The 57,671-nt window shown below is 60.4% G+C and carries 37 protein-coding genes (2 of these 37 cut by a window edge); 7 read left to right on the forward strand and 30 right to left on the reverse strand.

What is annotated here, in order from left to right; all coding sequences use genetic code 11:
• From J0A90_RS03025 to cysD, 6 genes are all read right to left on the reverse strand, one after another.
• On the reverse strand, positions 1 to 660 hold the 5' portion of the coding sequence (locus tag J0A90_RS03025; RefSeq protein ID WP_207036052.1) for an ABC transporter ATP-binding protein. The gene continues 318 nt to the left of window position 1, outside the view; the window shows 660 of its 978 coding nt (coding positions 1-660); its start codon is at positions 658 to 660; the stop codon falls past the left edge of the window.
• Positions 661 to 676: 16 nt separating this feature from the next.
• Complete coding sequence (locus J0A90_RS03030; protein WP_233076450.1) at positions 677 to 1,492, reverse strand: ABC transporter permease; 816 nt, start codon at positions 1,490 to 1,492, stop codon at positions 677 to 679.
• 27 nt (positions 1,493 to 1,519) lie between these two features.
• Positions 1,520 to 3,250, reverse strand: coding sequence for a polysaccharide biosynthesis/export family protein (locus J0A90_RS03035; protein WP_207036054.1), 1,731 nt, complete (start codon positions 3,248 to 3,250; stop codon positions 1,520 to 1,522).
• Between the two features lie 115 nt (positions 3,251 to 3,365).
• Positions 3,366 to 3,728, reverse strand: a complete 363-nt coding sequence (locus tag J0A90_RS03040; RefSeq protein WP_207036056.1) for a DVU3141 family protein — start codon at positions 3,726 to 3,728, stop codon at positions 3,366 to 3,368.
• Positions 3,729 to 3,874: 146 nt separating this feature from the next.
• Positions 3,875 to 5,806, reverse strand: a complete 1,932-nt coding sequence (gene cysN, locus J0A90_RS03045) for a sulfate adenylyltransferase subunit CysN (RefSeq protein ID WP_255701977.1) — start codon at positions 5,804 to 5,806, stop codon at positions 3,875 to 3,877.
• Positions 5,807 to 5,882: 76 nt separating this feature from the next.
• Entirely contained in the window at positions 5,883 to 6,800 is a 918-nt protein-coding gene (cysD, locus tag J0A90_RS03050; protein ID WP_370635714.1) for a sulfate adenylyltransferase subunit CysD, read from the reverse strand.
• An 846-nt stretch (positions 6,801 to 7,646) separates the two neighbouring features.
• Between cysD and J0A90_RS03055 the strand changes: the two genes are divergently transcribed.
• The 7 genes from J0A90_RS03055 to J0A90_RS03085 all read left to right on the forward strand — a co-directional run bounded on the left by J0A90_RS03055 (position 7,647) and on the right by J0A90_RS03085 (position 24,123).
• Positions 7,647 to 9,725, forward strand: coding sequence for a capsular polysaccharide biosynthesis protein (locus J0A90_RS03055; RefSeq protein WP_207036147.1), 2,079 nt, complete (start codon positions 7,647 to 7,649; stop codon positions 9,723 to 9,725).
• Between the two features lies 1 nt (position 9,726).
• The gene (locus tag J0A90_RS03060; protein WP_207036060.1) at positions 9,727 to 10,974 is read left to right on the forward strand and encodes a capsule biosynthesis protein; all 1,248 of its coding nucleotides are present in this window, start codon (positions 9,727 to 9,729) and stop codon (positions 10,972 to 10,974) included.
• Positions 10,971 to 11,750 carry an SDR family oxidoreductase gene (locus tag J0A90_RS03065; RefSeq protein WP_207036062.1) on the forward strand — a complete coding sequence of 260 codons (780 nt, stop codon included), beginning with the start codon at positions 10,971 to 10,973 and terminating at the stop codon, positions 11,748 to 11,750. The genes J0A90_RS03060 and J0A90_RS03065 overlap by 4 nt, the downstream gene beginning before the upstream one ends.
• Entirely contained in the window at positions 11,747 to 13,276 is a 1,530-nt protein-coding gene (locus J0A90_RS03070) for an LTA synthase family protein (protein WP_207036064.1), read from the forward strand. The genes J0A90_RS03065 and J0A90_RS03070 overlap by 4 nt, the downstream gene beginning before the upstream one ends.
• Before the next feature lie 181 nt (positions 13,277 to 13,457).
• Complete coding sequence (locus tag J0A90_RS03075) at positions 13,458 to 20,948, forward strand: type I polyketide synthase (protein ID WP_233076454.1); 7,491 nt, start codon at positions 13,458 to 13,460, stop codon at positions 20,946 to 20,948.
• A complete protein-coding gene (locus tag J0A90_RS03080; protein ID WP_207036066.1) occupies positions 20,945 to 22,282 on the forward strand; it encodes an aminotransferase class I/II-fold pyridoxal phosphate-dependent enzyme in 1,338 nt (445 codons plus the stop codon). Before J0A90_RS03075 ends, J0A90_RS03080 begins: the two co-directional genes overlap by 4 nt.
• A 332-nt stretch (positions 22,283 to 22,614) precedes the next feature.
• Positions 22,615 to 24,123, forward strand: a complete 1,509-nt coding sequence (locus tag J0A90_RS03085; protein WP_207036069.1) for an autotransporter outer membrane beta-barrel domain-containing protein — start codon at positions 22,615 to 22,617, stop codon at positions 24,121 to 24,123.
• A gap of 264 nt (positions 24,124 to 24,387) precedes the next feature.
• Here J0A90_RS03085 and J0A90_RS03090 read toward each other — a convergent pair whose 3' ends face one another.
• From J0A90_RS03090 to J0A90_RS03205, 24 genes are all read right to left on the reverse strand, one after another.
• Entirely contained in the window at positions 24,388 to 25,809 is a 1,422-nt protein-coding gene (locus J0A90_RS03090) for a PLP-dependent aminotransferase family protein (RefSeq protein WP_207036071.1), read from the reverse strand.
• Positions 25,809 to 26,381 (reverse strand): hypothetical protein, encoded by a 573-nt coding sequence (locus J0A90_RS03095; RefSeq protein ID WP_207036073.1) that lies wholly within the window; start codon positions 26,379 to 26,381, stop codon positions 25,809 to 25,811. The genes J0A90_RS03090 and J0A90_RS03095 overlap by 1 nt, the downstream gene beginning before the upstream one ends.
• A 257-nt stretch (positions 26,382 to 26,638) precedes the next feature.
• Complete coding sequence (gene pseI / locus J0A90_RS03100; RefSeq protein WP_207036075.1) at positions 26,639 to 27,703, reverse strand: pseudaminic acid synthase; 1,065 nt, start codon at positions 27,701 to 27,703, stop codon at positions 26,639 to 26,641.
• Position 27,704: 1 nt separating this feature from the next.
• Entirely contained in the window at positions 27,705 to 28,349 is a 645-nt protein-coding gene (locus J0A90_RS03105) for a formyltransferase family protein (protein WP_207036077.1), read from the reverse strand.
• Between the two features lie 20 nt (positions 28,350 to 28,369).
• Positions 28,370 to 29,473 carry a UDP-2,4-diacetamido-2,4,6-trideoxy-beta-L-altropyranose hydrolase gene (gene pseG / locus J0A90_RS03110; protein ID WP_207036079.1) on the reverse strand — a complete coding sequence of 368 codons (1,104 nt, stop codon included), beginning with the start codon at positions 29,471 to 29,473 and terminating at the stop codon, positions 28,370 to 28,372.
• A 3-nt stretch (positions 29,474 to 29,476) separates the two neighbouring features.
• Complete coding sequence (locus J0A90_RS03115) at positions 29,477 to 30,190, reverse strand: cytidylyltransferase domain-containing protein (RefSeq protein ID WP_207036081.1); 714 nt, start codon at positions 30,188 to 30,190, stop codon at positions 29,477 to 29,479.
• On the reverse strand, positions 30,184 to 30,939 hold the full coding sequence (locus tag J0A90_RS03120) for an SDR family oxidoreductase (RefSeq protein ID WP_207036083.1): 756 nt from the start codon (positions 30,937 to 30,939) through the stop codon (positions 30,184 to 30,186). The genes J0A90_RS03115 and J0A90_RS03120 overlap by 7 nt, the downstream gene beginning before the upstream one ends.
• On the reverse strand, positions 30,936 to 31,832 hold the full coding sequence (locus J0A90_RS03125; protein ID WP_207036085.1) for a Gfo/Idh/MocA family oxidoreductase: 897 nt from the start codon (positions 31,830 to 31,832) through the stop codon (positions 30,936 to 30,938). The genes J0A90_RS03120 and J0A90_RS03125 overlap by 4 nt, the downstream gene beginning before the upstream one ends.
• Positions 31,832 to 32,695, reverse strand: a complete 864-nt coding sequence (locus tag J0A90_RS03130; RefSeq protein WP_207036088.1) for an aldo/keto reductase — start codon at positions 32,693 to 32,695, stop codon at positions 31,832 to 31,834. The genes J0A90_RS03125 and J0A90_RS03130 overlap by 1 nt, the downstream gene beginning before the upstream one ends.
• On the reverse strand, positions 32,692 to 33,852 hold the full coding sequence (pseC, locus tag J0A90_RS03135) for a UDP-4-amino-4,6-dideoxy-N-acetyl-beta-L-altrosamine transaminase (protein WP_207036090.1): 1,161 nt from the start codon (positions 33,850 to 33,852) through the stop codon (positions 32,692 to 32,694). The genes J0A90_RS03130 and pseC overlap by 4 nt, the downstream gene beginning before the upstream one ends.
• Positions 33,852 to 34,850, reverse strand: a complete 999-nt coding sequence (pseB, locus tag J0A90_RS03140; protein ID WP_207036092.1) for a UDP-N-acetylglucosamine 4,6-dehydratase (inverting) — start codon at positions 34,848 to 34,850, stop codon at positions 33,852 to 33,854. Before pseB ends, pseC begins: the two co-directional genes overlap by 1 nt.
• A gap of 336 nt (positions 34,851 to 35,186) precedes the next feature.
• The gene (locus J0A90_RS03145; RefSeq protein ID WP_207036094.1) at positions 35,187 to 36,203 is read right to left on the reverse strand and encodes a phytanoyl-CoA dioxygenase family protein; all 1,017 of its coding nucleotides are present in this window, start codon (positions 36,201 to 36,203) and stop codon (positions 35,187 to 35,189) included.
• 153 nt (positions 36,204 to 36,356) lie between these two features.
• On the reverse strand, positions 36,357 to 37,535 hold the full coding sequence (locus J0A90_RS03150; RefSeq protein WP_207036096.1) for a glycosyltransferase: 1,179 nt from the start codon (positions 37,533 to 37,535) through the stop codon (positions 36,357 to 36,359).
• Positions 37,513 to 39,843, reverse strand: a complete 2,331-nt coding sequence (locus J0A90_RS03155; protein ID WP_207036098.1) for a glycosyltransferase family 2 protein — start codon at positions 39,841 to 39,843, stop codon at positions 37,513 to 37,515. The genes J0A90_RS03150 and J0A90_RS03155 overlap by 23 nt, the downstream gene beginning before the upstream one ends.
• On the reverse strand, positions 39,840 to 42,209 hold the full coding sequence (locus J0A90_RS03160; RefSeq protein WP_207036100.1) for a glycosyltransferase family 2 protein: 2,370 nt from the start codon (positions 42,207 to 42,209) through the stop codon (positions 39,840 to 39,842). Before J0A90_RS03160 ends, J0A90_RS03155 begins: the two co-directional genes overlap by 4 nt.
• Before the next feature lie 82 nt (positions 42,210 to 42,291).
• Positions 42,292 to 45,417, reverse strand: coding sequence for a glycosyltransferase (locus J0A90_RS03165; RefSeq protein WP_207036102.1), 3,126 nt, complete (start codon positions 45,415 to 45,417; stop codon positions 42,292 to 42,294).
• The gene (locus J0A90_RS03170) at positions 45,417 to 47,246 is read right to left on the reverse strand and encodes a hypothetical protein (protein ID WP_207036103.1); all 1,830 of its coding nucleotides are present in this window, start codon (positions 47,244 to 47,246) and stop codon (positions 45,417 to 45,419) included. Before J0A90_RS03170 ends, J0A90_RS03165 begins: the two co-directional genes overlap by 1 nt.
• 113 nt (positions 47,247 to 47,359) lie before the next feature.
• Positions 47,360 to 48,655 carry a phosphoglucosamine mutase gene (gene glmM, locus J0A90_RS03175; RefSeq protein ID WP_233076456.1) on the reverse strand — a complete coding sequence of 432 codons (1,296 nt, stop codon included), beginning with the start codon at positions 48,653 to 48,655 and terminating at the stop codon, positions 47,360 to 47,362.
• Between the two features lie 243 nt (positions 48,656 to 48,898).
• A complete protein-coding gene (locus J0A90_RS03180; protein WP_207036105.1) occupies positions 48,899 to 49,900 on the reverse strand; it encodes a polysaccharide pyruvyl transferase family protein in 1,002 nt (333 codons plus the stop codon).
• Positions 49,901 to 49,917: 17 nt separating this feature from the next.
• Positions 49,918 to 54,117, reverse strand: coding sequence for a glycosyltransferase (locus J0A90_RS03185; protein ID WP_233076457.1), 4,200 nt, complete (start codon positions 54,115 to 54,117; stop codon positions 49,918 to 49,920).
• A gap of 233 nt (positions 54,118 to 54,350) precedes the next feature.
• Positions 54,351 to 55,640 carry a UDP-N-acetyl-D-mannosamine dehydrogenase gene (gene wecC / locus J0A90_RS03190; RefSeq protein WP_207030755.1) on the reverse strand — a complete coding sequence of 430 codons (1,290 nt, stop codon included), beginning with the start codon at positions 55,638 to 55,640 and terminating at the stop codon, positions 54,351 to 54,353.
• 51 nt (positions 55,641 to 55,691) lie between these two features.
• A complete protein-coding gene (wecB, locus tag J0A90_RS03195; RefSeq protein WP_207030760.1) occupies positions 55,692 to 56,762 on the reverse strand; it encodes a non-hydrolyzing UDP-N-acetylglucosamine 2-epimerase in 1,071 nt (356 codons plus the stop codon).
• Between the two features lie 70 nt (positions 56,763 to 56,832).
• Complete coding sequence (locus J0A90_RS03200) at positions 56,833 to 57,237, reverse strand: hypothetical protein (protein WP_207030753.1); 405 nt, start codon at positions 57,235 to 57,237, stop codon at positions 56,833 to 56,835.
• Positions 57,238 to 57,241: 4 nt separating this feature from the next.
• Positions 57,242 to 57,671: the final stretch of a chain-length determining protein gene (locus J0A90_RS03205; RefSeq protein WP_233076459.1), read on the reverse strand. The gene runs 680 nt beyond the window's last position; 430 of the gene's 1,110 nt are visible here — the last part of the coding sequence; its start codon lies off the right edge, out of view; its stop codon occupies positions 57,242 to 57,244.

A 57,671-nucleotide genomic window follows, 5' to 3' on the forward strand; every position in this document is an offset into this window, starting at 1 on the left:
GCCGTCACCGGCGCTGTGGTAGGCCTCGATGGCGGCCTCTATCTCGTCGAACCAGAACGCGCGGCCGCGATCGAGCAGAATCCCGGCCTGACAGAACTCGCGCAGCACGCCCTCGCCGTGGGAAACCATGATCAAGCTGGCGCGGCCGATGCGCGCCTTGAACGCCTCGCTCGCCTTCTGCTTGAAGTGGCGGTCGCCCACCGCGGTGGCCTCGTCGGAGAGGTAGACGTCGAAGTCGAAGGCCAACGACAGCCCGAAGGCGAGCCGCGAGCGCATCCCCGAGGAGTAGGTCTTGATTGGCTCGTCGAAGGCCCGGCCGATGTCGGCGAAGCTCTCCACCGCCGCGATGATCTGCTCGATCTCGTCGTCGGCGCCGTGGATTCGGGCGACGAACTTGACGTTCTGACGACCGGTCATCGAGCCCTGGAAGCCGCCGGCCAGGCCGATCGGCCAGGAGACTCGGCTGGCGCGCACGATCTCGCCGCGGTCCGGGGTATCCATGCCGCCGATCAGGCGCAGCAGGGTCGACTTGCCGGCGCCGTTACGCCCCAGCAGGCCGACGCTGACCCCGGCGGGGATGCTCAGATTGATGTCCTCGAGCACCCACTGGCTGCCGTGGTGGTTGTGATAGCGCTTGTAGAGATGACGGATATCGATCATGGCTCGCTCCTCCGCGCTAGTGCGCTTTCAACCTGGCGGCGAAACGGATGTGCAGCAGCAGGCCCAGCGCCAGCAGCGACAGCGCCCAGAACCAGAGGTAGGTCATGTCGATATCATTGAGGGTGTGATAGCCGGGAAAGAACGCGACTCGCATGCTCTCCAGGCCGTGGACCAGCGGGTTCCACAGCAGGTAGTCGCGGTAGGGGTACGGCACGTACATCACCGGCAGGATCACGCCCGAGAGCAGCAGCAGCGGCAGGTTGAGAATGCGCACCACGCGGCCGAATTCCGGCACCAGGTCACCGAGCACCGAGACCGTCAGCCCCGCGCCCCAACCCAGCGCCCACAGCGACAGCCAGTCGAGCAGCACGCCGAGGGGGTGATCCGGCATCAGCTCGAACTTCAGCAGGTCGCCGATCAGCATGAACATCAGAAACAGGAAGGACTTGAGCATGCCTTCCAGGAAGCAGCGCACCAGCACGGTATCGACCGGCTTGACCTGGCGGTAGGCGAACAGCCCCTTATTGGCGTCGATCGCCCCCAGCGCGCGCATCATGTTCTCGCGGAACAGCCCGAAGCCCATCAGCCCGACGATCATCCACGGCACGTGGTCGGCGCCGGAGATCTCGCTGCCGGACATGAACAGCCCGCGGATCGAGACCATCACGCCGATGATCGCCAGCGGCTCGAAGATCATCCAGAACCAGCCCATACGGTCGGCCATGGTGCGCGAGATCGCTTCACGCATGAACATCGCGAACCAGACGCTGCGGGCCACCCGCCAGGCACCGCGCGGGCGGGCCCCGGCGATCGGAAGCATGGAGTCAGCCATGCGCGCGCCCTCCTCTCGCTGCGGCGCTCATAGGTCGAGCGCCACTTTGGTCGCTACCGCAACCTGATAGAGGATCTGGGTGATGCTCGCCGCCAGTTCGATATTGCTGGTCGGCGCTGCGGGCAGCACGATGATCTCGTCACCGGCGCGCATGCGGGTCTGGCCGGCATGCATCACCGCACCGTTGCGATGCACCACCAGCACCTGGTCCTCGTCGGCACGCGGGGTGAAGCCGCCGGCCAGGCGGATATAGTCGTCGGCGTTCATCCCCGGGGTGAACACCAGCGCCTGCGGAATCACCACTTCGCCGCTGAGCAGCACCGAATCGGTGCTCTCGGGGATGGTGACGATATCGCCATCCTGCAGGCGGATATCGGCGACCCCGCTGTCACGCGCCACCACCAGCCGGCCGTTGGGCTTGACCTGGGCCGCCTTCTGCACGAAGCGCTCGATCAGCTCCGCCTGGCGCACCTGGATCTCGCCCTCCTTGGCGGTGCGCGAGGGGTAGCCGAGGTAGGTGGTCTCGAGCCGGCGCAGGCTCTCCTTGAGCGATGCCGCCTGCTGGCGGGCGACGCTGATCCGCCGGATCGAGACATCCCGATAGCTGGTCATGTCGCGGGGCACGCTGATCGCGTTGAGCAGCTCGCCCAGCTTGGCGTTGCGCGGCAGCGCATAGCGCGAGGGGCCGTAGTAGCTGCCTTCGACCTGCACCACGATGGTCTCGTCGCGCTGATCGGCGCTGAACAGCACCTCGTCACCGCGGCGAACCTCGGCGGCCCGGAACGCCGCCAGCGGCAGGTAGCGCGACAGCGGACCCTCGGGCCGGCTGCCACGCAGCAGCACGTGCGAGACGCCGGCCTTGAGCCGCGCCAGGTCGAGCACGTCCTGTCCGGTCAGGCCGTCGCCCACCAGCTCGTAGCGATAGTCCTTCTGCACGTCCCCGACCACGCTGATCGCCGGGCCGCGCGCCTCCACCACCAGGGTGTCGCCGTCGCGGAACTGCGGCCGCGCGATCTCACCGTCGAGCAGGAAGTCATACAGATCGACCACGCCGATCACCCGGCTGCCGCGTTTGATCAGCACCCGGCGATAGCTGCCCAGCGCCTGGTCGATACCGCCGGCCTGGTCGAGGAAATAGAGCACCGAGTCGTTGGGCGTGCCCGAGTAGCGTCCGGGGCTGTTGACGTAGCCGGTCACGAACACGCCGACCGGCTGCACGCCCTGCAGATTGGTGTAGACGCTGACGTTCTCGGGGTAGACCGACTGGATCGCGCCGCGCACCTTGGCATTGAGCTGGGCATTGGAGATACCCTGGACCTGCAGCGGCCCGATCCGCGGTAGGAAGATGTTGCCCTGGGCGTCCACCACCAGCACCCGGTCGAGCTCCACCCCGCCCCACACCCGAATGGTGATCTGGTCACCCGGTTTGATCAGGTAGGCCGGGTTGAGGCCATCGGCCATGGTGCCGCGGAAGCCCCCGGTGAACAGGTTGGCGCCGAACGGCGGCAGCGACTCCGGATCGACCGGCGCCTGGGTGCGCGGATCGACCGGCCCATAGGTGCCGCTGTCCCAGTCGGCCCGCGGAATCTCCTCGACCCCGGCCGCGCTCGAATCCGCGGTCAGCGGCTGCGCCTCGGCATCGCTACCGAGCAGCGAGCTGCTATCGACGCCGATCGACTGCGCGTGGACCGCGCCGGCGTTCAGCCACGCTACCGCCACCAGGCACATTGCCCGGGAAATCCATGCTGCGCGCTTCATGTTGTGTTCCTGCCCTAGACTCGTTGTCGGCCGGCGCGGGGGCTCAAGGCGCCCGGCTGCGGCTCGGTTATTGGCCGCGCAGCGTGACCGCGGCCAGTGGCGGCGGCGGCGCTGGCTAGCGCACCACCTCGGTCACCAGCCGCTGGGTGTACCAGCCGCGGGCGGCGACCCGGCAGGCCACCTCGCCGCTACCCAGGGCCGCCGGTACCGCCCCTCGGCTCACGTCGAGCCGTAGGCACTCATGGCCGCTGGCGGCGAAGTAGCGCTCGCGGGCGTAAACGGTGACGTTGCCGCCCCAGGGCGACGCCGCCAGCGTGGTCACGGCGCCATCCGGCGCGCGCTCGAGAAAGGCGCTCAGGGCCGGGCCGGCGGGCGTGGCATCCGCCATGGCCAGGGTGTCGGCGGCGCCGGGCTGGCCGCCCGGCGCGGCACAGCCGGTCAGGCCGGCGGCCAGCACCAGGGTGGCTGCCAGCCACACCGGCCTGTGCCTGCGGGCTCGCGTCTGGCTGCGAGCTCGGGTGTGGGGTCTGCGTACGTGTTGTGTATGCTGCATGCGGGTTATCCTCCTGCTTGCCCTGCCTGGCCCGCCGGCCGCCCGGCCAGCGGGTTCACGTCGAAAACGGCTCAAATGACGCCCTCGCGCCGCAGCGCGGCGATCAGCCCGGCGACCGTCAGCGTCAGGTCGTCGTGCGAGGTATCGATCTCGATCTCGGGCTGCTGGGGCGCTTCGTAGGGCGAGCTGATACCGGTGAACTGGGCGATCTCCCCCGCCCGGGCACGGCGATAGAGCCCCTTGGGGTCACGTCGCTCGCACACCGCCAGCGGGGTATTGACGAACACTTCGATGAACTCGCCCGGCGCCATGCGCTCGCGCACCCGTTGGCGCTCCTGGCGGAAGGGAGAGATGAGTGCGACCAGCACGATCATGCCGGCGTCGACCATCAGCCGAGCCACCTCGCCGACCCGGCGCATGTTTTCCTGGCGCTCGCGGTCGCCGAAACCCAGGTCGCTGCACAGGCCGTGGCGCAGGTTGTCGCCATCGAGCAGATAGGTGCTGTGGCCCATGCCGAAGAGCTGGCGCTCGAGCGCATCGGCGACGCTCGACTTGCCGGCGCCGGAGAGTCCGGTGAACCACACCACGCAGGGTTTCTGGCGGTGACGCTCGGCGCGCCGGCGCTGGGTCACCGCCATGTCGTGCCACACCAGGTTGGCCGCGCTCAGGGTGTCGACGACCATGCCGGCGGCGACGGTCAGATGGTTGAAGCGATCGATCAGCACGAAGGCGCCGGTACCCGGGGAGCGCCGATAGCTGTCCAGCACCAGCGGCTGATCCACCTCGATCTGGCAGCGCGCGATCCCGTTGAGCGTGAGCCGCTGCGCAGGCGTAGGCGCCAGGGTGTCGACATCGACCTGATGCACCAGCCGCACCACCCGCGCGCAGACGCTACGGGTCGCCGCCTTGAGTTCGTACTCGTGGCCCAGTGCCAACGGCGTTTCGTGCAGCCACACCAGATCCGCGCTGAAGCCGCTGCAGGGCGTCAGTTCCGATGCCTCCGCGACCAGCATGTCGCCGCGCGAGACATCGACCTCGGCGTCGAGGGTCACGGTGATCGACTGCCCCGGATAGGCGATCTCGAGATCGCCGTCGTTGGTGACCAGGCGCGCCACCCGGGCGCAACGCCGCGACGGCAGCACCCGCACCGCATCCCCCGGGCGCAGGCTGCCGGCGGCCAGGGTGCCGCAGTAGCCCCGAAAATGAGGGTTGGGGCGGTTGACGTACTGCACCGGGAAACGCAGCGCCTCGAACGGCGCCGGTGAGGCGATATCGATCTGCTCGAGCAGCGCCAGCAGCGCCGGACCGCGCTGGCCATCGAGCTGATACCACGGCATGCGCTCGCTGGGGTCGACGACGTTGTCGCCCTCCAGCGCGGACAGCGGCACGAAGCGGATATCCGTGGCCGTCAGCCGCGTGGCGAAATGGCGGTACGCCGCGACGATTTCGTCGAAGCGCTCGCGCGAGTAACCGACCAGATCCATCTTGTTGACCGCCACCACCAGGTGACGAATACCCAGCAGGTCGCACAGATAGCTGTGTCGCCGGGTCTGCGCCTGGACTCCGAGGCGCGCATCGATCAGGATCACCGCAAGATCGGCGGTAGACGCCCCGGTGACCATGTTGCGGGTGTACTGCTCGTGTCCCGGGGTGTCGGCGATGATGAACTTGCGCTTGTCGGTGGAGAAGAAACGGTAGGCGACATCGATGGTGATGCCCTGCTCGCGCTCGGCCTGCAGGCCATCGACCAGCAGCGCCAGATCCATGCGTTCACCGGTGGTACCGCAGCGCTTGGAGTCACGTGCCACCGCCGCCAGCTGATCCTCGAAAATCATCCTGGCGTCGTGCAGCAGCCGCCCGATCAGGGTCGACTTGCCATCATCGACGCTGCCGCAGGTGATGAAGCGCAGAAGCCCCTTGTGCTCGTGCACCCTCAGATAAGCCTCGATGTTGTCGGTGATCATGGCTGACGCGTGTGACACGGTGTTCCCTCTCGGTGGCATGCGGCGCCCGGGCGCCGGCCGCTGGTTCTGGTTCTGGTTCTGGTTCTGGTTCTGGTTCGATTCCGGCGCGGCCGTCTCAGAAGTACCCTTCGCGTTTTTTCTTCTCCATCGACCCCGCCTGGTCGTGGTCGATGGCACGCCCGAAGCGTTCGCTGGTGCGGGTCAGCAGCATCTCCTGGATGATCGCGGGCAGCGTCGCGGCGCGGGACGAGACGGCGCCGGTGAGCGGGTAGCAGCCGAGGGTGCGGAAGCGCACCCAGCGCTCCTCGGCGACCTCGCCCGGGGCCAGCGGCAGACGCTCGTCATCGACCATGATCAGCCGGCCGTCGCGCATCACCACCGGGCGCGGCGCGGCGTAATAGAGCGGCACGATGGGAATCGACTCGAGGTGGATGTATTGCCAGATATCCAGCTCGGTCCAGTTGGAGAGCGGGAAGACGCGGATCGACTCCCCAGGCCCGATCCTGCCGTTGTAGAGATTCCACAGTTCCGGGCGCTGGTTCCTGGGATCCCAGCGGTGGTGCCTGTCACGGAAGGAGTAGACCCGCTCCTTGGCGCGGGAGGCTTCCTCGTCGCGCCGCGCGCCGCCGAAGGCGGCATCGAAGCCGTGGGCGTCCAGCGCCTGCTTGAGCGCCTGGGTCTTCATGATGTCGGTGTACTTGGCGCTGCCATGATCGAAGGGGTTGATGCCGGCGGCGCGCCCCTCTTCATTGATGTGCTCGATCAGCGGCATGCCGACCTGTGCCAGGACACGGTCGCGAAAGGCGATCATCTCCTTGAACTTCCAGGTGGTATTGACGTGCAGCAGCGGAAACGGCGGCGAGCCCGGATAGAACGCCTTGCGCGCCAGATGCAGCATCACCGAGGAGTCCTTGCCGATCGAGTAGAGCATCACCGGGCGGCGAAACTCGGCCACCACCTCGCGGATGATGTGCATCGACTCCGCCTCGAGCTGTCTCAGGTGGGTCTGGCCCCCCACGCCCGGCGCGCTCACGCGGGTGACTCCGATCGACGCCGCCGCGACACAGCGGCAAAGCGGACCGGGCTGGCACCTTCAGAGGTGCCTCTGGCCTCGGAGTCATGTACACCGCTGATGCTGGCAGACGCAGACATGTCAATTCCTGTAATCACGGGCCAACCCGGCACCGGTCGAACCCTGTTGACGTTTCGCTACACGACAGCGAAAGAGGCGATAATCGGTGATATCGCCAGCGCTCTTGAACGGGCGAACTCGCGCTCTTTTTCGGTGAAACACGCGGGGGAGTCAAACGCCAAAAAACATCAATGTTTCTTTTTGTAAAAGGCTATTATTGATCGACGACATGAATTCTCGGATCTGTCGATCAACAAATTCATAGGCTGCACTGAGATTTTCTAAACTGACACAAGTAACTGTTTTAAAAGAGATTATAGGGAAATACGAAAGGGTCAGAGAGGACTATTGGCGCACCAGGAACGCGATTGTTCCTTCAGTGAATGGAAGCTATCCTCCGCGTCTCATGAGAAATCCAGACATCGATACCATAACGACCATGAAAGAAAACGGAGACCATGACACCTAGATACATGAGAGTTCTCATACATACATGACTCGCCTTTGCCATGAGAAAACCTCGATTACACTTGCACCTTCGATTAGCGCGTTAATCGATACACATTGAAACGCTGGCCGCCGTCTCTCTCGCCATTGCCATACAGCGGTTGAAAACGCCCCCAAATCCGCCCCTCGATGCGCTACACTGCGCGCACTTTCCCGTACGCCGCTGACGATTGCCTGATGCAGGGAAGTTGCGTAGCGTGGCGATCCATTTCGATGACGGTCTGGCCTTTTTCTCGCAATATGAACAACGATCCGACAGTCTCGTCGTCTTCTTCACTGCCCGGGGCTGCGGGCGGCCGTGTGGCCGGCTATCTCTCCCGCGGGCTGGCGCGCTGGCGCATCGTGGGGTGTCTGCTGCCGGAGTACCCGCAGCTCGAGCATGTCGGCCCGCGCAGCCGGCGACCGCTGGACGCGATCGTCGGCTGGGGGCTCAAGCCCACCGCGGCCCGGGCACGCCGCCTCGCCGCCAGACGTGACCTGCCCTACGTGGCGATCGAGGATGGTTTCCTGCGCTCGCTGGGGTTGGGGGTCGATCACGCCCAGCCGCACAGCCTGGTGGTCGATTTCAGCGGCATCTATTACGACGCCACGCGGCCCTCCGATCTCGAGCGCTGGCTCAATCACGCCGAGTTCGATGCCGCCGAACTCGACCGTGCGGCGCGCGCCATGCAGCGCCTGCGCGAGCTACGTCTGTCCAAGTACAACCACGCCCCGGATCGCCCGCTGCCCCCGGCCGAGCGCCCGCGCGTGCTGGTGGTGGATCAAACCCGTGACGACGCCTCGATCACCCACGGTATGGCCGATGCCGAGGCCTTCACGCGGATGCTCGAGCAGGCGCTGGCCGACCATCCCGAGGCCGAGATTCTGATCAAGACCCATCCCGACGTGATTGCCGGGCGCAAGCGCGGCTACCTCACCGCGGCAGCGACGCAGCCGCGCTGCCGCCTGATGGGCGAGGACATCAACCCCTGGGCGCTGATGGATGCGGTGGAGGCGGTCTACGTGGTCACCAGCCAGCTCGGCTTCGAAGCGCTGATGGCAGGCAAGCCGGTGCACTGCTTCGGCGTCCCCTTCTACGCCGGCTGGGGGCTCACCCTCGATGCCCAGGCGTGTCCGCGGCGGCAGCGGCAGCGTTCGCTGGAAGAGCTGTTCGCAGCGGCTTATCTACGCTACTGCCGCTACGCCAACCCCTACACCGCCACCCCATCGACGCTGGAGGAGACCCTCGATCTGCTCGCCGACCAGAAGCGTCAGCGCGACCGTCTGGCGGGTCGCTGGCTGGCACTGGGGTTTTCCAACTGGAAACGCGGCTTCGTCAGGGACTTCCTGGGGCCGGCAGCCACGGTGCAGTTCAGCCACGAGAAGACACCGCTGGCGACACAGCTCGCAACCTGCGACAGCCTGGTGGTGTGGGGGCAGAAACTCACCCCGGAGATCAAGACGCTGTGCCAGACGCACGGGGTACGTCTGTGGCGCATGGAGGATGGCTTCGTGCGCTCGGTGGGGCTCGGGGTAGACCTGACCCGGCCACTCTCGCTCGCCTTCGATGCCCGCGGTCTCTACTACGACGCCAATCACACCAGCGATCTCGAGCAGTTGCTCGAGCACACCCCCTTCGATGCCGCCCTGCTGGCAAGGGCGGCGCGTCTGCGCCGGCGGCTGATCGATCTCAAGCTGTCGAAGTACAACGTCGCCGGGCGCAACCTGCCGGCGCTGCCGCGTGAGGCGATCGGTACACGGCCGATCGTACTGGTGCCGGGCCAGGTCGAGACCGATGCGTCAATCGCCCAGGGCTCGCCGGAGATCAAGACCAATCAGCAGCTGCTGGCAGCCGTGCGCGAGCGCCGACCGGATGCCTTCATCATCTACAAGCCGCATCCGGACGTGACTTCGGGGGCGCGGGTCGGGCTGATCGACCGCCAGGCCCAGGATCTGTTCGACCTCGAGCTGGTCGACTGTGACATCATCGATCTGATCGACCTGGCCGACGAGATTCACACCATGTGCTCGCTGACCGGCTTCGAGGGGCTGATGCGCGGCGTCGCGGTACACACCTACGGGCTGCCGTTCTACGCCGGCTGGGGGCTGACCCACGACCGCCTGCACAGCCCCCGGCGCACGCGCCGCCTGAGTCTCGACGAGTTGATCGCCGGGGCGCTGCTGCTCTATCCGACCTATGTCGACCCGCAGAGCGGCGACTACTGCAACGCCGACACCGCCATCGAGCTGATGCGCCAGCAGCGCAGCGCGCGCCGGGGGCTCTCCCTGCGCACCCGCGCCTATCGCCTCTACCGCAACCTGTTTTCCAAAAGGCAATGAGTTGACGACGTCCCGCAAGTGTTTCCTGCTGCTGCAAGGTGTCTGCTCGCCGTTCTTCGACCGGCTCGGCGAGCAGCTTCTTGCGGCAGGGCATCGCGTGATCAAGGTCAACTTCACCGTCGGCGACAGCCTCTACTGGCACCATGGCAATACCTATGTCTACCGCGGCCACGCCGAGCGGATTCCCGCCTACCTGGCGCGGATCTGGGAGCGCCACGCGGTGACCGATCAGGTGGTGTTCGGCGACCGCCGCCCGGTGCATCGCCGCGCGATTCTCGCCGCGCGTGAACGCGGTATTCGCAATCACGTGTTCGAAGAGGGCTACTTTCGCCCCTATTGGGTCACCCTAGAGCGCGAAGGCGTCAACGCCCACTCGCTGCTGCCGCGGGACCCGGAGTGGTACCGCGAGGCGGGCCGACGCTTGCCCAGCGCAGGCAAGCCCAGGCCGTTCCCCAATCAGTTCAGCACCCGCGCCCGCCACGACGTGCTCTATCACCTGGCCGGGGTGGCCAACCCGTTTCTGCATCCGCACTATCGCAATCACGCGCTGGTCACCGCGCCGGTGGAATACGCCGGGTTTCTACTGCGCAAGGCGCGTATGCCGTATCTGACACGGCGCGACGACGAACGCATGCACACGCTGCTGAGCGAAGACCATCCGCTCTTTCTGCTACCGCTACAGCTCAAGAGCGATGCCCAGATTCGCTATCACTCCGAGTTCAAGAACATGCAGGAGGTGATCGGCAAGGTGGCGGCCTCGTTCGCCTATCACGCCCCCGCCGACGCCCGTCTGGTGATCAAGAACCACCCGCTGGACATGGGCCTGGCCCACTACGCCCGGCTGATCAAGGTGCTGATGAAGGAGTACGACCTGGCGGGGCGCCTGGTCTATCTCGAGGGCGGCAACCTGGAAGCCCTGCTCAAGCGCGCGAGTGGATTGGTCACCGTCAACAGTACCGCCGGCAACGTCTCGCTCGGCTTCGGCTGCCCCACCCACACCCTGGCCTCGCCGATCTACGACATGCCCGGGCTCACCCATCAGGGCAAACTGGACGATTTCTGGCAGAATAGGCCGCAGCCGGATGCGGCACTATTTAGGGCCTATCGCCGAACCGTAGCGCAGACGGTCCAGATCAACGGCGGGTTCTACTGCCGCCCGGGTATCGAGCTGGCGGCCGGGCATGCCCTGCAGGTCATGGAACGTGACCGCTCGCCGCTGCAACAACTCAAGGACGAGATTGCTTCATGAGACGTATCGTCATCACCGGCGCCACCGGTGCCATCGGCGCCGCCCTGGCCAGGCACTACGCCAAAGCGCATGCCGCAGGCTGCCACCTGGTGCTGCACGGGCGACGCAGCGATGTGCTCGATGAGGTCGCCGACACCTGCCGGCGGCTGGGTGCCGAGGTCGAGACCAGCCGCGTCGAGCTCGACGACGACGATGCCCTGTTCGCCTGGCTCGAGTCGCTGTGCGCGCCGACGCCACCCGACCTGGTCATCGTCAACGCCGGCATGAACATCGATATCGGCGCCGACAATCAGGGCGAAGCCTGGGAAGACGCCAGCCGCCTGCTGGCGATCAACCTGCGCGTGCCCATGGCGATGGGCAACTTCCTGGGTAAGCGAATGCGCGCCGCGGGGCGCGGCCAACTGGTCTTCATGAGCTCGCTGGCCGCCTACCACGGGCTGCCGGTCACCCCCAGCTACAGCGCCAGCAAGGCCGGCGTGAAGGCCTACGGAGAGGCCCTGCGCGGCTGGCTGGCGCCCTCCGGCGTCGGCGTCAGCGTGATCATGCCAGGCTACGTCAGCTCGCAGATGTGCCATGACATGCCCGGGCCGAAGCCGTTTCTGTGGCAACCCGAGCGGGCCGCGCGGCGCATCGCCGCCGGCGTGGCGCGCAATCGCGCCCGGGTCAGTTTTCCGTTCCCGCTCGACTTCGGCTGCTGGTGGCTGGCGGTACTGCCGGCGGCGATCTCCCAGCGCCTGCTCAAGTGGCTCGACTACGCCGAGGGCTCGAAGTCATGAGTGCCGGTATCGCTCACATCCTGGGCGCCGCGCTGGCCACGCTGCTGCTCACGTCGCTGTTCGAACTGCTGCTCGCCCCGCGCCCCCGCCCGCTATGGCGGCGGCCGGCAGCGGTGATCGGCGTGCACGCGGCCACCACCCTGCTGCACTTCGCGCTGTGGCTGCTGATCGTGCAGCGGCCGTGGTTCGCGGTGGTGATCGCCGGCTCGCTGCAGATGGTGATCGTCCAGGTCAACAACACCAAGTCGGCATCGCTGCGCGAGCCGTTTCTGTGCCAGGACTTCGAGTACTTCGTCGATGCGGTCAAGCACCCGCGTCTCTATATCCCGTTCTTCGGTATCGGCTTGACCATCGCCGCCAGCAGTGCCGGCGCCCTGGCCATCGCTGCCGGGTTCTGGCTAGAACCCTCGCTGTTCACCCGCCCGGACGCGCCTTGGAGCCTGTTCGTCACCCTGGCGCTGAGCGCCGCCAGCGCACTCGCCCTGTGGCTGGCGCTGCCGCGCCTGCCGACCTGCACCCTCGAACCCAACCGCGATCTGGTCGAGCTGGGCCTCTACCCCTACCTATGGGCCTACGGCAGACTGCTTTGCCAGCCGCTGGCAGCGGGCGGCAACGCCGCGGCGTTCCCCGAGCCCAGCACGCCGCCGGCCAAGGCCACCCTGCCGCACCTGGTGTTGGTGCAGAGCGAATCGTTCTTCGATCCGCGCCGCTGGTACCCCGGCATTCGCCCGGAAATTCTGCGCGAGTTCGACACCCTGAGTGAGCAGGCGCTGGCGGCAGGCCGCTTCGAGGTGCCCGCCTGGGGCGCCAACACCGTGCGCACCGAGTGCGCGGTGCTCACCGGCCTGACCCCGGAAGCCCTCGGCGGCCACCGCTTCAACCCCTACCATCAGCTGGCGCGGATGCCGGTACGCAACCTTGCCGGTGCGCTCAAGGCGCTGGGCTATCGTACGGTCTGTGTGCACCCCTACCCGGCCAGCTTCTATCTGCGCGACCGAGTCTATCCGCAGCTCGGCTTCGATGACTTCATCGATATCCGCGCCTTCGACGAGAGCGATCGCGACGGCCAGTACACCGGCGATCTGGCCCTCGCGGCGAAGGTGCGCGAGATGCTCGCCACGGGCCCGACGCAGCCGCTGTTCGTGTTCTTGATCAGCATGGAGAACCATGGCCCGCTGCATCTGGAGACGCCCGATGCTCGCGTCGCCGCCGACTGGCTCGAAGGCGAGCTGCCGGAAGGGCATGGCGATCTCGCGGTCTATCTGCGCCACCTGCACAACGGCGACCAGATGCTCGCGCGTCTCAAGGCACTGCTGACGGCGGCCGACAGGCCCGGCATGCTGGCGTTTTACGGCGACCACGTTCCGATCATGCCGGGCGTGTATGCCGACCATGGCGAACCGGATGGTTTGACGAACTATTTCATCTGGCAGACCGACGCCGCGCCAAGCGATAAGGTGCGCAAGACACTGTCAGCGGATAAGCTGGGCGCCACCCTTTATCAGACCATCATCGAGCGCAGATAAGCAGGCAATCGACGGGCAATCATGGCGGCGAGACGCCGATCGGGCGCAGCACTGCGCCAAGTACCTGGATGCCCTAGGGGCGCCCTCTAAGGCTATCGCGGACATCACGATAGCGCAGGCGCCCCGGCGATGACGCAACAATAGCAAGGCGTAGCCCCAGGCTACGGAGAAAGGAGTCCCAATGACCCAACGCGTTGCCATCATCGGCGCGGCTCATCGTTTCCCGAGCGCCCCGACTTCAGAACGTTTCTGGCAAGCGCTCAAGAGCGGCGAAGACCTGGTCACCACAGTCGCCGCGGACCGCTGGGACCATGAGGTCTATCGCCACCCCGACAAGCACCACCCCGGCACCAGCTACACCTTCGCCGCCGGCAGCCTGGGCGACGTCTCCGGCTTCGATGCGGCGTTCTTCGGCATCTCTCCGCGCGAGGCGGCGCAGATGGACCCGCAGCAGCGCCTGCTGCTGGAGATGACCTGGGAAGCGATGGAGGACGCCGGCATTCCCCCGCAGCACCTGCGTGGCAGCCAGTGCGGGGTGTTCATCGGCGTCGCCAGTCTCGACTACTCCTATCGCATGGCCGACGACATGTCGGCGATCGATACCTCGACCGCCACCGGCAACACCTCGAGCATCGCCTCCAACCGTATCTCCTATCTGTTCGACCTCCACGGGCCGAGCATGTCGATGGATACCGCCTGCTCGTCGTCACTGGTCGCTTTTCACCAGGCGTGCCAGTCGATCCGCAGCGGCGAGACCGAAATCGCTCTGGCCGGCGGGATCAGCCTGCACCTGCATCCGTTCGGCTTCATCATCTTCTCCAAGGCGAGCATGCTCTCGCCCACCGGGCGCTGTCAGGTCTTCGATGCCAACGGCGATGGCTACGTGCGCTCCGAAGGCGGCGGCGTCTTCCTGCTCAAGGATTATGACAAGGCGGTGGCCGATGGCGATCGCATCCTCGCCGTGGTCGCCGGCAGCGGGGTCAATACCGACGGCTACAAGAAGGGTCTGACCGTACCCAATGCCGACGCTCAGGTGGCGCTGATGCGCCAGACCCTGGCCCGTGCCGGCCTCACACCGGACGATATCGACTACCTCGAGGCCCACGGCACCGGCACCGCGGTCGGCGACCCGCTGGAGACCCGTGCCATCGGCGCGGCGATCGGCCAGCAGCGGCGCGAGCCGCTGCCCATCGGCTCGGTCAAGTCGAACCTCGGCCACCTGGAGACGGCGTCTGGGGTCGCCGGCCTGGCCAAGGCGATCTACGCCCTGCGTGAGCGCGAAGTCCCGGCGACCATCGGTATCCGCCAGGTCAACCCGCGCATCGATCTCGATGGCTGGAACCTGGAGATCGTCGACAAGCCCCGCCGCCTCAGGGCCGAGGGCACGCTGACGATCGGCGTCAACTCGTTCGGCTTCGGTGGCGCCAACGCCCACGTGCTGCTGCAATCGGCACCCACGCCGGCTCAGCCGGCGGCCGCCGATAGCGCCGCTCGCCGGCTTCCGCTGTGTCTGAGCGCGCGCAGCCCCGAGGCGCTGCGCGAATTCGCCAGCCGGCTGAGCGCCACCCTGGCTAGCCACCCCGAGGCCTTCTACGACACCGCCTATAGCCTGGCTTTCCGTCGCGAGGCCCACCCCCACGCTGCGGTGCTGTTCAGCGCCAGCGCGGAAGACGCGATCACCCGCCTGGATGCCCTGGCCGCCGGCGAGAGTGTTCCCGGCAGCGCCAGCGTCGAACGTGTCGACGACGGCCACGGCCCGGTATTCGTGTATACCGGCAACGGCTGTCAGTGGGAGCGCATGGGACAGACGCTGCTGACGGAGTCAGCGGTATTCTCCGCCGCCATCGATGAGGTGGATGCGCTGTTTCAGCGCCACGCCGACTTCTCCCTGCGCGCTGAGCTCGAGGGCACCAATCAAGCCAACGAGAGTTCAGGCGAGGATCGCCTGGCGCGCACCGAGATCGCCCAGCCGGCGCTGTTTGCGCTGCAGGTGGGGCTGACCCGGCTTTTGGCCGCCGAAGGCGTGCATCCGGCGGCGGTCACCGGGCACAGCGTGGGCGAAGTCGCCGCCGCCTGGGCCTGCGGTGCGCTGACGCTGGAAACGGCGGTCAGCGTGATCTTCCACCGCAGCGCCGGCCAGGGCCGCACCCGCGGCAGCGGCGAGATGAGCGCCGTGGGCCTCGGCGCGGAGGCGATGCAGAGCTGGCTCGCCGCCCCCGAGTACGCCGAGATCGTGATCGCCGGGGTCAACAGCGCCAAGGGCGTGACCCTGGCCGGCCCGGCCGAGGCATTGACGCACCTGGAGAGCGCGCTGACCGCCGAGCGCATCTTCGCCAAGCGCCTGCCGCTGGACTACGCCTTCCACAGCCCCGCGATGGACCCGATTCGCGCCCCGCTGATCGATGCCCTGGGGCACCTGACACCCAATGACGGCGAGCTGGCGTTCTACTCCACCGTCTCCGGCACGCGGCTGCCCGGCCGCGAGCTGGGCGCCGACTACTGGTGGCGCAATATCCGCGAACCGGTGCAGTTCGCTCCCGCCATCGACGCTCTGATCGCCGACGGCGCGCGTACTTTCGTCGAGATCGGCGCCCAGCCGATCCTGCGCCGCTACCTCAGCGACGCCCTTGCCGCCGACGCCCAGCCGGGCTGCGTGCTCGGCACGCTGGCCCGCGGCGACGATGGCTCAAGCGCCGTCGAAGCCAGCCTCGCCGGGCTGCTCGCCAGCGGCAGCGTGTCACCGCGCCACTGGTTCCCGGTGGTCGGCAGCTTCGTCGACCTGCCCCACTACCCCTGGCAGCGCGAGCACTACTGGGTCAGCCCCACCGGCGATGCCCAGGGGCTGATGGCGCGCCATTACGAACACCCGCTGCTCGGCTACCGTCTCGCCCGCCAGGGCTGGGCCTGGGAGAGCCAGCTCGATACCCGGCGCCTGCCGTGGCTGGCCGATCACCGGGTCGGCGAGGCCACGGTGTTCCCGGGTGCCGGCTTCGCCGAGCTGGCGCTGGCCGCCGCCAGCGCCTGGAAGGCCAGCCCGCTGCTGGATATCGAGGCGCTCGAGATCCTGAGCCCGCTGCTGCTCGACGCTAGCCACGGCAAGAAGCTGCTGCTCGAACTCGACGAAGGCGATGGCAGCCTCACCCTGCAGACCCGCGAGCCGGCCAGTGACGATGCCTGGACCCTCAATGCCCGCGCGCGTATCGCCGCCCAGACCCGCGGCCTGCTGCTGAGCCGTCGCGGCGCTGGCCTGCCCCAGCGAGCTCCGGACATCAGCCGCGAACGCCATCTGGCGATGGCGGCCCACGTCGGGCTCGACTACGGCCCCGGCTTTCAGGCCATCGATGCCATCTGGCTCGAGGATGGCCGCGCTCTGGGTCGCATCGACCTGCCGCCGGCGATCGCTGAGGGGCAGCGCGACTGTCTGCTCGCGCCGGGGATCCTCGATAGCGCCTTCCAGCTGTTCATCCCACTGCTGGCCGACGAACTCGCCGCCGCCGGCGGCATGGCCTTCGTGCCGGTACGCCTGGAGCGGCTGCAGCTGCGCCTCGACGCCGCACCGCCGGCGTGGATGGAGGTGCGCCTCACCAGCCGGGCGCCGCACTCGCTGTGCGCCGAAGTCGCGCTCTACGCCGCCGACGGCCAGGCCATCGCCGTGGTCGAGGGCGCACGCTTCAAGGCCGCACGCCTGCGCCATGCCCCCCAGCACCGACTGAGCTATCTCGACCACCGCCTGGTGCCGGCGCCGCGGGAAGCCGCCAGCCTGCCGCTGGATGATGCCAGCGCCGAGCTCGCCCTGAACGAGTTGCAGACGCGCTACCGCGAAGTGACCGGCGGCCGCTACGCCGACGAGGTCGCGCCGCTGCTCGATACACTGGTCGCGAGCTTCCTCGATCAGGCGCTGCGCCCGCATGCCGATGCCGACGGCCAGCTACCCCAGGCCCGCTTCGACAGCGGCGCGGCCGATCTCCGCCAGCGCCGCCAGCACCTGATCGAGCTTGCCGTGGCCAGCGGCGTGGTCAACCAGACCGATGCCGGCTGGCAGCTGCGCGAGGCGGAGGAGATCGACGCCGCCACGATCTGGAATCTGCTGATCCGCGACTACCCCGACTACGCTGCCCTGACTCACAGCGTCGGCCGGCTCGGCCTGCATTTGGCCGAGTGGCTCGACGGCCAGCTCGACGCCGAAAGCCTGGGTCTGGACAGCGCACGCATGACCCGGCTGATCCAGGCCAGTGTGGGGGAACGCGGCTGGTTCGCGCTGGCCGACACCTGGCAGGCGCAGTACCAGCTCTCGCTGCAGCTGCTGCCACCGCAGCAGCGGCTGATCGTGCTCGAGGCAGCGGCATCGCGGCCGCAGCTGGGCGAGCGCCTGCTCCAGGGTATCCCCGGTGATCGCGCGGCGTTCCGCTTCCTGCCCCTGCGCGACAGTGCCCGCCAGGAAGCCGAGGCGCTGGCCGAGCAGGATGCGCGGGTCGAGCTGATCGCCAGCGACGCGGCCGCCGCCGATATCGGGGCGACGGTGGCGCTGATCACTCTCGACGGCACGCGCGAGGAGACCGTCGCCCTGCTGCGTACGCTGCCGCAGCAGCTCGCGGAGGACGCGCAGATCGCACTATTGGCCCAGGGCGACAGCGACTGGCGCAGCTTCCTGTCGCTGGCCCTGGAAGACGACGCCCTGCCGGCGACGCTCACCGAGTTGCGCGAGCAGCTCGACATGCTCGGCTACCGCGGGATCGCCACGCATACGCTGGAGAGCGACCACGGCGGGCTGGTGCTACTGACTGCCCAGCCGCCGCTGACCAGCGCCGCGCTGAGTGATGACAACGGCGAGCGCACCGAACCCGCGCCGGCACACTGGCTGATCCTGGACGACGCCGCCTCGCGGCCTCTCGCCAGCGCGCTGGAAGCGCGCCTGAACGCCCTCGAAGAGACGGTCTCGCGGCGCGATGATGGTGAACCGGCGGCACTGCTCGCCGAGGTCGCCGCGACCCAGGTGGTCGATCTGCGTGGCCTCGGCAACGACGCAGAGACACGCTGCGTGCTCGCCATGCAGTGGTTGCAGAGTCTCGAAGCCAGTGGCAGCGAGGCGTCACTGTGGCTGATCACCCAGGGCGTCGGCTCCACGCTGGGCGCGATGGATACCCTGAGCGCCACACCGGCCGATCGGTTCATACCGCCCGAAGACGCGGCTTTGTGGGGCTTCGGCCGCTCCTTGCAGAACGAGGCCGGCAGCCGCCAGGTGCGGCTGCTCGATCTGCCGGCCAACCCAGCGACCAGCGAAGCGCTGCTCGATGCCCTGCTGTTCGAGCTGGAGATGCCGGATGCCGAGAGCGAGATCGTACTCGACGCCGCAGGCGCGCGCTGGGTGCCGCGTCTCGGGCTCGAGCCCGCGCCGGGCAGCGTCAACGAAGCCGAGCAGCGCGAGATCGGCGCCGGCCATGCGGTCAGCCTGGGCTTCGAACTGCCCGGCCAGCTGCGCCATCTGCGCTGGCAGCCACATACGCTGGCCGCGCCCCAGGCGGGTCAGGTCGAGGTAGCGGTCAAGGCCACTGGGCTCAATTTCCGCGACGTGATGTATGCGCTTGGCCTGCTCTCGGACGAGGCGATCGAGAACGGTTTCGCCGGCCCCACCCTGGGGCTGGAGTTCGCCGGCGAGGTGGTGCGGGTCGGCGATGCCGACAGCCCGCTCAAACCCGGTGACGCCGTGGTCGGCTTCGGCCCGGCGAGCTTCAGCGACCGCCTGATCGCCGACGCCAACGCCGTCGCCGCGATTCCGGCAGAGATCGGCTACGCCGCCGCGGCGACCATCCCCACGACTTTCTTCACTGTCTACTACTCGCTCAAGCATCTGGCTCGCGTACAGCCGGGCGAGCGCCTGCTGATCCACGGTGCCGCCGGCGGCGTGGGCCTGGCCGCGATCCAGATCGGCCGCTGGCTGGGCGCCGAGATCTACGCCACGGTCGGCTCGGCGGAAAAACGCGACTTCCTGCGCCTGATGGGCGTGGAGCGGCTCTACGATTCGCGCAGCCTGACCTTCGCCGAAGAGATCCTGCACGACCTCTCGACAGACAACGGCGGTGATGGCCGCGGGGTCGACGTGGTGCTCAATTCGCTGGCCGGCGAAGCGATCAACCAGAACCTGCGCGTGCTCAATCCGTTCGGCCGTTTCATCGAACTGGGTAAGCGCGACTTCTACGAGAACACCAAGGTCGGGCTGCGTCCGTTCCGCAACAACCTGAGCTACTTCGGGGTCGACTCCGACCAGCTGATGCGTGAGCTGCCGCGTCTGACCGGCGAACTGTTCGGCGAGATGATGGCGCTGTTCGCTGACGGCACTCTGGCCCCGCTGCCCTACACCGCCTTCGGCAGCGACCGGGTGGTCGAGGCCTTCCGCTACATGCAGCAGGCGCGCCAGATCGGCAAGGTGGTGGTCACCTACGAGCGCCCGCCGCAGATCGCCCCGACGCCCGGTGACGACCTCACGCTCAGCCTGGATGCCGCCGCGACCTACGTGGTCACCGGCGGGCTGGGTGGCTTCGGCCTCGCCACCGCCGAGTGGCTGGCCGCCAAGGGGGCGCGCAAGCTGCTGCTGCTGGGCCGCCGCGGCGCCACCACCGAAGAGGCCCAGGCCGGCGTGACACGCCTGCAGGCCGCGGGCGTAAGCGTGCGCGCCGAAGCCTGCGACGTGACCGATGCCGAAGCCCTGCGCGCAGTGCTCGATACCGCCCGCGACACTCTGGGCCCGATCAAGGGTATCGTGCACGCCGCCACGGTGATCGACGACGGCCTGATCCGCAATCTCGACGCCGAGCGGGTGCGCCGGGCGATGGCACCCAAGCTCGACGGCGCGCGTCATCTGGATGCACTGACCGTCGATGACCCGCTCGACTTCTTCGTGGTCTACTCCTCCGCGACAACGCTGTTCGGTAACCCCGGCCAGGCCAGCTACGTGGCCGCCAACCACTGGCTGGAAGCGTTCGGCGCGCAGCGACGCGCCCAGGGCCGCCCCGCCACCGTGGTGCGCTGGGGCGCGATCGAGGATGTCGGCTTCCTGGCACGGCATACTCAGACCCGCGACAGCCTGCAGGAGCGCCTGGGCGGCGAAGCGCTCACCTCGCGTGATGCACTCGACGTGCTCGAACGCATGCTAGTGGCCGATGTCGCCGCGCTCGGCGTGCTCGAGCTGGAGTGGCGCGCGCTGGCACGCTTCCTGCCCACGGCGGAGACGCCGCGCTACCGCGAGATCGCACGCAGCGCCAGCGACGACAGCGGCAGCGAAGGCGACGATGACCTGCAGCAGCTGCTCGCCAGTCTGGAGCCGGAAGCGCTCTACGACACCCTGATCGGTGTCCTCAGCAAGGAACTCGCCAAGATTCTGTTGATCGATGAAGAGAAGATCGACATCCACAAGTCGGTCTACGACATGGGCTTCGATTCGCTGATGGGGGTCGAGCTGGTCACCGCGCTGGAGTCACGCCTGGGTATTCAGGTCCCGGTGATGGTACTCAGCGAGGCCGGCACCTTGGCCAAGCTGTGCGACTATCTGATGCACAAGCTGCGCGGCGAAGGCAACGACAGCGAGAGTGAAGACGAATCGATCAGCAGTCTCGCGGCCCGCCACGGGGTCAGCGAGCTGCAGGATGGGCAAGTAGCCGGAGAGAGCACACCGTGAGTCAGTCCGACACGCTCAAGCAGCGCCTGCTCGACCAGGCCCGCCAGCGGCGCCAGCAGCGCCCGGCGGGTGACGCACCCAGCGCGCGCGCCGCGGGCGCCGGGGTGGACGAACGCTTTACCCGTTTCGACCGCCACCCCGGCTATCAGCAGTTGAAGCTGATGCGCGAAGGTGGCCAGCGGCTGGGTATTCCCGACCCCTTCTTCAAGGTTCACGAAGGCACCGCCGGGGCCACCACTACCATCGGCGGGCGCGAGTGCATCAACTTCGCCAGCTACAATTATCTCGGGCTGGCCCACCACCCCAAGGTGATCCAGGCCGGCATCGAAGCGCTGGAGCGCTACGGCAGCTCGGTCTCGGCGAGCCGCCCGGTCTCCGGCGAGCGCCCCATCCACCATGAGCTGGAGCGCGCCATCGCCGAGACCTACGAGGTCGAGGACGCGGTGGTATTCGTCAGCGGCCACGCCACCAACGTCTCGACCCTGGGCTATCTGCTCGGACCCAAGGACCTGGTGCTGCACGACGAGTACATCCACAACAGCACCCTGGTGGGCGCGCAGCTCTCCGGCGCGCGGCGGATGAGTTTCGCCCATAACGACCCGGCGGCACTGGAAGCCCTGCTGGCACGCCACCGCGGGCAGTTCGAGCGTGTGCTGGTGGTGATCGAAGGGCTCTACAGCATGGATGGCGACGCCCCCGATCTGAAGCGCTTCGTCGAGACCAAACAGCGCCACCAGGCGTGGCTGATGGTCGACGAGGCGCACTCCTTCGCCGTGATGGGCGACACCGGCCTGGGGCTGCGCGAGCACTGCCAGGTCGCGTCAACCGACGTCGATATCTGGATGGGCACACTCTCCAAGACGATGTCAGGCTGCGGGGGTTATATCGCCGGCTGTCGCGAACTGGTCGAGATGCTGCGCTACTTTGCACCCGGCTTTCTCTACAGCGTGGGCATGCCGGCTCAGGTCGCCGCGCCGTCGCTGGCCGCGCTCGCGGTGATGAAAGAGGAGCCGCAGCGTCTGCGTGACCTGCACACCATCTCGGGCTACTTCCTCGAGCAGGCCAAGGCACGCGGTTTCGACATCGGCGACAGCATCGGCGTCGCCGTGGTGCCGATCATCGTCGGCAGCTCGGTGCTCGCCGCCGGTCTCTCCGACGCCCTGCTCAAGCACGACATCAACGTGCAGCCGATCCTCCACCCGGCGGTACCGGAAAAGAGTGCCCGTCTACGCTTCTTCCTCAACTGCGAGCACACCCGCGAACAGATCGACCGCACCCTGGACGCCCTGCAGACCGAGTGGCAAGCCCGCACCGAGCAAGCCAGTTCCAAGTAAGCCGGTTCCAAGTAAGCCAACTCGGCCCTGTGACCGCGGCGCCATGCCGCGGTCGCTCATCTATTGTCGCCTCACCCCGCAGACGCCACCCCACTCAGCAGACGCTACTCTCCAGCCCCCACTCTCCAGACGCTACCTATGGGCGCGAGCGTCGCTAGCGAATGCGCCATCCCTGCGTTTTGCCATCGCCACCTCGCCGCATGAACACCGCCTCCCCTTATCGATTCGAACATAAATATTAGATTTTTATTTTATTTATCACACGGTAGGCTGAACTTTTATCGCTTTTTGCCGATGACAAAACTCATAGACAACGACAGGGAACACAATCCATGCGGATCGATCTCAAGGCGGCCGTGCTCGGCCTTGGCGCACTTGCCGTCTGCCCCGGCGTGACCGCCGCCGGCTTCGGTCTCGCCGAGCTGATCCAGCTCGGCCAGGCGCTACCCGATGCCCAGACTCAGGGTGACATCTCGAAGAAAGACACCCGGGCCAGCCTGAAGTTGAACAACGGCCGCGAGTTCACCATCAGCTCGCCCGACGGGCAGACCTCGCTGGCCAACCTGATCAAAGGCGACCGCGTGACGCTGGATGTCGACGGCAACACGGTCGACTTTTCGACTACCGCCGCAAGCCTCGAGACCGGGTACGACAAGGGCGATCAAGCGGCGGTCTACTCGATCTCCAGCGTGGTCGACTCACGGCCACTGACCCTGAGTTGGGTGGGGGCGCCCGATTCGCTCGCCAGCGCCAACCGTCTATCCGCCACCCTCAACGGCCAGCCTGTCACGCTGGTGCTACCCGAAGGCCAGACGCTGGACGATTTCAAGGGATCGACGCCGATCACCCTGCTGGACGCCAACGGCAATCCGCTGGTCGATGGCCAGTCGCTCAAAGCCCTCTCGTCGAAACGCCTGCTGCGACTCGCCGCGCGCCTGGGGATGCTGGACACCGACATGGCGCTACGCGGCGCCCAGAAGCAGGCGATGGCGCAGAACTTCGGCATTCTCTCCAGTCAGATCGACAGCGCCATGCAGCCCGGCCGCGCATCCACACCAAGCCAGGGGCAACGATTCGCCGCCGGGCGTGGCTTCAACGTCTGGGTGGCAAGCGAAGCGAGCGACCTGGAGGGGCGTGCCAACACCACCGCCTATGACGGCGACGGCAAGGCGGCGTTCGTTGGCCTCGACTGGAAGCACAATGGCTGGCTGCTGGGGCTCGCTGCCGGGCACAGCTCGGTCGATATCACCACCCGCAACCAGGTCGCGCGTGTCGATCTGGGCGGCGACGTGATCGCCCCCTACGCCGCGGTGGCCGTCGACGATGGCCGCTGGGTGTTCGATGCGGTCGGACTCTATCAGTCGCTGGATGGCCGCAGTCGCAACCGTTATCTGGACGGCGACGTCAATCTCGATGGCGAGCGCTGGGGCGCGCGCGGCTCGACGACCTATTATCTGCCGCGTCTGGCCCGGTGGCAGATCGGGGTGACTGCCGGCGGCGCCTACCTCAACGACAAGCTGCAGGGGCGCTATCTGGATACCCAGAGCGATTACGGGGTCGAACTCGGCGAGCTCTTCGGCGGGTTCAAGCTCGGCTACGACCTGCCCCATGGGCAGCTCTACGCCAGCGCCTTGCACTATCACAACATCACTGCCCACGTGGACAGCCGGGTCAACCTCATCGAGGAGGACGATCCCAGCCGCGAGCAGTTGAAGTTGGGTCTCTCGCATGAGCTGGGGCCGCGCTGGAACGTCGACTTTGCCGGCGTCGCCGTCGCCGTCGTCGGCGGCAGCGACACCCGCTATCGCAAGCTGCAGGCGACCCTGGCCTATCGCCTCTAGGTACTTGAAGCGACGACCGGGGAAAGTACTGGGCTTGTCCGAGACATTACTGAGCGCGTCTGAAACGCACAGCGCTAGGTTCTGTACGAAAAGTCAGCGAGCGAAGGCCAGACCGGGGCGCGTAGCTAAGGCAAAAATCGGCGATAAGGCGGAGTTTACGGGGTGTAAATGAGCATTTTGACCGGGCTGGCGATCCAGCCGATTTTTAACGCTGTATTGCCGAGCGCAGGTAGTTTTCGTGCAGAGCCTAGCGAGATCGGGGTGTCAAATCACCCCAATATGCTGATCCGGGCGACTCTGCAGAGTCTGGGCAATATCACCCAGTGCCACCGCCAGCGACTGGCGGCTGATGGTACCCCCCAGGCAGACACGCACCGCTTCCGGCGCCTGCCCGGAGACGGTGAAGGCATCGCTGGGCACGACGCTGATATCGAAGCTGCCCAGACGATGGGCAAAGGCCGCCCGGCTCCAGTGCGATGCCAGGGGTATCCAGATATGGAAGGCATCCGGCTGCCCGCGGAAGCTGCCCTGTGGCAGCCACTCGCCGACCAGCGCATAGCGGGCGCGGGTCTCGTTACGTATCGCCTCCAGCCAGCGCACGGCGACGCCACTCTCGATCCACTCGGTGGCCAGCGTCGCATTCAACGGAGACGCCATCACCGTGGTCGCGCGCAGGGCGCCAGCCAGGCGTCGCGCTTCGGCCTGCCCCGGCGCCACCACATAAGCCAGCCGCAGGCCCGCGCCCAGACACTTGGCCAACCCGGCGATGTAGTAGGTCAGCTCTGGCGCATAGCTCGCCAGCGGTGCCACTGGTTGGCGCGGCAGCGCGGCGTAGGCGTCGTCCTCGATGATCGACACCTGATAGTGCCGCGCCACCTCGGCGATCGCTTCGCGCCGCGTGGGTGGCATCGTGTAGGTGGTGGGATTGTGCAGCGTCGGGTTGCAGTAGAGGGCGCGTGGCGAGTAGCGCGCGCAGGCCGCGGCGAAAGCCTCGGGGTCGATTCCCGCCTCATCGATAGGCAAGCCGATCAGCCGGATGCCCAGTTGACCGGCCACCGCGCGCAGACCGGGATAGGTGAGCGCGGCGCAGCACACCACGGCACCCGGCTCGGCCGCCTTCAACAGCGTCAGAATGGAGAGCAGCGCGCTCTGGGCACCGGGGCAGACCTGCAGCCTGGCTGCGGGCACCTCCGGCCAGTGCCGCGCCAGCCAGCTCGCGCCGGCCTCGCGGTCACGTAGCGAGCCACCGAACTCCTGGTAGCGCAGCAGCTCGGGCAGGCGCGGCTGCAGCGCCGCCAGCCCGGCCTGCATCTGCGCCGCCAGCGCGGTGTCCGCCGGTTCCGGCGGCAGGTTCATGCTCATGTCCGCACCGCGCCGAACTTCCGGCGGAGGCAGCGGCTCACTCGGCCTGACGGGGCGTGACTCGCCCCGCACGTAGCTGCCACTGCCCACCCGGGCCTCGATCAGGCCACGCTCCCGCGCCTCGTTGTAGGCACGGGTCACGGTGGTGAAGTTGATCCCGAGATGCTCGGCGAGCTGGCGCTGGGTCGGTAACTGCTGATTCGGCACCAGACGGCCATTGGCGATATCCTCGGCGATCGCATCGGCAATCGCACGATAGAGCGGACGCGTCGCCAGCGAGAGTCGCGGCAGCCACGGCATGGCGTCCTCGGCCCAGACCGGCATCAGGCGAGATACCGGTTGAGACGACCAATGCGATAGAGATCGTGCAGGTAGAGATCCAGCTTGGCCACCGCGTGGGTCAAAAGGATCACCAGCGCCAGCAGCACCAGGACCACCACGGGGTCGTTCATCCAGGCAAAGGTGGCGCCGGGCACTTCGTAAGCAACGGTATAAAGGCTCAAGCCGCCGAGGAACATGGCGATCAGGCAATCGACCAGCACCACGATCAGCAGGGCCTTGCGCCAGTCGTGCGCCACCGGACGGCCGGTCCACAGCGACAGATAGCGAATCTTCACCCCCTGCTCCAGCACGATGCTCTTGCGCCGGCGCAGCAGCGGCTCGGGGTTGCGCGACAGCGTCTCGTCGCGCTGTGCTGCGCTCACCAACCGCTCGGGAAAGACCCCGCGCAGCGCTGCAAACGCACTCTCCGCCGCGGAAGCACGGCTCGCCCCTTCACGCATCGCCAGCGCTTCGTCGTCGCCGACGTTCTGCGCGTAGTAGATGTCATAAACCTGGTAGACGGCGAACGCCACCCCGATAAAGATCACCGCCAGCACCAGCATTGTCTGGATCATAACGCGCTCCTCGCTCCCATCTCGCCATCACTCTTACCGGGGAGAATCGCAGCGGACACCACCCGGGTCTCATAGACATCGGAATGGTAGCAGTCATACAAAAACCACTCAATACAGGAATAAATACATACAATATTTAATTGTATGCATTGAGATGAAAAGTATGCCCGCATGATCGAGCCGTGCAGGAGAGCGCTTTGTTCGCGAATGGCCAGACGCCCTGGAAGACGCCGGCCATCGATCAGCCGACAGATCACTCAATCAGCGATCAGTTCGGCCTTGACCGGTGTATGCATATCGACGTCGACCTTGACCGTCTTGCCCAGGATCGCGTGCAGATGCTTGGGCGTCAGCCCGTAACCCGGCCGCACGCTGCGCACCGCATCCTCGGTGATGATATCCCCCGCCCGCAACGCCTTGACGAAATAGAGCGAACGGCGAAATTTCACGTTGCCCTGCTCACTCGACTTGCGTCCGTAATCGACACCTCCCAACGCACGCCAAGCCGTTTTAGTATCGCGACAGAGCGCTGCCAGCTCAGCGGGCTCCAGGGAGAAGCTGTCATCGGGCCCGCCGCCACTGCGATCCAGCGTGACATGCTTCTCGATGAGGCTGGCGCCCAGCGCGATACTGGTGATCGCCGTCGTATTGTCGAGCGTATGATCGGAAAGCCCGGTCACCAGACCAAATCGCTCGATCATGTCGGGGATGGTGCGCAGGTTGTAATCCTCAGCCGGCGCGGGATAGCCGCTGACGCAGTGCAGAATGGCCAACTGATCACAGCCCGCCCCTCTGGCGGCATCGACGGCTTCCTGAATTTCCGCCGCATCCGCCATGCCGGTGGAGATAATCATCGGCTTACCCTTGCTCGCCACGTACTCGATCAGCGGGATATCGACCGCCTCGAACGAGGCGATCTTGTATGCCGGCGCGCCCAGCTCCTCGAGCAGGTCGACCGCCGTGCTATCGAAGGGAGAGCTGAACAGCGTAATGCCTTCCTTGCGCGCATGGGCGAAGAGTTCCGGGTGCCACTCCCAGGGCGTATGGGCCCATTCGTACAGCTCATAGAGCGTGCGCCCTGCCCACAGTCCGTCGACGATCCGGAAGTCCATCAGATCGCTCTCCAGGGTAATGGTATCGGGGCGGTAAGTCTGGATCTTGACTGCATCGGCCCCGGCCTGCCGTGCCCGGGTGATGATGCGCTTGGCCTTCTCGATATCTCCGTTATGGTTGGCGGAGACCTCGGCGATCACGTAGGGGGCATATCCTGGGCCGATCTGTCGCCCCGCGATGGAAAAAGAACTCGTGGAAACGGCGCTCATCTCACTTCACCTTCTTGAGGCTGATGGTATAGACATGGCCATGTAGGGCAAAAAAGGCCGGATAACGCTCGGGATCCATCAGCCGGATCTTATTGAACAGGTCAGCCAGCGGCTGATACGGATCGATCTCGCTGTCGGAGGGCGCGCGTCGGCGATAGTAGCTCGGGGTAATCTGCGCAGACTGCGGCGTGGGATGCGCACCGTGGGCGATCAAGCGCAGGGCTTCATCCATCAGCCACAGCTCGGCATCGAACAGTAGCCGGTCGACTTCATCGTGCAGCGCGTCGGCCGCCACGGCGAAGGAGCGCTTGGCCCAGATGGCACCGGTATCGACTTCATCTTCGGCTTCCAGCAATGACACGGTCACTTCCCGCGCGCCTTCCAGCAGCGCCCATATATGCGGGCTCCAACCCCGGCCCAAGGGCAAGTCGCTGGCATGCAGCACCAGCGTATGCCGGTAGCGACGTCTCACCTCGGCATCGATGATCTGGCTGCAGGAGACCAGGAAGAGAATGTCTCCCCCGGTCAACTCGGCACGATCCCGGCAGAGTTGGATCTCATGCTCATCGGCACGCTCTTCGCGCCAGACTCGAAGCCATCGATTGACCGGGTGGCTTTCACTGGTACATAGCAAGGTGATCTGCATAGGGCATCCAGCCGAAGGTGTTATGGCGCTAGCGCAGCTCTCAGACGCTTGACGCCCTCGCCGTCGACGAGCCGAGCTGCGCTCTCGCTCATCCCAGCCAGGTATCGGGCATCCATGACGTGCGTCAACACCAAGGAGAGATCTTCGCCGAGCGCGCCTGAGTCGAGACGGATAGCGGCCCCGGCTCTCTCCAGGGCCGCAGCGATATCACGCTGATTCTCCGCCAGTACCAGCATCAAGGTCGGCAGGCCCAGGCAGCAGCGCTCCCACGAGGTACTGCCCGCCGCACCGATCGCCAGATCGGCCTCGGCCATGCGTCGCGCCATGTCGCTGACGCTGGTGACGACCTCGGTGGGCTGTTCGAGGGTGTCCGCCACGCGCTTCACCACCTCGATCCAAGGCGCGGTGGCACCCATCACGACTGTGATACGGCAGGTTCGCGGCAGCCCGGTATAGCGCAATGCCTGCAACACCTCAGCCGTGACATTGTCCTTGTCTACGCCGCCCTGGCTGATCAGCAGCTGTGACAGCCCCGGCCGGCTATCACGCCTATCCAGACTGGGCCGACGCCACTCGGCGAACTCCGGGCGCAGCAGTGCGTAATCCGGTCCGATCATCAGCTGGCAGTTTGCCGGCACCAGCCCAGCGTAATCCTCTGCCAGCCTGCCCAGGTTCTGATCCAACAGCAGGTCGGCGATGTGCTCACGGTCGGCGAGATCATCGATGATGAGCAGCCGCGTGCCCGACGGACGCACCGCCGACTCCCAGCGCGCATCCAGCGCATAGTGATCAACCACCAGCCAGTCAGGGGCGAGCGGCGCGAGCAGATCCGCGCTCTCGCGGGCGTCCTGCGACCAGTCGACGCCCAGCCAGGCTGCATGGGCGGGCTCACCGGCGCCTTGGCCCGAGTGAGATGTCTCCGCAGCCGCGGGGGCCACTAGCCGCAATACCTCGAACCCCTCGGCTTCGATACGCGCGATCAGATGGCCAGGAAGCTCGCGACACAGGAAACAGCACCGCGCCGCGTGGTGCTCGCGCAGCGCCGTCGCCAGCGTCAGGCAACGCATGACGTGGCCGGTACCGATCTCTAGCGAGGCATCGACGCGAAAAGCAATGTCAATCAAACTCTAGCACTCTCCGCTCCCAGCATTTTGAGAAAATAGTGTTTTCGCCATTGCCAAGTCGTCGACATCGTCAATATCCACAGCACTAGTTAAAGGAATAGGCTCAAAAGCGTGGTTCGGCCCATAGAAATTATTATGCTCAAGTAGCTTTGGAGCTTTAGCCAGCCAAACAGCGCCTGTCGGACAATAAAGTTCAGGCAAATCTTGGGAACGCCAGGCTGCATACTCTTCAAACAGCCGGCTCGGTTGACCATCATCACGCAAAGTAACGGCCCACCATGGATTCATCCAACCGAATTTGAAACAGCTAATTTGAAAGTCACGCGCCTTTGAGATAAAACTCTCGAAAGCGGCTCTAATATCAACAGCAGAGCGCAGCGGACAATTAGCCATCAACTGCGCTACGATGCCATAGTTTTCGCCCCAATAGTGCATGGCCTGCCGAAGCGCTGCCGTCGTTGCCATGCTCACGGGCGAGTGATCATCCGCGCACTCCAAACGCAAGAAAGGAACCTCGGCGCCACACTCTCTAGCGACCTGGGCAATATCTTCATCATCCGTCGAGACCAGCACCCTATCAAAAACACCAGCCTGCAGGGCAGCTTCGATTGTCCATTCAATCATTGGCCGGCCCATAAAATCAATAACGTTTTTATCAGGAATGCGTTTGGAGCCACCACGAGCAGGAATGATGGCAATATGTTTGCTGACTACCATAAACACCATCCGCCATCAGCCATAATGGTTTGCCCCGTAATCGCAATATTGCCGTCTCGAATCATGCTATCCAAAGGCCCTGCCAGATCAGCTTCACTTAACATACGTCTGGATGGGGATAAAGCCGAGTAGCGCTTTTCAAACTCAGCATCAACCCGCCCTTTCACTCCTCCATAGGCAATACAGTTCACTCGAATCTGTCTCTCGGAAAAGCGAACGGCGAGCTCTTTGGTCAAATGCATCAACGCGGCTTTGGCCACACCATACTGTATTGGGGACTGATGAGGATAGACGTCGTACAAGTCTGGATTGGCTGCTACAGCGCCATATTGGGAGCCGATATTGGTAATGGTTTTGAGATCATCCGACTGAGAATTATAAAGAGCCACTGAGAGTTCATAAGGAACGACAACGCCCAACAAGTATTCCTGTTGAAATTCCTCGCGCTCAGTTTGCCCCATCCGGTTAGTCGATAGAGAATTCAAACTTCGTGCATTATTGACCAAGTGATTGACAACATGACCGGCATCATGCACCTTTTCAATCAGCATTGCTGCCGCATTCTCTTCTGTCAGGTCAACGACGAAGCCTGTCAACTCACCCTCGCCTTGGTGTTCAACGATTAGTGAATCGGCTCGATTGCGGCTGGTGGAGGTAAAAATAACATTCCAACCTCGTTTGACGAAGTGGGAGACAAAAACGCGGCCAAACTTTCCAGTACCGCCCGTGATCAAGATTGTCTGGCTCATGACTTACCCTGTTCAATAAGCGATACCACTCTTGAGTGGTGCTCCTTGGGTGACTGCACTGTATTGTTTTCGATTCCTCTCACAAAGTCTTCAAGCGCCTTTTTGAACGCAGAGAAGGCATCCGTAAAAAGGAGTTCTTTCCACCCCTTCGTTCCGTGAAGCCTTATCGATATCGGGGCTACGGCGTCACCGGTTGCTAAAAAGCTTGTCTGGATACCGCTTTTCCAAGAGACCGACAGCATGGCACCTGTAGTTCCATATCTGCCAATCATGCGCGAAAAAGTTTCGGGCGAATCTTCACTGGACAGAAACCGCAAACTTGGCTCTATGACATGAACAGCATATTTATTCCAAGACTTTGGCGTTGTAGCAATAATGTTGCGGATTTCACCCAACCCCTGCAACTCAGCATCGCTCAACTTCAACTCATCGCTATAAGACAGCGCGGAGCAGCTAAATATCTGACCGGGGTATTGCTCCAAGTCGTAGAGAGCATCCAGTTCATTCAAACTCAATGCTATCGGCTTGTCTATGTAGACAGGAATCCCCGCCTTGAGAAATGGCGCGGCATGTTTATAATGGTTCTCCGCATCGTCTCTTGCCAGTAACAGGCCATCGATCATACCGATCATATCATTTGGATGACCCACAACTTTTGGTATTCTGGCTGCGCTGGCCACTTTAGTAGACAGTTCTTGATCCTGAGTCCAGATCGAAGTCACCTTGGCAGAAGATAGCTGGCTGTCCGGCCAAATCTGACACTCAAGATAACGCGGGATGACAGGAAATCCGCAGGATTCCATGGCCGATTTATCGTAACCATTGAAGATAGCCCCCCAGGAATAAGGATGGCCATTGCCACTCGACAAACCAATCATACCTAGGTTAAGCATTACAATTTCCACATGGACGGATTAATCAGAGCTTCATCATGTGAGCACAGGTACGCTGGCGGTACTATTTGACGGAAACGTGTGCTAGACAGGATATCTTCAAGCTGATTTTGGCAAGTCACGCCAACGACCACCTTATCTATTTGAGGTCGTTGAACGAGAGCCCCCAAGCAAGCTTCTAACAGTGAGACATTTTCATCACGACACCATTCATCGATACGCAGAAACAGATCAGACCAGGGCTTGAAGAACTCAGGCCTGTCACTTTCATGCATTAAAAGCAACCCTTGCAGGAAAGCCGATCGAACATGAATCTCAATCTCCAACTGTTTAAGCCTATCTAGCCACCCAGACTCGTACATGCGCTGATCGACCAGATTCATCGGCGCTTGCACGATATCGAAATCGTACCTTGGGCAAAGTTTCTCCAGCTCTTCGGGACCATATACGGAGATACCAATTTTTTTTACGAGCCCGCACAACTTGAGCTCACAAAGAGCCTCATAAAGGCAGTCTCCGCCAGACTCCATCAAGTCCAAAGGGCGGTGCAGCAAAAGACCATATAAACTTTCACGATTCAACTTGACCAGCGAATTCTGTATATGGTCAATCACCCATTTTCTGGCGCTGCCAGCGTGATCCCCTCTAGGTGGTAATTTAGTCACAACATCAAAATCTTTGGTTCCAACCAACCCTAGCAGCGACTCACTTTCACCATAACTAACCGCGGTATCCAGGGTCGTCACGCCAGCCCCAAGCGCAATATCTAAAATGCGCCTCACATCGTGCAACCCCACCTTGCCAGCACTATTAGCAACGCCATAATTCATGCCAAATTGCACGGTTCCCAGTGCTATTTTCATTTTCCCAGCACCTCGGACAGTACACGAATCACCGCGTCCTGCTGCGACTCACTCAGATCAGGGAACAGCGGCAGACTGATCGCCTCGGCGTAGTACCGCTCTGCCAGGGGGAAATCCCCGTCGCCAAACCCGAGCGCGCGGTAATAGGGCTGGGTATGCACCGGGATGTAGTGCAGATTGACACCGACACCTCGCGCGCGCAGTGCCTCGAACACCTCCCGGTGGGAGGCCGAGATTCGCGCCAGCTCGAGCCGGATGACATAGAGATGGCGCCCGGAGTAGCTATCCGGATGCTGCCAGGGTGTCACCACCGGCAACTCGGCCAGCGCAGCGTCATAGCGCGCCGCCAGACGATGCCGCTCGGCCACGTAGTGATCGAGTCGCTCGATCTGGGAAACGCCCAACGCGGCCTGTAGCTCGGTCATGCGGTAGTTGAAGCCTAGAGCGATCTGCTGGTAGTACCAGGGCCCATCGGCTTCATGCGTCATAGCAGCTGGATCACGGGTGATGCCGTGGCTGCGCAGCAGCGCCATTTTCTCGGCGAGGGTGTCGTCGTTGGTCAGCGCCATGCCGCCTTCGGCGGTGGTAATGATCTTGACCGGATGAAAGCTGAAGATGGTGATATCGCTATAGCGACCGCTGCCGATGAACTCCCCCTGATACTTGCCGCCAACCGCGTGTGAGGCGTCTTCGATGATCCGGAAGCCGAAGCGCTTGCCCAGCGCATGGATCGCCTGCATCTCGCAGGGCTGGCCGCACAGATGTACAGCGACCACCACCTTGGGCAAGCGCCCATGGCGTTCTGCGTCGAGCAGCTTGGCCTCCAGCGCTTTGGGGCAGAGATTGTAAGTTCTGGGGTCGATATCGACGAAATCGACACTGGCACCGCAGTAACGGCCGCAGTTGGCCGAGGCGACGAAGGTCACCGGGCTGGTCCAGAGCCAATCGCCTTCACCCAGACCCAGCGCCAGACAAGCAATATGCAGCGCCGAGGTGGCGCTGTTGACCGCCAGCGCGTGCCGGGCGCCCACATGGTCGGCTAGCGTACGCTCGAACAGCGGCACCTGCGGCCCCTGGGTCAGAAAGTCCGACTGCAGCACCGAGAGAACGGCATCGATATCCGCCTGCTCGATCGCCTGCCGGCCGTAAGGAATCATCAGATGGCTCCGATCTTGTCCCAGTTACGCTCGATCCACGCCTGCAGCTGCGCGTCGGTCATCCACTCGGCGTTGTTATGGCTCGAGTAGTTGAAGTCCTCCGCCACTCGGGTTCCCCCCTTGATCCGGTTCACATCCTGATCCCACTTGTTGATTGCGGGCAGGATCTTGTAGTGGTCAGGGTACTCGTAGGTGTGCAGCGCATCCTCCTCACCGATCATCTGCTCGTGCAGCTTCTCGCCGGGGCGGATGCCGACGATCTCCTGGCGGGCGTCGGGCGCCACGACACGCGCCAGATCGGCCACCTTCATCGACGGGATCTTCTTGACGTAGATCTCGCCGCCCTCCATATCCGCGAAGGCGTGCCAGACCAGCTCGACGCCCTCTTCCAGCGAGATCATGAAGCGAGTCATGCGCGGGTCGGTGATCGGCAGCACGCCCTTGTCGCGCATCGAGAGAAAGAACGGAATCACCGAGCCGCGGGACCCCATGACATTACCGTAGCGCACCACGGAGAAGCGCGTCTCGTGCCCACCGGCATAGGAATTACCCGCGACGAACAGCTTGTCGGAGGTCAGCTTGGTCGCCCCGTAGAGGTTAACCGGGCTGCTCGCCTTGTCCGTGGAAAGCGCCACCACCCGCTTCACTCCCTTGTCGATACAGGCGTCGATCAGGTTCATGGCGCCCAGGACGTTCGTCTTGACGCACTCGAAAGGGTTGTACTCGGCGGTGGGCACGATCTTGGTGGCGGCCGCGTGGACGACATAGTCCACGCCATCCAGGGCGCGATAGAGGCGGTCTCTGTCTCTGACATCACCGATGAAAAAACGCACCCGCTCTTCACCCGCGAACAGCTTGGCCATCTCCCACTGCTTCATCTCGTCACGCGAATAGACGATGACCTTGCGGGGGTTGTACTGGCTCAGCACCATGTGCAGGAACTTGTGACCGAAGGAGCCGGTGCCGCCGGTGACCAGGATCACAGAATCATTGAACATCCATTTTTACCTCGGGCCGCTTCGCCACGCGCCGCCCCGCTCACGCAGGTACCGGCATCTTGCGCTCATGCTACTGCCTGACCCAGCATTCAAAGCGGCAAACAAACCACCCGCAAGGGAACAAACCCACCTTTTCGCGACCACGTGACCACGCGCCGCTCCAATACCGCCGCCCGAATTTCCCCCGCAGAAGCCAGCTTCGTCGGCGGAAAATCGGAACGCCGAACGAAAAAGAGCCTTTCCGGTGCCGGGTCTCCCCGGTCGTGAAAGGCTCTCTGGACGATCTGCCGATGATCTTCTAATGCCGGCCCACCCCAACGGCGGGCGAGCGAAGGCTCAGATACGCTTGCGCGGGATCACATGCCACGAAGAGCGACCACCCTTGGCCGCGGCTCGGGCATCCTCCTTCAGGCGAATGCGCTGGAGCACGCGGTACTGCAGCCGATTGAAGTAGCCGAACCCCAGGCCCGGCAGCGGCACGAAGGGATTGGTACGGCTCATCCCCCACAGTGCCAAGCGCGAGCTGCCGGGTTCGGCCTCGCCCCGTGCATGAACGCCAAAGGTATTGGCGATCAGCAGGGTGTTACCCTTGACCCGGAAAGCCTGCGGGCCGCCATGGCCCAGGCGCTGCGCCTCTTCGACACTGACCCGGAACGAACCGCGAGCGGTGTAGCTGTCCGCGTGTTGGCGCGCCCGCACGCTCATCTCATACTCCCACTTCAGCCGCTCCCGGTGCGGCCGGTTCGAACCCGGCACGAACACGAAAGGCCCGTTGTGGTCGGTGACGTCTTCCAGGTAGAGCCAGAACTTCATGGTCGGCTGGAAGGTATCCACGTGCAGATTCTTCTGCGGGTCGCGCTTGTACTCCTCGGGACGATCTCCGTTGTGCACGTTCTCGATATGGCAGATCGGCAGGCGCGCGTGCCCTGCGCAGTAACGGAACAGCCGCTTCAAGGCCGGGTCTTCCAGTACCGCTTTCACCTCGGGCAACTGTGCGACCACCTCCGGCGCCAACAGGATACGGTGGGTGTCGGTGTCGCCCTGGCAGCACTCGCGGATCTCTCCCTCGTAGTTGCGCACCGCCGCCACCAGCGCCTCGAACTGCGCCGGCGGCAGGTAGTTCTCCTTGAGCACATAACCCTCGCGCCGGAACGCGACCCGATCCGCTATGGGCACACCGGGTGCGAACATCGCCATGCGCAGGCGCGAAATCCAGTAGGCCAGCCACACCCTGGCCGCGTGCAGCCCCCAGCGATTGAGCCGCTCGCTGCCGAGCACCGGGTTGCCCTTGAACGACTTGGCGCCGGTGAACAGCTCACCGAGCCAGATCGGATACCGAGTCCAGGATTTCATAAGTGGCAACCTCCCGACATCACAGTCATCATCGTTGATCAGCCTTCCCTTGCTCGAGACGCCCTCGATCGGCGCGTTCGATGAATGCCACACAGACATTGCCAAAAGCCAGTTTCGCCGGCCTACCGCAAAACCCAGGTCTCTCCAAACCTATCACTCGCCCCGCTGACGCCAGAACACCTCGGCAATGGCCGGATCGCCAACCTCTCGCGCTCTCTGCCCAGCGGCACGTGCCATGCTTTCCCGCTCATCGGGATATCGAATGAGCCGGTGAAGCGCCTCTTCCCACGCTTTGGCGTCGTCCTCGACCAGAAGCCCATCGACACCGTCGGTAATGACCTGCGAATAAGGCGCGCGGGCACTATAGAGCCCGACACCACCCATGACGGCGATATCCAGCAGTTTGATCCAGGATTTGCCACGGTTGAACGGGGTAGGCAAGAGCGGCGCCAGGCCGATGTGCAGCCGGCGCTGACGCTGGTAGGTCAGAAAATCCGCCCACATCCTGGCATCGGGGCAAGAGACCCGATCGAGCCGGCTCAAAGTCTCGGGCGCGTTGGCCCCCAGCATGATTTCGAAGTCACTTTCAGACCGGGCATCGTGTACCGCGCGGATGGCCGGCAGGAGCGCCTCTAGATCGGCAAGATGCGCGCGCGTGCCATGAAAGCCGATCTCGACCCGCTTTCCGCGGTGGTGCGAATAATCAGGCAGCGGCGAGATCAACGAAGGGGGTAATACAGAAACCCGCCGATGATGCTGCCTTGTCGTCGTCGCCAGGCTCTCGCTGCAAACCACCACTTCATCGGCGAGCGCGAAGAGGCGAGGCTGTATCTCGCAGACCAGTGCCTGCATACGCAGCCGATACTCCTCCGGCAAACTCGGGTCGCGTGCGGCGGCCAGCAGGTCGTCGTCGAGCAGATAGTAGATCTCACCGAACCAGCCGCGAAAGCGCGTGAGCCAGTCGAGCCAGGATGCACTCAGGGAGCGCGTGATGACCACATTCGCGCCCCGCCAGGCATAGGCCTGTAAAGGCCAGTAGCGCCAGGGCGAACGGGCCCGCGTATCCAGGTAGACCGTGCGTTGCCCGACCTGTGCCAGCCGAGGAATCAGCTCACGGAAATAGATATCCTCGGTCGGGTGGGCGCCATCGCTCAGCACCAGCCAGCGGCAGGCCAGATAAGGGCGGCGCGGTGTCTCACGCAGTGCCGCCAGTCGCTTGCGCCTGGCCTTCTTGGCCCGCGGCGTCAGCGGCGTTTGCTCTCGCACCGCCTTGGTAGCCCCCACTCCCGCGCCCAGCGCCGCATTGGGCTCAGCGCAGGGAGAAGTCTTCATAACTCAGCGTGAGATTGGGGTTGTAGGCGGGGTCCTGCTGCAGCGCCTCACGCCAGCGCTGGCGCATATAGTCTACCTCACGTTTGGCCCGGGCCTGCTTGACAGGGTTATCGTCGGCGCCGCGGGAGATCGACTCATGATGATAGAGTTCGGCGAAGGGGGTCCACAGGTTGCGATACCCTTGTTCGCGCACTTTCAGGCATAGATCGACATCGTTGTAAGCGACGGTCAGCTCGGTCTCGTTGAGCCCCTGCACGGCATCGAAGACCTCACGCCGCAACAGCAGGCAAGCCGCTGTGACCGCAGACAGGTTCTGCACCAGATTGAGCCGATTCTGATAGCCCGGGTGCGCCCGCGGGAAGAAGCGATGCGCATGCCCGGCTACGCCGCCGAGCCCCAGGATCACACCGCCGTGCTGAACGGTACCGTCGGGATAATAGAGCTTGGCCCCGACACAGCCGATTTCAGGCCGGCAGGCATGGGCCACCATCTCTGTCAGCCACTCCGGGTTGATGGGCTCGATGTCGTTATTGACCAGACCAATGATCGAACCGCGCGCGTGCCGCGCCCCGAAATTGTTGATCGCAGAGTAGTTGAACGGCTCGTTCCAGCGCAGCACGCGAACCCGCGTATCTGCCTGAATGGCCTCCATGTAGGCCAGCGTCTCCGGGCAGCTCGATTCATTGTCGAGGATGATCACCTCGTAGTTCGGGTAACGGGTGATCGCAAGCAGCGTATCCACACACGGCTTGAGTATCTCCACGCGGTCCCGAGTGGGGATCAACAGCGACACCAGCGGCTCGGGCTCAGGAACGGCCCATCCGATTCTGACAATGTCGTCGCCGGCGATTTCGACCGTCGCGTGAGAATCCAAACGCTGGAGATGATCCGCCACCGCCTGACAGCTACGCTCGGCCCGGCGAGCGCTTACCGCAGGCGTTTCAGGGGTCTTGTGATGGACCACGAAAGGCACATGATGAATGCTTGCGGCAGGCACCGAACGTGAGACTGCGAGCAGCAAGCGGTGCATATCGAGCAGTGGCCCGTCGACAGTCGGGGCGTCCAGCGCGCGCAGCACGTTCGCCCCGAACGCCACCGCATGGCCAATGTAGTTGGTCGAGAGCAGCAGATCCGGGTTCCACTGCGGCTTGAAGTTCGGTGCGGTGCGCTCGCCGTTGGCATCCAGACTGTCATCGTCACCATAGATGACCGCTGCATCGGCATGGACCTGCCGATGGTTAGCGAAATGGAATAGCGCACTGGGTGCGAGCCGGTCGCCACAGCGCAGAAACAGCATGTAATCGTTGGCGGGATCTTCCAGCGCCTGCGCCAGCGCCGCTGCCAGATCACCCTCCACCCGCAAAATGCGCGTATCGTCCCGCGCTTTCTCCCCGAACCAATCGGCCAGCGCCGTGTCCAGACGAGGAGCTGACTCCGTAACCGGCTCAGCGTCGATTGTGCCATCCATGCCCGTATCCATGGGCACCGGCACATATAGCCGCCAGTCCGCGAAGCGCTGCCCGAGTACCGAGTTCAGCGTTTCACGCGCTGCTTCAGGCGCGGAAAGCATCTCGCCCTGGGTCAATACGATGGCGAATTGGGGGCGCTCCGCAAACTGCGATTGAACCCGCGCGACCTTGTTGGCGGAAGGCTCGCGCAGGATCTCGATATGTTCCTGCCAATATTCGTAACTCGTCTCCGGGGCACAGTGCGTAAAAGTCGCCTCATAATAAGCGCTCAGTATCCGCTTCCAGTTGATGCCCTCTTCCCTACCCTCGCGTTTGAGCGAACGAACGATGGTCTTTTCGCTCACGCCCTGGAAGCGCTTATCGGCGTAACCGATGCGATTGATCATCCGCGTGTAGGCAAAACGCGCCGTCAGCCAGACGATATTGAAATGATCGACACGGAACTGCCCTTCCTGGCCCACCAGCGGCTCCAGCCGAATGCGACGAGCGCCATAAGGCACGAAGCAGACCCGCTTGGAAACCTTGCCGCTTCTGACGACCAGGAAAATGCTGTGCCTGCGTTCGAAGCCCCGCCCCATATCGAAAGTGAGACAGGCCGCCGCCGCACGCCTATCGTGGCTGACGCCCAGCTCGATCATGTTCCACCCCGCCGTGGGCTTGTCGCCCAGGAGGATGAAGTGCGCCTCCTTGTCCGCAGCGTGCCAGGTGAAGCCGCTTGGCTCCGATTCAGCGACGGGGTGCATCTCCCCCATGGGCATCAACGAGGGCGAGACACGGAAACGCGGATACGCCAGCCGCCAGCGACGAGCCCGCAGAGCAAGACCACGGTTCGGCTTCATGGTGCCTCCCGCTCTGGGCTGTTCACTGCGGCTAGCGCTTCGGCACGCAGAGTCTGATAGAGCGCCTCCCAAGGCTGCCAGTCTTCCTCTTTCATGGCCTGGTGCTGGTTCGTGTCCTGGGGCTGAGGTTCAGTATCGGACTCATCCTGTTTGCCCGTGGGGCGCACCACCCGTTTACGCTCTATCTCAGCCAGCGCAGCGGCATCCAGGGAGAGCATTTTTTCTCGAATGGAAGAAGCGACTGAAAAGTCGCTCGTGGGAGGGCGAATGGCGAACCGAGCCGTCGTCTCCATCAGCACGTAGCCCGGCGAAAACGCCTCGAGAAGAGATTTATCCAAGTTCCCCGTGGTATGAGCGAATACCATCCGAGAGAAAATCCGCGGCAGGAAATTGAAGAACGCCGCACTGCAGGAGCTTCCACAGACTAACAGCGTACTGTCGACCAACGCCTCTGCGTTTTCGAATACCACGAGACGGCCGAAATTCGGTACGGCATTGTCGTAGACCTTCAACCGTGCATTGGAAAAGGAAGAAAGCACCTTGACGGGTTTCGACACGGCAGGGGCCAGTTTCCCACCCAGGTCGCCCTTTAGTGCGACTTCTTTATAAGCGTCGCTCTTGAATAGCGCCGCGACCTCCTCCCGACTCAACCCCCAGGATACAGCCAACTCGATAGAGGCCTGCATGGCCGCGGTATGCGTCCAGTGAGTATCGGTCTGGCAAAAGGCGTCTCCGCCCAACCCCTTCAAGGCCGAGAGCGGATGAATGACTTCTGTCGGTGCAATGCTCAGTATCTGTTCGACGGCGGTTTGCTTTGCCCGAGGCGTGCCATACTGAGCTTCGAGAACGGCTTCCTTGGAGGGCGTGATAAAAAACCGCCCGTGGGCCCCATGGGCTGTCAGCGTCTCCTCCAGCGCACCAAAATAAGCACCCCAGCGCTCGAGGCCGATCTCCGTCAACATCAAAGCCCCTTGATGCTGCTCCAAGCTCATGTTGCTGTCTGACTTGAGAAAGAGCCAACCCGACTTACCCGGGCGCACTTTATCGACATCGTTTACGCTCAGGCCCTGGCTGTCGACAGCGATGGTGTCCAGCGGCCACCGCTGCTGCCCGAGTTCCAGCGCTATATCGAACCGAGAGATACCCACGGGCAGGAAGAAGCGAAACCCACAGCGTAATTGAGGATGGTCGTCAAAGCGCTTGTACCCGAAATGCGCCAGCACATCCGGCCGTTGCTCGGTCAGTGCCCTCTTGAGTTCGAACTCCGGCTGCCAACGTATGACGAGACGAGCCAAGGAGTTGAACTCGGCATACGCCTCCTTGAGGAACAGCCACCCCTGCACCAGAACTTGCCCATCCTCGACTTTGGCCTTCGCGCCTTTGCTTGGGTAATCCACGACCAGGCGCTGCACCGGAGTCTCGGCTTTGTCACGCTTGCGAGAAAACATAAAACGCGGCTTGGCAGGTGCTACTTCCTGGGACCCCAGCACTTGGGCCATCTCGACCCTACGCGCCAGCTCGTGCATCTCTTCGCTAACCGCCGACGCCAAGGCCAAGGACACATCGCAACGCTCATCGTTACGGTCATGGCTCTCGAAATACTTCCTGTTTTTCTCATACCCTACTCGGGCAGCACTACCTCGACGAGACTTCTTCAGCACGAACTCTTCGACAGATTTTGTCAGGTAGTGATTGATTCTGACAGGTTCCCAAAGCACCTTCTGGGACAGCCCCGGCTTGCGGGAACCATTCCGAAATTGGTAAAAATCGAACGCTTCGCCGTTGGCGTCAACGATATCGCCACTGATCACCTCAGGGTGATGCGGATTGACCATTCTCGAGAAAGCCGAGCGTCTGAGAATGGTCTTGTAGTGATGATTAGGGGGGAATTCTTTCTTGGCCCGCATCTGGAAGCGCTCGATGACCAAGCCTTCCTGTCTGAACTTATGCCCGGAAGAGCCAAAGCAGGCCCAGTTGATGACGACAGCACTCACACTACTATTCTGGAATCTGGATTCCAGCCAGCGGTGGAGGCAGGCCTTGGGATCCTGTTCCGGGCTCTGCTCGTTCATGGGCATGACGTACTCGTCAGCATCTATGAAGCAGACCAGATCCACATCGGGAGGGCATATCGACATCAGCTTGTCGTAGGCGACCAACTGAGGTGGTGTCTCCGGTGGTGTGGCGACATCGACGTGCTGCAACCAGGCTTCCTGATCGAGCGACATCAACCACTCGCGCGTCCCATCCGTACTGCCGTTGTCTGCAATCAGGAAGTGGTCGGCACCGATGACCCGGTGATAAGCCACCCACTCCGCCAGTGAATCCATCTCATCTTTTACAATCGCCGCAATCGCCAGCTTCACCAAAGACTCCAATACAGTCGCTCTTGCCTACTCCGGGAGCCCCAGGCCATGTTCGTACTTTCGAACGGCCACGGCCCTGCGCTCAACCTGTCGAATTGGCAAAAAGCCTTGAATAGGCCTCACCCAATGAGGCCACAAAAGATGCCCGGCCGAAACGGTCCATGGCGCGCTTTCGCCCCATCTCCCCCAACCTCACCAGCCGCTCTGGCGAAGCGGCAAGCGTGCCTAGCGCATCCGCCAGGGCCTCGATATCACCCAGCTCGACCAAGGTACCACAGCCCTCCACCACTTCAGGCAGCGCGCCATGACGATAGCCGACAAAGGCTCTGGCGGCGGCCATCGCCTCCAGCGCCGTTCTCCCGAACGACTCCTGAAAATGGGACAAGCTCAATACGACCGAGACCCGCGCCAAGGCCTCATGCGGCGACGGTACATAGCCCGCAAGCTCGACCTGGCATCGCCCAGCCTGCTCAGCGATCCGCTGCGCCATCGCCTCGAGCTCCGCACTCGCAGTGCCGAACATAACGAAGTGCATAGCGACCCCACGCGCCTCCAGAGCAGACGCCAACGCCTCGAGATCTGACAGCCCTTTCTTGACATGGCCGCTGGAGAGGATGCCCACTCGCAGCGGGCAAGAAGCCTCAGCCACCGCCTCTAACACAGGCGGCGCCAGTGCCAGCAACGGCGCCATATCAATGGTATTGGGAACCACCGCCAAGGCAACCGAAGTTTGGTTACCCTCTGCCACGGACCCCCCGCCTTCGCTACTCAGCGGTAACGTAAGGAATTCATCGCGGGTAAACCGGGAATTGGCGATCAGCAGATCCGCGGCCCCCTGGGTCTTATCGATGATCCAGGCGGCATCGGCGTTCAGTGTCTCGCAAAGGGCGGCATCACCCCGCGGCAACTCGCGTAGGTGAATAGCGGTCGGCAAGCCACAGCGCCTGGCTGCGCTCAAGGGCTCCTGCAGAACCAGGCTATTGGTCGCCACCGCATCGATGCCCAGTCGCTGAATCAACGCGACGAAGTGCCCAATGGTCTCTTCTTCAGGCTCACGCCCTCTCTGAAGCCACCCATAGGGAATGATCACCAGCCGGTGACAAAGCTCACGAAGCCGTGCCACGTACTCTGTATTGATAGCTTCCGGCAAGGCGAGGATCAGCCGATAGCCCAGCTCATCCAACCCACTAGCGACGTCAATAAGGCTGCGCTCGGCCCCATAGAGCCGTTCCCCCGCCTGATGACCGCAAAGCAGCAACGTTTTTGCGCCCGGGCGCGCTGCCTGCCGGCCAGAAAGCTCGGGCAAGGGCGATAAACCCTGCGCTCGCCCTATTTCTAGATAGTGCGAAAGCGTCTGCGCGATGGGGAGTTCATCATCCAGTTGATGCCCGTAGCCGCTCTGGCTGAAGTTGGGCCCCGGGTCCATCCCCAGAAAGCGGCCTTCACGCCAGTAATGGTCAAAAGCCTCTACCCGGGTATCGTGGAGTTGCGGATAGCGACGGAGATACCAGCCGCCGTCGAACAAGCCCGACATCTCGATTCGGTCGCGTTCATCCTGATCCACTATCGGTACCGCCTGCCTCAACAAGGCTTCCGGCACCGGGAATGGCCGCGGCGAGGCAGCGCGGGGCAAGAAAAGTCTCCCTCCCTGCCCTATAGTTCGCCCGTACCAACGCCGTGCCGCACGCATATGCAACGCTCGTATGCCTGCGAACTGCGTACGGAAGTGAGTCTCGCGCTGTTGGCTCAACGACGCCTCGCTGAAACAACCAAACGCCAAAGGCATACCAGGTTCGACATCGACCAATGACTCGGCTCCGAACGCGGCTTGGACACGCTCCAGGTATTCGGAGTCAGCGTTGGCTCGCAACTCATCCCAGTACCCCAAACGCTCAAACACGCTACGGCGAAACATCAGCGATGAAATATTGCGATGAATCCATCCCTCTTCTTCCACCCGCCAGCGTTGGCAGACCAGTACCGGCGTGGCACGGGACCAATAGCTGATGGAAGCCACGGCCAAGCCTCCATCGTGTCGCGACTGATCCAGCGCCGCGATCTGTAGCCTCAATTTCTCAGGATGAGACCAGTCATCACCATCGTGAGTGGTGATCAACTCTCCCGTTGAAACAGCCAGTCCCGCGTTACGCGCAGCATAAGCGCCCTGATTATAGGGCAGAGGGATAATCCGATAGGTCACGTGCGGCGGGCACTCAGCCGCTAAACGCTCGAGAATCGCCAGGGTGTCATCGCTGCTGGCGTCATCGACCGCAATGATTTCGAGCCGGCACCCGCGCTGGGCGAACAGGCTGCGGATGGCAGTCTCCACGCTAGCTGACGCGTTGAAGATCGGCAGGATAACACTGGCGAGTGCCGCGTTTTCAGCGACGGGCTGGTTCTCCGCAGATGGCCGTAGACGATCCATCAACGGCAAGGCGCCGGGCTCGGCAATCAAGGTGGCCAAACCTCTTGCCTGCCAAGCCGCATTGAGAGGCGCCAGCACCTGCTCATCGGGCGCCCCACGCCAGATCGAGAGATTGGCCTGGGCTAGCGCAACATTGAAGTCTCTAGGCCAACGGGTGACCAGCGTATCCAGCACATGATCGAGCGTTTCCGCGGCTGCGCCAGCCTTATGAAGACACTCCAGCGCCAGCAAGCCCGGAGCCGCGCCATCAGGCCAAGTGATCAAGCGCCTTTCGGGCAGCAGATAATTGGCGGCCCGAGCCGGCTCGGCATGGACCGCGTGCCAGCGCGCCAACGCCCAGCGTGCATGGTCACGCTCTTCTTCGCTGGCATCTGGCGCGTCGATCAGCGCCTCTAGCCGAGCGGCCATGGCGCCACCGGCCCCGCGCCAGAGATGAAAATCTCTGGCCAATGCACGGTTACGCCTGGGCAAGCGCCCTTCGTGACGGCCAAACTTGAGGAAATGCACCAGCGGGTTGAGCCCGGCAGCCGCAACATCCGGATAGGCAGACAGATACCAGGCACTATCGAACTGCGGGCCCGGAGAAAGACCCTGACGCCAACCACTCGAGAGATAGTGCGCGGCAGCATTCTCTTCGCTGTCAAACACGCCAAGGGCGTTCGCCTGCGTTCGATACCACTCCGCATCGAACCACGACGACTCGACAATCAGCGCCAGATCGGGTTCTGGCCTGCGCCGCATAAGCCCCAATCGTAGCGCTGCCCGCTTGATCGGATTAGGCATCAGGGCATTGGCTCACGGTTTTCCTTGATGCCATCACGAATGAAGTGCAACAGCGGATTGATGCCCGTCATCTCGACGTCTGGATAAACTTCCAGATAGGCGGCGCTATCAAAATATGGCGAGGGGTTTCGGCCTTCAAAACCGCCAAACTTCAGATAGTGCAAAGCAGGGTTCTTACCATAGTCTGGATCTCGAGCGATATCAGGATATCGTTCGAGATACCATTGGGCATCGAACCATTCACTCACTTCGATCTCCGCCACTGCCTCAAGACGCTTGCGACGCAGTCTCCGGCGCTCTTTGCGTTTATCCCGCTCGGCACCAAAGGGAAAGTGGCCAATGGCCCAGCGCGAGGCGGCGCTTGCCGCCCTGACACCCGGCTGCGGAGACGGCTTGGCTGATGCCATGGCCTCAGGTTCCGGCTTGACAGCCACAGGCTTGACGGCACTAGGTATGGCTGTATCTCTTGGCGAGACCGCTGGCGCAGCCTCCGCTGGGCGCGCATTCTGGTTAGCAGCGCGTGTGGCTTCCGCTAGTGCTGCATTGAGGCTGGCGATTTCACTATCGCGGGATTCCAGCATCCGTGTCAGTATCGCCAGCTCGTTAAAGCGCGTCGCGATATTCTCGTCTTTCTGGCGTAGCTTAGCTTCGAGCGCGCTCACACGCGCTGCTTGATCGGCAGCGGCGTCATTACTTGACTCAGCCTTGGCACGTGCCAGGGCCGTTCTTAGCTCCTGACACTCGGCATCGCGCTTCTCTGCCAAGGCCGTCAGCGCCGCTAACTCTTCAAAGCGCTTCTGGAGGTCATGCTCCTTCTGAGCCAGAGTCCGTTCGAGTGATTGACGTTGCCCTTCGGACGATGTCAGTTTTTGCTCAACATCGTATAAATCTGTCTGCGCCTGCGTGAGTTCGAGCTGCAGCACCTGAAGCTGACCGTGGGCATCGGACACATTCTCGGCCAAATGCAGCTTATCGGCTTCCAGCTCAGCCAGCGCCTCTTCGCGTTCGCGCAGGGTTTGTTGCAGGTTACTCAGATTAGCACTCTGCTCTTCACGTTCCCTAGCCACATGATCCAAGCGTGAGGCCGTCTCTCGCAGCCGTTGAGCCTGCGTTTCCGCCAAAGCCTGGTCGACGCATCCCCGACCCAACCTGGCGAAGACCTCACGCACGGTACGCGCAGCCGTAGGCGCAGCCCAACGATTGAGCAGCGTCTCTACCAGCTCAGCCGGCGTCTCACCCACCACCAACACACCCAGGCCATCACCATGATGAAAAGTCACGGAGCGATAGCGATTCTGAAGCTCCGCATAGTAGTGATGAGCGAGACACCCCGATTCGTGACGATTGATGCCCGGAATCAACACGACACCTTGACGAGAAAGTCTGGGTATCCAACGCTCCAGCAGCTCATCCATGTCCGGGTCCGTCGGCTCCAGATCAAGCGCCAGGATGTCCACACTGCCCGCTTCTATCTGCTTCGCCGCGCGGTGGAGGGGCATCTGCAGATGCCGCGCCAAACCACCATAGCGACGGTCTGCCATGGCTTGGAGCTCTTCCGCCTGCGGGCCTTCAGCCACAAGCAAGCTTTCGGCGGACAAACCCAAACGACCAAGGCCTTGGCAAAACGCGCCGTGCAGGCTACCGGCACGCGCACCCAACGTGACACAGCGCTGCGGTTGTGACGCTTCCAGTAGCCAAAAAATCCAGGGCAAATGATCAAGCCACGCCGAAGCTTCTATTTGATCCGGCCGCCAAAACATAGCCCCCTGAGCCAGGCTCTGCAGCGGCGCAGTGGCAACTGCGCGGGGCTTTTTTTCGGTTATTAACATGGCTTCCTTCTCGTGCTTATTGCTCGCATCAGATTCAAAAATTCACTTGGTGTCGCGACAAAAAGAAAGTTCATCTAATTCGATAGAAATAGGGACAGAGTGAACACTCCTGATCAATTGACAATCTGCCGGATGCTGTCTGCGATACGCCCTGCAGCCTTCTGAGCCATGGTTGCATCCATGGCCTCGACCATCACTCGAATGAGTGGCTCGGTGCCAGATTTACGCAGTAATATACGCCCTTCTTGACCTAAATCCTTCGTGATACTATCGACGAGATCCCGCACCTCTGGCTCTTTGACAGGGTCTATCCCTGACTGAGCCTGATAACGAACGTTGATCAAAGTCTGTGGCAGCTTGTGCAACCCCTGCTTGGCCTCATGCAAGCTGGCGCCCTGGTCGAGCAAGCAGGCAAGCACCTGCAAGGAGGCCACGATGGCATCGCCCGTGGGGGCGTGATCCAAGTTGATCAAATGGCCGGAAGTTTCGCCACCGATGCGCCAGCCTTTTTCCTCGAGCTGCTGCATGACGTAGCGGTCGCCGACCTTGGCACGAATGAAAGGCACATCTAGCGATTCAAGCGCGTGAGCCAACCCTAGATTACTCATTTGAGTCCCTACGACTCCACCCTGATAACCGGCAGCTCTGGCTTGGCGTGTGAGCAAATACAGCAGTTCATCACCGTCCACCACAGAGCCAGTGTGATCTACCATCATCAATCGGTCTGCATCACCGTCGAGGGCGATACCGAGGTCTGCGCCTTCCGCTTTTACAGCATCACACAAGCTGTGCATGGCTGTGGCGCCACACTGCTCGTTGATATTGAAACCATCTGGTGTTGCATGAATCGCCACCACGCAGGCACCCAACTCGCGGTAAACAGCAGGCGCGACCTTATAGCCCGCACCATTGGCGCAATCGACGACAATCTTGAGCCCATCCAGACTCAAGTGGCTCGGCAAGGTCGCTTTGCAGTATTCGGTATAACGGCCAGATGCATCTTCGATGCGCCGTGCCTTGCCGAGTTTCTCGGAGGATACACAACTCATTCCGCCATCGAGAGCAACCTGCAGGTAATGCTCTATCTCGCGCTCCTGGGCATCATTGAGCTTGAGCCCCCCACGACCGAATAACTTGATGCCGTTATCGTAGTAAGGATTATGTGATGCACTAATGACCAGGCCGGCATCCGCACGGAATGTCGACGTCAAATAGGCAATAGCGGGCGTCGGTAATGGCCCAACCAAGGCAATATTGACCCCCGCCGAAGAGAATCCGGCCTCAAGAGAAGACTCGAGCAGATAACCACTGGCTCGGGTATCTTTACCAATCAAAACCTCGCGAACGCCTTCCGCACCGAGCACCTGTCCAGCAGCCCAGCCCAATTTCATAGCAAAATTGGGCGTCATGGGAAATTCACCGACTCGGCCGCGGATACCATCAGTGCCAAAAAACTCTCGAGGAACCAACACAGCCACCTCCTATCCATTTAAAGATAACAAGGCATCCGCCAATTGAAATATGCAAAACTAGTTTCACATAAGACAAATCAGACATGCCAAGCTCTAAAGCATGATGGTATTTAGAAAAAAGCCCGCCAAGACAGTCGCGTGACTTGTTAGACGCGCAAGCGGGCTAAAACGTGACCCAATTTATAGACCAAAGACTTTATTCATGGAGTCCAGCAATGAATGATAACCATGCTCAGAGTCCCTTCTCAGCTTTCTAACCAGCAAAGAGTGTATCGGAGCAGGCACCGGAGGGACTTTTCTGAAAAGGTCCTCGTCGTGATAATTACCCAAAAGATCAGGGCGCTGCAAATACCTAAACAAGTTTCTATTCTTCTGAGTAGATGACATTTGAATGACAGGGACACCATACATCGTCCCCACCACCAGAGCATGAAACTTCATACTCAAAACAAGACTACACTCACCCAAGGCTTTACTTAGTTCCATTAGATCATCCGAGTAAAAAACCTCTTCATCATCCCGGGAAAATTCATTTGAAACAGCTAAATCACCCTCTCCTAGCTTGCCAAAAGCCGCCACAATAATACGAACACGATAACCTAGGCTTTTTGCTTCATCAACAGCTTTTCTGACCTGCTCATATTCACCGACAAGAGATTTATGGCTTCGAAGCACGACGCCCAGAACCTTATCAGAGATCTTCCTAGAAACTGTGGGAATATTCATAGCAAAGACGGAGTCGGGATATGTAACCGTCTCCACAGCAGGATTTATAACAGAATCAAAATACTGTTTACTTTCAACATCCCTAAGGCAAATATGTTTCACGGAAGGGTGTGAAAAAAAACCATGAAAAAAACTTAAAGCTTTTGATTGTTTAACCTTAAGATTTGGACAGCCTATCCCATGCACGAAAACCGGCTTTTCCAAATATTCATTACGCCAGTAAAGAGAAGATACAGCATTGGGATTTACGAGGTCGCCCCCTCCTATTAGAAAGCCATCAAAATCCTTCAAACCCTCGATCGCGGATGTCGAGAAATAAGGTTCATCCAAACTATCGTGCACCACTTCTAAGTCGTATCTCTCTGATAAGAATTGGTTATGAACACGCATAAACAATTCATCACCATAGTTACCCCAACCAAAATATCCAACCAAACCAATTTTAGGCTTTCTCATAAATCAAACACCCCAAATTAAATGTAGTCATTAAGATCTTTTCCATAAATGCTGCAAATATCTCTCAGCACCTCAATACATTGATCACGAATTTTGAAATCAACATGACTCAACTTATCCAGATACCAATCATTCATAAACTGATCAAACTTGTTTTCCAGATAAGACTCAAGCAGATTACTCTCTTCCAAAAATCTCTTTTGCCTCTCCTCTAAAATCAACTTTTTCTGAAAATAACTAACATCAACCCTATTTGTTATTGAATCTGACCGATCAGCGTAGTAAACGATGTAAGCATCGCCATTAAAACCACCACATTCTGCGGAAGCAATAACCTCCCAGCCAAACAAAGTATCTTGACCAGCCGAACTCTCGACAAATCGAATGTTATTCTTCTTGAGAAGATCCTTAGATATAACAGCAGACTGCGTAGCAACGACAGGAAACCTACCCTTGTCAAAGTAGCCTTTCTTGAAATCTTTTATTAGACTCAACTTATTGGATGTGTGCTTACCTATTGTTTTTACATTCTCTCCCACCTTAACGTGGAAGCCAGAAACAAACTGAACTGGATCGGAAGATTTTTCATTCGCCTCCTTAAACAAGTTAAAGAGTAAATCGTAAGCACCTGGGGCAATTTCGTTATCCGGATCCAAAAAGGTAACCAAGTCAGATGAAGCTACTTCTATCCCTTGGTTTCGTGGTCTCGAAGCACTTCCGCTACCACCATCATGACTATACATCACCCTGACGTTAGGGTAGATCTCACCTAAGAAGGCGAGTGCTTTAAGTGTTTCATTATCATTAGACCCATCATCAACTAAATGGACTTCCATGTTTTGCCAAATATCATTCCTACGAAGGCTTGGAATGCATTTAGTCAGCAGAAAGCTGCCATTATTATAAACTGGGACTATGACGGACAACAAATACTTCTTGGAATTAGAAGTTATTTTTCTTAGAGCTTGTACGAAATTAATCTCAAAAGGGTCTGAACTGTATCCATTTTTTAATTCGAAAGATTCATCCTCTGCAATCTGATAAAACTCCATGGGATGATGATATTTGCAGCTGAACAAGGATAAGGCTTTACCACTGCAACTGTTAGTATATTCGTGCTGAGCACCATCTACAAAACCACCACCCGGCTCAAAGTAAGCATTTTTAGTGATGTAATTGCTGTCGGTGTATTTGAATGCATTAAGCATGTCATTCAGATAGTTCTCGCCATAAACATGACTTTCAGAGAACCAGCAAAAATAACCAATATTATATTTTTCTACAGCGGATTGCCAATCTGAGAGCTCAGACTCGCTAATCAAAACCTTATCAGCATATTTTTGACTGCTGAAAGAACTCAAAATTAAACTGCTTTTTTCCCCGCAGATTACTGCGATTTTTGTGTTGCTGTTACGTGACCCATCAAGACCAATTGCACAAAGCAATCGAGAAACAACTTGATAACTCGTTTTATCGTTCAGAACCTCCCGGATATTTTTGGTGTTTGTGAAGTACTCTTCCCAATCCTCATCTCGCGAGAAGTCTCGCGCCATATTTTGCTTATAAGGAACTAGGCGCACGCCCGGAAACTTATTAAAAACAGAGTTGGCATAGTTTGAAATAAGGCCATTGCCTTGCGCTTGCAACTCGTATATGCGCATAGCGCACATAGTAGGACTTTGTTTGATTGAGTTAAAGTTCAAGCTATACCTGAATAGCTTATGCAATTTTTGCAGGAGATCGTGTCGTACGGGAGGTAAAACACTACTTCGAAAACGCTCTGGATATGCAAGTTCTTCGGAACCAGCTTCAAAATTACGATCAGCTATGAGAAGCTCACCACCCGACTCGATGATCGAGTCGAAGATGGTCTCCATATCATCGCATCTCTCTTTATAGCGCCTCGGATACGAGCCAGCAAAAAAGGCTGCGTTCCTGATATTCCTTCTCGATCCTATCGGATTATTAAATTGAGGGTTTACGCCGTATTCACCAAAGTATACATTGTCGTGCCCTAAGGCCTTTTTGTAACTTTCTATACAATCTTCATCAGTAGTAAAAACATAATCGAATTTCTTAGCCACCGGAAGAAAGTATTCAAAGTTAGAAGGATCTTCTATTGATTGAAAGACTGTTTTTATATTCTCATTGTTTGCCAAGCTAATTATTTCATCTAAAGCTTTTTTCGGCTTTTCTCTAAACTTAACACCCTTCCACTCCTCATTCTTCACCCCCTTCCAACAAGTCGTATATATAATTAGATCTAGACCATTTTGAAAGGCAAGCTTATAGTTAGAGGGATTTAGATATGTGACTGAAGAAAAAACATCCTTATAGAAGTTGAACATATAAACATCACCGATGACCCCAACCCTATAATCATGCTTCTCAAAGTATTCAGTACCATTGCTATCAGGGATCTCTTCGGCTTCACTTAAAATTTGTTGGAACGAGCTTATGTATTTGGATCCGGTAGATTTTCTAGCCTGAAATTCTTCTTTCTCGAGGACTTCCACATCACCAATCAAGTGCATTTCGTCGGGCACTGCAAAAGCAAACAACTTAACCGATATTGAATCCGCACCGCTAGGAGTAGCAATTTTATAGCTTGCAAAAGATGCGTTATCTTTTTCCTGGACCTCTACATAGAAATATGAATCGTACTTTTTCGAACTTGCCATCCCACTATATGGTTTCTGAAGAACGGCACCATGACTGTCAAAAAAAGTAACATCGGCTACTGCGCCTTTGATATCCCTTTCTTCTGAAACGCACATGAGATGTAAGAAACAGTCTTCATTAGATAACAGCTTTTTAGTAATTTCATACCTCTCCCCTTTGCTCACTTTTGTCTCTTTTAAAGATAAAGTAGAGCAACTTCCTTGCTTATTAGATTCTAACGAATCTTGCTTAGAGTATTTTTTAAGAGGAGAAAAATTTTCATAATAGGTCGGGGCTTCCACTTCACCAGCGGCACCCCTAAAGGCGTTCACGATAGGACTCACGGCCTTAAACATTAAGTCCAAGCCAATATCATGGCTAACACCATTATTTAAACCGACTTGGCACAACACCTCAAAAAGACTGGATACGGAGCCGGCTGAAAAGACATGAACCATATCGCTTTTGCTGGAATAGTAAGAAAGAGGAGGCAAATCAGAAACTATCGTTGGTTTGCCGTAAGATAGGGCCTCCACTATTTTCATCGGTGGCACAATTTCAGAGACTAGATACCTCTTTCTAGGTATAACCACCACGTCAACCAGTGCATAGTAGCGAGAAATATCCTCTTGAGGCACACGCCCTGTTTTTATCAACCAAGGCTCTTGAGAAAACTGATCGTCGCCTCCCAACGAACCAGCTATAGATTGCTTATCGCCAACCAAAAGTAGCTTTATTTTCCTCCCAGAAATTATCATTCTTCTACAAGCATCAACCAGTAAGTCTACTCCTTCGTACTCACTGAAGCTTCCTAGATATCCTATCACCATTTCATCAGCTTCTATGCCGAGACTATCTTTCAGCAGTGGGCATGGCGATTCGTGTTCAGGCAATTTGGATAAGGCATTAGGCACCAGTTCAACTTTGCCAGGATCAATCTTTCTTCTTAATAGCTCATCTTTCATTTGAGAATTTAGCGTAAATACCTTTTCCGCTTGCCTTGCAACAAAGCTATCTAACAAGGTTTCACTTTCAAAACTCTCAGTGCTTGAATACCCCTCTTCACGGGAAGCTTTTGAAAGCTCCCAAAATCCACGCACCTCGTTGTAGAAAGGCAGGCCTAGCCTTCTTGCAGCCACCCATGCGGGCAAGCCCACAATATAGTTAGAAGCGGCTAGCACCACACTAGGGCGATATATTTTAAATAAATTAGTAAAATACTCGACACTGAACTCCAAATGCTGCTTTTCATTTTTGGGATTTAACCCATTTTGCCAACACCCGTGAACATAATGTACCCCCTGAACATCAACCACTGATGGGATTTTTTCCTTAAAACCAAGTTCCCACGGTCTACCTGGTCGAACAAAACAAAAGGTCTCAAAACCATGCTGGTTTAATGCTTGGGCTATATTCTGGGTTCTGATAGCGTAGCCATTGCATGCATAGCTTTGGCCATGGCTAACAATATAAGCAACTCGTGAAGATATCGGCAGTTCTATGTGCTCGATGAACTGGTCGGCAAGGTTAGTCGAGTAATGCAATAAATTTTTCATAATACCTCAGGCACAATTCCAATTCAGCAACCACAATTCAAAAATAAAAGCCAAGGCCCCACACTAGAGTGAGGATGCTTAACCCAAGATTGTTGACTGAAATGTCTGGCTTTTATAACAGAAGAGCAGCATTGACCAGAATAAAATGCCGCCCTTTAAGCTTGCAAAAAAATATAAACATCGACGTGTTATGTAAATTTTCTCAGTGCGCTCAGATCAACTACTACTCAGCATCAATAATCGTTCCCTAGCAAACCTACCGCATCAACAACTGCATCTCTATTTCTTAACTTGTCACAATTTTCTACAAAAGGCTTGTGCTTAACCAGAACGCAAACCACATCGGCTTGCACCAATGCTTGCGCTAGGTCGACTAACTGTACATTAGACTTTGCCAGCCTCTGCGGCACCGCCTGGATGTTGGGCTCCACAATTTGAACCTGGCACCCCAGATTGGCAATTTTTTCCGCAATACCTAAGGCTGGGCTTTCGCGAAGATCATCGATATCAGGCTTGAACGCAACCCCTAAGCAGGCGACTGTGAGATCGCTACGCTTGGCATCGGGATGCTGCTGATGATAGTACTCCAGGCCATTTTTCACCCGCTGCAGTACCCACTCAGGTTTGGCGTCATTGACTTCCCGCGCGGTGCGAATCAGTTTTGCTTGCTCCGGGCATGCATCGACAATGAACCATGGATCAACCGCAATACAGTGGCCGCCAACACCGGCCCCCGGAGAGAGTATATTGACTCGCGGGTGCCGGTTGGCTAGCGCAATGAGTTCCCAGACGTTGATTTCGAGTTCATGAGCGATGGTAGAGAGCTCGTTGGCAAAAGCGATATTGACATCGCGGAAACTATTTTCTGTCAGCTTTGCCATTTCTGCCGTGCGCGCCGTAGTAGGGACACACTCCCCCTCTACCACTATTTTATATAGCGCACAGGCGGCTTCCGCACATTTCGGTGTCATACCGCCGATCACACGGTCGTTCTCGACGAGTTCTCGAATAACGTGCCCCGGCAGAACACGTTCGGGGCAATGCGCTACCCGAATATCCGAGTCTTCACCGTAAGTCTGTGGGAATGTCAAGTCTGGCCGAGCTTCTGCTAGCCAAGCTGCCATTTGCTCCGTGGCGCCTACTGGGCTGGTAGACTCGAGTACCACCAAGTTACCGGGCTGCAGCACGGGAGCAATCGCTTTTGCCGCAGATTCGATATAGCTGAGGTCGGCTTTATGGTTCTGGCCATTCTCATCGGTGTGAAACGGCGTGGGCACTGCCACAAGGAAGGCATCTGCGGGCTCTGGCTGCGTCGTGGCGCGGAGATAACCTTGAGTAACCGCAGCGTGAACGACCATATCCAGCTCGGGTTCGACGATGTGAATCTCGCCCTTATTGATCGTATCTACTGCCGCCTGATTGATATCGACACCAATGACTTTTTTCTTGCGCGAAGCGAATACTGCAGCGGTTGGCAGGCCAATATATCCCAAGCCAATCATCGAAATCCGTTCAAAATTCATCAAACTTCCCTTTTTTACAAAACCATTGTAACGATATTAAAAAAAGAAATATTATCGACCTAAAGCTTCAAGAATACGCTGACAAGCTTTGCCATCACCATAAGGGTTGTGCGCGTAGCTCATCGCCTCGTACGCTTTCTTGTCCCGCAGCAACGTATTCAGCTCATCCACGATCAGGTCAATATTTGTTCCTACGAGCTTGACCGTGCCTGCCTCCACTGCTTCTGGGCGTTCTGTTGTTTCCCGCATGACCAGCACAGGTTTACCGAGAGACGGCGCCTCTTCCTGTATACCACCTGAATCCGTCAAGATGACGTGAGCCCGGTTCATCAGGTAAACGAAGGGTAGATACTCCTGCGGCTCGATCAAATAGACATTATCGATACCCGCCAGTAGCCGATTGACAGGCTCTTGCACATTCGGATTGAGGTGAACGGGATATAGAATTTGTACGTCTGGGTTCTCGGTAGCAGTACGGGCCAAAGCTTCGCAAATGCGTTCGAACCCTCCGCCGAAACTCTCTCGACGATGCCCAGTGACCAGAACCAATTTCTTGTCACTCTCGAGCATGGGGAAGCGAGCCGCGAGCTCTTCAGAAAGAGCGGCATTAGCATCTAATTTCCGCACGACATCAAGTAGTGCGTCGATGACCGTGTTACCCGTGATATATACAGTTTCTGGCTTGACACCTTCAGCGAGAAGATTTTGCTCGGAAGTCGGAGTCGGAGCAAAATGAATCGCTGCCAAAGCGCCCGTCAATTTACGGTTCCCTTCTTCAGGCCAAGGCGAATAGAGATTGCCAGTACGCAGACCGGCTTCGACATGCCCTACCGACACCTGCTGATAATAGCAAGCCAAAGTGGTTGCAAATGTAGTCGCTGTATCGCCATGCACAAGCACCACGTCCGGTTTGAAATCTTCTAAGACTGGCTTCAAGCCTTGAAGAATACCACAGGTTACGTCGTTGAGATCTTGCCCGGGTTTCATGACGTTAAGGTCATAATCAGGCGTCAAATCAAACAGCGACAAGACCTGATCCAACATCTCGCGGTGCTGGGCAGTAACGCAAACCCGAGCATCGAAGCGAGAATCATTATTCAACCGAAGTGCCAAGGGTGCCATCTTGATGGCTTCCGGCCGCGTGCCGAAAACAGTCAGTATCTTGCGTTTGGTATCCACTGCTAGCCTCGTATCACTTTCTTCCGTAAAGTTTTTCAATTTCCAGGTCTTGATATTTGGAGTAGTAGCACTCCAGCAACTTTTGAGTTTCGTGTAACTGGGCCTCTATTCGATGATGCCTGGAAGCGACATTATCGAGTCCGTTAGAACGAGAAGCTTCACTTAGTGCCGTAGGTTCGGCCACATCACAAAGTATAGAATGCAATAGTGGATTTATGTTTTTTTCCTGGCAGACAGGGTTCTTCGAAATATAGTCCGAAGTTGAAAACCCTGGACCGGGATCTCTCCCTAACAGCCATCCATATTTGCAGTAGTGAACTGCCGCATCCATTCCAGTGGCCGCCACGTCAGGATATTGATCGAGATACCACTGGGCTACGAATTGCTCGGCACCCCGTATCGTTTCAATAGCATTCATCGTCTTAATCCTTATGATCTCTAACAATCAAGATCAACATATTGACAATCAGGGTAAGAAAAAGTGCAATTACGGTATATACCGCAATCATATAGACACGTTCTGGCTTTTCTGGATACTCGGGCATCGTCGGCGACTGCAGCACAGAAAGCTGTTTGAGTTGGCGAGCAGCCTCGACCCGAGTATTTTCCAAGGCAGCAAGCGTGCCGGAATATGCCTGCTGGGCAAACTGCGCGCGTAGCTGCAATGTCTGGTATTCACTAGATACTGCATTTAGCGCATTGCCAGACTGTGCTGCCAGGCGTTTTTTCTGCTCGTCAATTTGATTTTCCAGGGCAGTAATTTGGCTTTTCAAACTCACCATCTGCGGCGAACTCTTGCTTTGATAGCTTGCCATGGCAGCACGCTGGGCCTTAAGACTTGCTAATTCGCCT

It is taken from the genome of Salinicola sp. DM10, assembly GCF_017306975.2.
Lineage (GTDB): Bacteria > Pseudomonadota > Gammaproteobacteria > Pseudomonadales > Halomonadaceae > Salinicola.

What these genes read in the sequence shown, in the direction of transcription:
- J0A90_RS03030 (WP_233076450.1), bottom strand. Translation starts at nt 1,492, where the DNA reads ATGGCTGACTCCATGCTTCCGATCGCCGGGGCCCGCCCGCGCGGTGCC.
- J0A90_RS03035 (WP_207036054.1), bottom strand. Translation starts at nt 3,250, where the DNA reads ATGAAGCGCGCAGCATGGATTTCCCGGGCAATGTGCCTGGTGGCGGTA.
- cysN (WP_255701977.1), bottom strand. Translation starts at nt 5,806, where the DNA reads ATGCCACCGAGAGGGAACACCGTGTCACACGCGTCAGCCATGATCACC.
- J0A90_RS03055 (WP_207036147.1), top strand. Translation starts at nt 7,647, where the DNA reads ATGAACAACGATCCGACAGTCTCGTCGTCTTCTTCACTGCCCGGGGCT.
- J0A90_RS03065 (WP_207036062.1), top strand. Translation starts at nt 10,971, where the DNA reads ATGAGACGTATCGTCATCACCGGCGCCACCGGTGCCATCGGCGCCGCC.
- J0A90_RS03070 (WP_207036064.1), top strand. Translation starts at nt 11,747, where the DNA reads ATGAGTGCCGGTATCGCTCACATCCTGGGCGCCGCGCTGGCCACGCTG.
- J0A90_RS03075 (WP_233076454.1), top strand. Translation starts at nt 13,458, where the DNA reads ATGACCCAACGCGTTGCCATCATCGGCGCGGCTCATCGTTTCCCGAGC.
- J0A90_RS03085 (WP_207036069.1), top strand. Translation starts at nt 22,615, where the DNA reads ATGCGGATCGATCTCAAGGCGGCCGTGCTCGGCCTTGGCGCACTTGCC.
- J0A90_RS03090 (WP_207036071.1), bottom strand. Translation starts at nt 25,809, where the DNA reads ATGCCGGTCTGGGCCGAGGACGCCATGCCGTGGCTGCCGCGACTCTCG.
- J0A90_RS03095 (WP_207036073.1), bottom strand. Translation starts at nt 26,381, where the DNA reads ATGATCCAGACAATGCTGGTGCTGGCGGTGATCTTTATCGGGGTGGCG.
- pseI (WP_207036075.1), bottom strand. Translation starts at nt 27,703, where the DNA reads ATGAGCGCCGTTTCCACGAGTTCTTTTTCCATCGCGGGGCGACAGATC.
- J0A90_RS03105 (WP_207036077.1), bottom strand. Translation starts at nt 28,349, where the DNA reads ATGCAGATCACCTTGCTATGTACCAGTGAAAGCCACCCGGTCAATCGA.
- J0A90_RS03115 (WP_207036081.1), bottom strand. Translation starts at nt 30,190, where the DNA reads ATGGTAGTCAGCAAACATATTGCCATCATTCCTGCTCGTGGTGGCTCC.
- J0A90_RS03120 (WP_207036083.1), bottom strand. Translation starts at nt 30,939, where the DNA reads ATGAGCCAGACAATCTTGATCACGGGCGGTACTGGAAAGTTTGGCCGC.
- J0A90_RS03125 (WP_207036085.1), bottom strand. Translation starts at nt 31,832, where the DNA reads ATGCTTAACCTAGGTATGATTGGTTTGTCGAGTGGCAATGGCCATCCT.
- J0A90_RS03130 (WP_207036088.1), bottom strand. Translation starts at nt 32,695, where the DNA reads ATGAAAATAGCACTGGGAACCGTGCAATTTGGCATGAATTATGGCGTT.
- pseC (WP_207036090.1), bottom strand. Translation starts at nt 33,852, where the DNA reads ATGATTCCTTACGGCCGGCAGGCGATCGAGCAGGCGGATATCGATGCC.
- pseB (WP_207036092.1), bottom strand. Translation starts at nt 34,850, where the DNA reads ATGTTCAATGATTCTGTGATCCTGGTCACCGGCGGCACCGGCTCCTTC.
- J0A90_RS03145 (WP_207036094.1), bottom strand. Translation starts at nt 36,203, where the DNA reads ATGAAATCCTGGACTCGGTATCCGATCTGGCTCGGTGAGCTGTTCACC.
- J0A90_RS03150 (WP_207036096.1), bottom strand. Translation starts at nt 37,535, where the DNA reads ATGAAGACTTCTCCCTGCGCTGAGCCCAATGCGGCGCTGGGCGCGGGA.
- J0A90_RS03155 (WP_207036098.1), bottom strand. Translation starts at nt 39,843, where the DNA reads ATGAAGCCGAACCGTGGTCTTGCTCTGCGGGCTCGTCGCTGGCGGCTG.
- J0A90_RS03165 (WP_207036102.1), bottom strand. Translation starts at nt 45,417, where the DNA reads ATGCCTAATCCGATCAAGCGGGCAGCGCTACGATTGGGGCTTATGCGG.
- J0A90_RS03170 (WP_207036103.1), bottom strand. Translation starts at nt 47,246, where the DNA reads ATGTTAATAACCGAAAAAAAGCCCCGCGCAGTTGCCACTGCGCCGCTG.
- glmM (WP_233076456.1), bottom strand. Translation starts at nt 48,655, where the DNA reads ATGACGCCCAATTTTGCTATGAAATTGGGCTGGGCTGCTGGACAGGTG.
- J0A90_RS03180 (WP_207036105.1), bottom strand. Translation starts at nt 49,900, where the DNA reads ATGAGAAAGCCTAAAATTGGTTTGGTTGGATATTTTGGTTGGGGTAAC.
- J0A90_RS03185 (WP_233076457.1), bottom strand. Translation starts at nt 54,117, where the DNA reads ATGAAAAATTTATTGCATTACTCGACTAACCTTGCCGACCAGTTCATC.
- wecC (WP_207030755.1), bottom strand. Translation starts at nt 55,640, where the DNA reads ATGAATTTTGAACGGATTTCGATGATTGGCTTGGGATATATTGGCCTG.
- wecB (WP_207030760.1), bottom strand. Translation starts at nt 56,762, where the DNA reads ATGGCACCCTTGGCACTTCGGTTGAATAATGATTCTCGCTTCGATGCT.
- J0A90_RS03200 (WP_207030753.1), bottom strand. Translation starts at nt 57,237, where the DNA reads ATGAATGCTATTGAAACGATACGGGGTGCCGAGCAATTCGTAGCCCAG.